The 55,773-nt window shown below is 70.7% G+C and carries 50 protein-coding genes, 5 tRNA genes, 2 pseudogenes and 1 other annotated feature (1 of these 58 only partly in view); of the genes and pseudogenes, 23 read left to right on the top strand and 34 right to left on the bottom strand.

The genetic code is table 11. From position 1 onward, the window contains the following. From nrdE to ACHUEU_RS08040, 4 genes are all read right to left on the bottom strand, one after another. On the bottom strand, nt 1-475 hold the start of the coding sequence (gene nrdE, locus ACHUEU_RS08055; RefSeq protein ID WP_394215401.1) for a class 1b ribonucleoside-diphosphate reductase subunit alpha. Its footprint begins 1,658 nt before the window's first position; 475 of the gene's 2,133 nt are visible here — the first part of the coding sequence; it begins with the start codon at nt 473-475; its stop codon lies off the left edge, out of view. A 5-nt stretch (nt 476-480) separates the two neighbouring features. Then, a complete protein-coding gene (nrdI, locus tag ACHUEU_RS08050; protein WP_394215400.1) occupies nt 481-879 on the bottom strand; it encodes a class Ib ribonucleoside-diphosphate reductase assembly flavoprotein NrdI in 399 nt (132 codons plus the stop codon). A gap of 22 nt (nt 880-901) precedes the next feature. Continuing rightward, entirely contained in the window at nt 902-1,159 is a 258-nt protein-coding gene (nrdH, locus tag ACHUEU_RS08045; protein WP_157773383.1) for a glutaredoxin-like protein NrdH, read from the bottom strand. A 556-nt stretch (nt 1,160-1,715) separates the two neighbouring features. Continuing rightward, entirely contained in the window at nt 1,716-3,245 is a 1,530-nt protein-coding gene (locus ACHUEU_RS08040) for a Gfo/Idh/MocA family protein (protein WP_394215399.1), read from the bottom strand. Nucleotides 3,246-3,513: 268 nt separating this feature from the next. On the opposite strand from ACHUEU_RS08040, the gene ACHUEU_RS08035 reads away from it, so the two are divergent. Together ACHUEU_RS08035 and ACHUEU_RS08030 are read left to right on the top strand one after the other, a co-directional pair. After that, the gene (locus ACHUEU_RS08035; RefSeq protein ID WP_394215398.1) at nt 3,514-4,155 is read left to right on the top strand and encodes a lysophospholipid acyltransferase family protein; all 642 of its coding nucleotides are present in this window, start codon (nt 3,514-3,516) and stop codon (nt 4,153-4,155) included. 135 nt (nt 4,156-4,290) lie between these two features. Beyond that, entirely contained in the window at nt 4,291-4,674 is a 384-nt protein-coding gene (locus ACHUEU_RS08030) for a universal stress protein (RefSeq protein WP_394215396.1), read from the top strand. A gap of 92 nt (nt 4,675-4,766) precedes the next feature. On the opposite strand, the gene ACHUEU_RS08025 is transcribed toward ACHUEU_RS08030, so the two are convergent. The 3 genes and pseudogenes from ACHUEU_RS08025 to ACHUEU_RS08015 all read right to left on the bottom strand — a co-directional run. Next, complete coding sequence (locus ACHUEU_RS08025; RefSeq protein WP_394215394.1) at nt 4,767-6,227, bottom strand: catalase; 1,461 nt, start codon at nt 6,225-6,227, stop codon at nt 4,767-4,769. 94 nt (nt 6,228-6,321) lie between these two features. Beyond that, nucleotides 6,322-6,783 carry a Fur family transcriptional regulator gene (locus ACHUEU_RS08020; RefSeq protein WP_394215393.1) on the bottom strand — a complete coding sequence of 154 codons (462 nt, stop codon included), beginning with the start codon at nt 6,781-6,783 and terminating at the stop codon, nt 6,322-6,324. A gap of 95 nt (nt 6,784-6,878) precedes the next feature. Further along, nucleotides 6,879-7,559 (bottom strand): annotated as a pseudogene (locus ACHUEU_RS08015) (SDR family NAD(P)-dependent oxidoreductase); the annotation flags it as partial. A 223-nt stretch (nt 7,560-7,782) separates the two neighbouring features. Here ACHUEU_RS08015 and ACHUEU_RS08010 point away from each other — a divergent pair. Beyond that, on the top strand, nt 7,783-8,508 hold the full coding sequence (locus ACHUEU_RS08010; protein WP_394215392.1) for an SDR family oxidoreductase: 726 nt from the start codon (nt 7,783-7,785) through the stop codon (nt 8,506-8,508). 55 nt (nt 8,509-8,563) lie between these two features. On the opposite strand, the gene ACHUEU_RS08005 is transcribed toward ACHUEU_RS08010, so the two are convergent. From ACHUEU_RS08005 to ACHUEU_RS07990, 4 genes are all read right to left on the bottom strand, one after another. Further along, nucleotides 8,564-8,639 (bottom strand) — tRNA-Thr (locus ACHUEU_RS08005). A 98-nt stretch (nt 8,640-8,737) separates the two neighbouring features. After that, on the bottom strand, nt 8,738-10,366 hold the full coding sequence (locus ACHUEU_RS08000) for an alpha/beta hydrolase (protein ID WP_394215391.1): 1,629 nt from the start codon (nt 10,364-10,366) through the stop codon (nt 8,738-8,740). A gap of 103 nt (nt 10,367-10,469) precedes the next feature. After that, complete coding sequence (locus tag ACHUEU_RS07995; RefSeq protein WP_394215390.1) at nt 10,470-11,204, bottom strand: ABC transporter permease; 735 nt, start codon at nt 11,202-11,204, stop codon at nt 10,470-10,472. A 34-nt stretch (nt 11,205-11,238) separates the two neighbouring features. Further along, nucleotides 11,239-12,243 (bottom strand): ABC transporter ATP-binding protein, encoded by a 1,005-nt coding sequence (locus ACHUEU_RS07990; RefSeq protein ID WP_394215510.1) that lies wholly within the window; start codon nt 12,241-12,243, stop codon nt 11,239-11,241. A 218-nt stretch (nt 12,244-12,461) separates the two neighbouring features. Here ACHUEU_RS07990 and ACHUEU_RS07985 point away from each other — a divergent pair, with 218 nt between their 5' ends. Further along, on the top strand, nt 12,462-13,595 hold the full coding sequence (locus tag ACHUEU_RS07985) for a sensor histidine kinase (protein ID WP_394215389.1): 1,134 nt from the start codon (nt 12,462-12,464) through the stop codon (nt 13,593-13,595). Beyond that, nucleotides 13,577-14,260 (top strand): response regulator, encoded by a 684-nt coding sequence (locus ACHUEU_RS07980; RefSeq protein WP_463454938.1) that lies wholly within the window; start codon nt 13,577-13,579, stop codon nt 14,258-14,260. The genes ACHUEU_RS07985 and ACHUEU_RS07980 overlap by 19 nt, the downstream gene beginning before the upstream one ends. Nucleotides 14,261-14,293: 33 nt before the next feature. Here the strand turns inward: ACHUEU_RS07980 and ACHUEU_RS07975 are convergent, their stop codons facing one another. Then, nucleotides 14,294-14,659 carry a metallopeptidase family protein gene (locus ACHUEU_RS07975; protein ID WP_394215387.1) on the bottom strand — a complete coding sequence of 122 codons (366 nt, stop codon included), beginning with the start codon at nt 14,657-14,659 and terminating at the stop codon, nt 14,294-14,296. 296 nt (nt 14,660-14,955) lie between these two features. On the opposite strand from ACHUEU_RS07975, the gene ACHUEU_RS07970 reads away from it, so the two are divergent. The 7 genes from ACHUEU_RS07970 to ACHUEU_RS07940 all read left to right on the top strand — a co-directional run bounded on the left by ACHUEU_RS07970 (nt 14,956) and on the right by ACHUEU_RS07940 (nt 20,273). Then, nucleotides 14,956-15,028 (top strand) — tRNA-Glu (locus tag ACHUEU_RS07970). A 143-nt stretch (nt 15,029-15,171) separates the two neighbouring features. Next, nucleotides 15,172-15,245: transfer RNA gene (locus ACHUEU_RS07965), tRNA-Asp, on the top strand. A 145-nt stretch (nt 15,246-15,390) separates the two neighbouring features. Then, nucleotides 15,391-16,413: an NADP-dependent oxidoreductase gene (locus tag ACHUEU_RS07960; protein ID WP_394215386.1), complete on the top strand. Its 1,023-nt coding sequence runs from the start codon at nt 15,391-15,393 to the stop codon at nt 16,411-16,413. A 130-nt stretch (nt 16,414-16,543) separates the two neighbouring features. Next, a tRNA-Phe gene (locus ACHUEU_RS07955) sits at nt 16,544-16,619 on the top strand. 214 nt (nt 16,620-16,833) lie between these two features. Continuing rightward, nucleotides 16,834-17,196, top strand: coding sequence for a hypothetical protein (locus ACHUEU_RS07950; RefSeq protein WP_394215385.1), 363 nt, complete (start codon nt 16,834-16,836; stop codon nt 17,194-17,196). A gap of 103 nt (nt 17,197-17,299) precedes the next feature. After that, nucleotides 17,300-18,391, top strand: a complete 1,092-nt coding sequence (locus ACHUEU_RS07945; RefSeq protein WP_394215384.1) for a type I restriction endonuclease — start codon at nt 17,300-17,302, stop codon at nt 18,389-18,391. Between the two features lie 208 nt (nt 18,392-18,599). Continuing rightward, nucleotides 18,600-20,273 carry a formate--tetrahydrofolate ligase gene (locus ACHUEU_RS07940; protein WP_394215509.1) on the top strand — a complete coding sequence of 558 codons (1,674 nt, stop codon included), beginning with the start codon at nt 18,600-18,602 and terminating at the stop codon, nt 20,271-20,273. 174 nt (nt 20,274-20,447) lie between these two features. Here the strand turns inward: ACHUEU_RS07940 and ACHUEU_RS07935 are convergent, their stop codons facing one another. The 6 genes from ACHUEU_RS07935 to ACHUEU_RS07910 are packed head-to-tail and all read right to left on the bottom strand — an operon-like array spanning nt 20,448 to nt 27,200. Continuing rightward, nucleotides 20,448-21,038: a cation:proton antiporter gene (locus tag ACHUEU_RS07935; RefSeq protein WP_394215383.1), complete on the bottom strand. Its 591-nt coding sequence runs from the start codon at nt 21,036-21,038 to the stop codon at nt 20,448-20,450. Further along, nucleotides 21,035-21,562: an MrpF/PhaF family protein gene (locus ACHUEU_RS07930; protein WP_394215382.1), complete on the bottom strand. Its 528-nt coding sequence runs from the start codon at nt 21,560-21,562 to the stop codon at nt 21,035-21,037. Before ACHUEU_RS07930 ends, ACHUEU_RS07935 begins: the two co-directional genes overlap by 4 nt. Continuing rightward, on the bottom strand, nt 21,559-22,098 hold the full coding sequence (locus tag ACHUEU_RS07925) for a Na+/H+ antiporter subunit E (RefSeq protein WP_394215381.1): 540 nt from the start codon (nt 22,096-22,098) through the stop codon (nt 21,559-21,561). The genes ACHUEU_RS07930 and ACHUEU_RS07925 overlap by 4 nt, the downstream gene beginning before the upstream one ends. After that, complete coding sequence (locus tag ACHUEU_RS07920; RefSeq protein WP_394215379.1) at nt 22,095-23,675, bottom strand: Na+/H+ antiporter subunit D; 1,581 nt, start codon at nt 23,673-23,675, stop codon at nt 22,095-22,097. Before ACHUEU_RS07920 ends, ACHUEU_RS07925 begins: the two co-directional genes overlap by 4 nt. Next, the gene (locus ACHUEU_RS07915; RefSeq protein ID WP_394215378.1) at nt 23,672-24,286 is read right to left on the bottom strand and encodes a Na(+)/H(+) antiporter subunit C; all 615 of its coding nucleotides are present in this window, start codon (nt 24,284-24,286) and stop codon (nt 23,672-23,674) included. Before ACHUEU_RS07915 ends, ACHUEU_RS07920 begins: the two co-directional genes overlap by 4 nt. After that, nucleotides 24,276-27,200, bottom strand: coding sequence for a Na+/H+ antiporter subunit A (locus ACHUEU_RS07910; RefSeq protein WP_394215508.1), 2,925 nt, complete (start codon nt 27,198-27,200; stop codon nt 24,276-24,278). Before ACHUEU_RS07910 ends, ACHUEU_RS07915 begins: the two co-directional genes overlap by 11 nt. Nucleotides 27,201-27,353: 153 nt before the next feature. Here ACHUEU_RS07910 and ACHUEU_RS07905 point away from each other — a divergent pair, with 153 nt between their 5' ends. Further along, complete coding sequence (locus ACHUEU_RS07905; RefSeq protein WP_394215377.1) at nt 27,354-28,727, top strand: MFS transporter; 1,374 nt, start codon at nt 27,354-27,356, stop codon at nt 28,725-28,727. Nucleotides 28,728-28,808: 81 nt separating this feature from the next. Here the strand turns inward: ACHUEU_RS07905 and ACHUEU_RS07900 are convergent, their stop codons facing one another. Beyond that, nucleotides 28,809-29,639: a hypothetical protein gene (locus ACHUEU_RS07900; protein WP_394215376.1), complete on the bottom strand. Its 831-nt coding sequence runs from the start codon at nt 29,637-29,639 to the stop codon at nt 28,809-28,811. After that, nucleotides 29,636-30,229: a dCTP deaminase gene (gene dcd / locus ACHUEU_RS07895; RefSeq protein WP_096802265.1), complete on the bottom strand. Its 594-nt coding sequence runs from the start codon at nt 30,227-30,229 to the stop codon at nt 29,636-29,638. Before dcd ends, ACHUEU_RS07900 begins: the two co-directional genes overlap by 4 nt. A 195-nt stretch (nt 30,230-30,424) precedes the next feature. Between dcd and ACHUEU_RS07890 the strand changes: the two genes are divergently transcribed. Both ACHUEU_RS07890 and ACHUEU_RS07885 read left to right on the top strand, forming a co-directional pair. Next, nucleotides 30,425-30,495: transfer RNA gene (locus tag ACHUEU_RS07890), tRNA-Gly, on the top strand. A gap of 117 nt (nt 30,496-30,612) precedes the next feature. Next, the gene (locus ACHUEU_RS07885; RefSeq protein WP_394215375.1) at nt 30,613-31,188 is read left to right on the top strand and encodes a TetR/AcrR family transcriptional regulator; all 576 of its coding nucleotides are present in this window, start codon (nt 30,613-30,615) and stop codon (nt 31,186-31,188) included. Between the two features lie 15 nt (nt 31,189-31,203). On the opposite strand, the gene ACHUEU_RS07880 is transcribed toward ACHUEU_RS07885, so the two are convergent. The 6 genes from ACHUEU_RS07880 to ACHUEU_RS07855 form a co-directional block, all read right to left on the bottom strand. Next, entirely contained in the window at nt 31,204-33,732 is a 2,529-nt protein-coding gene (locus tag ACHUEU_RS07880) for a sodium/proton-translocating pyrophosphatase (protein ID WP_394215374.1), read from the bottom strand. Between the two features lie 108 nt (nt 33,733-33,840). Then, nucleotides 33,841-35,868: a thioredoxin-like domain-containing protein gene (locus ACHUEU_RS07875; protein ID WP_394215373.1), complete on the bottom strand. Its 2,028-nt coding sequence runs from the start codon at nt 35,866-35,868 to the stop codon at nt 33,841-33,843. 154 nt (nt 35,869-36,022) lie between these two features. Further along, the gene (locus ACHUEU_RS07870; RefSeq protein ID WP_394215372.1) at nt 36,023-36,727 is read right to left on the bottom strand and encodes an HAD family hydrolase; all 705 of its coding nucleotides are present in this window, start codon (nt 36,725-36,727) and stop codon (nt 36,023-36,025) included. Further along, nucleotides 36,724-37,428, bottom strand: coding sequence for an HAD family hydrolase (locus ACHUEU_RS07865; RefSeq protein WP_394215371.1), 705 nt, complete (start codon nt 37,426-37,428; stop codon nt 36,724-36,726). The genes ACHUEU_RS07870 and ACHUEU_RS07865 overlap by 4 nt, the downstream gene beginning before the upstream one ends. Nucleotides 37,429-37,487: 59 nt before the next feature. Next, the gene (locus ACHUEU_RS07860) at nt 37,488-38,777 is read right to left on the bottom strand and encodes an O-acetylhomoserine aminocarboxypropyltransferase/cysteine synthase family protein (protein WP_394215370.1); all 1,290 of its coding nucleotides are present in this window, start codon (nt 38,775-38,777) and stop codon (nt 37,488-37,490) included. A 123-nt stretch (nt 38,778-38,900) separates the two neighbouring features. Further along, nucleotides 38,901-39,875 carry an N-acetylmuramic acid 6-phosphate etherase gene (locus ACHUEU_RS07855; RefSeq protein ID WP_394215369.1) on the bottom strand — a complete coding sequence of 325 codons (975 nt, stop codon included), beginning with the start codon at nt 39,873-39,875 and terminating at the stop codon, nt 38,901-38,903. A 149-nt stretch (nt 39,876-40,024) separates the two neighbouring features. Between ACHUEU_RS07855 and ACHUEU_RS07850 the strand changes: the two genes are divergently transcribed. Continuing rightward, nucleotides 40,025-41,065: an N-acetylglucosamine kinase gene (locus ACHUEU_RS07850; RefSeq protein ID WP_394215368.1), complete on the top strand. Its 1,041-nt coding sequence runs from the start codon at nt 40,025-40,027 to the stop codon at nt 41,063-41,065. Nucleotides 41,066-41,231: 166 nt separating this feature from the next. Continuing rightward, a complete protein-coding gene (locus ACHUEU_RS07845; RefSeq protein ID WP_394215367.1) occupies nt 41,232-42,659 on the top strand; it encodes a flavin-containing monooxygenase in 1,428 nt (475 codons plus the stop codon). A 114-nt stretch (nt 42,660-42,773) separates the two neighbouring features. Here ACHUEU_RS07845 and ACHUEU_RS07840 read toward each other — a convergent pair whose 3' ends face one another. The 7 genes from ACHUEU_RS07840 to ACHUEU_RS07810 form a co-directional block, all read right to left on the bottom strand. Next, nucleotides 42,774-44,558 carry a CopD family protein gene (locus tag ACHUEU_RS07840; RefSeq protein ID WP_394215366.1) on the bottom strand — a complete coding sequence of 595 codons (1,785 nt, stop codon included), beginning with the start codon at nt 44,556-44,558 and terminating at the stop codon, nt 42,774-42,776. Beyond that, a complete protein-coding gene (locus tag ACHUEU_RS07835) occupies nt 44,555-44,968 on the bottom strand; it encodes a fluoride efflux transporter FluC (protein ID WP_394215365.1) in 414 nt (137 codons plus the stop codon). The genes ACHUEU_RS07840 and ACHUEU_RS07835 overlap by 4 nt, the downstream gene beginning before the upstream one ends. Continuing rightward, complete coding sequence (locus ACHUEU_RS07830) at nt 44,965-45,540, bottom strand: fluoride efflux transporter FluC (protein ID WP_394215364.1); 576 nt, start codon at nt 45,538-45,540, stop codon at nt 44,965-44,967. The genes ACHUEU_RS07835 and ACHUEU_RS07830 overlap by 4 nt, the downstream gene beginning before the upstream one ends. A 55-nt stretch (nt 45,541-45,595) precedes the next feature. Beyond that, complete coding sequence (locus tag ACHUEU_RS07825; RefSeq protein WP_394215363.1) at nt 45,596-47,089, bottom strand: dihydrolipoamide acetyltransferase family protein; 1,494 nt, start codon at nt 47,087-47,089, stop codon at nt 45,596-45,598. 33 nt (nt 47,090-47,122) lie between these two features. Beyond that, entirely contained in the window at nt 47,123-48,109 is a 987-nt protein-coding gene (locus ACHUEU_RS07820; RefSeq protein WP_394215362.1) for an alpha-ketoacid dehydrogenase subunit beta, read from the bottom strand. 46 nt (nt 48,110-48,155) lie between these two features. After that, nucleotides 48,156-49,262 (bottom strand): thiamine pyrophosphate-dependent enzyme, encoded by a 1,107-nt coding sequence (locus ACHUEU_RS07815; RefSeq protein WP_394215507.1) that lies wholly within the window; start codon nt 49,260-49,262, stop codon nt 48,156-48,158. A 777-nt stretch (nt 49,263-50,039) separates the two neighbouring features. After that, nucleotides 50,040-50,759 (bottom strand): hypothetical protein, encoded by a 720-nt coding sequence (locus tag ACHUEU_RS07810; RefSeq protein WP_394215361.1) that lies wholly within the window; start codon nt 50,757-50,759, stop codon nt 50,040-50,042. A gap of 261 nt (nt 50,760-51,020) precedes the next feature. On the opposite strand from ACHUEU_RS07810, the gene ACHUEU_RS07805 reads away from it, so the two are divergent. The 6 genes and pseudogenes from ACHUEU_RS07805 (at nt 51,021) to ACHUEU_RS07780 (ending at nt 54,815) form a co-directional block, all read left to right on the top strand. Beyond that, complete coding sequence (locus ACHUEU_RS07805; RefSeq protein ID WP_394215360.1) at nt 51,021-51,329, top strand: transposase; 309 nt, start codon at nt 51,021-51,023, stop codon at nt 51,327-51,329. Then, nucleotides 51,290-51,421: a sequence feature (AL1L pseudoknot), on the top strand. Its footprint overlaps the gene before it by 40 nt. Beyond that, on the top strand, nt 51,326-52,012 hold the full coding sequence (locus ACHUEU_RS07800; RefSeq protein ID WP_394215359.1) for an IS3 family transposase: 687 nt from the start codon (nt 51,326-51,328) through the stop codon (nt 52,010-52,012). (Overlaps the previous feature by 96 nt.) Before ACHUEU_RS07805 ends, ACHUEU_RS07800 begins: the two co-directional genes overlap by 4 nt. A 15-nt stretch (nt 52,013-52,027) precedes the next feature. After that, nucleotides 52,028-52,252 (top strand): annotated as a pseudogene (locus ACHUEU_RS07795) (integrase core domain-containing protein); the annotation flags it as partial. A gap of 324 nt (nt 52,253-52,576) precedes the next feature. Further along, nucleotides 52,577-53,236 carry an ABC transporter ATP-binding protein gene (locus ACHUEU_RS07790; protein WP_394215358.1) on the top strand — a complete coding sequence of 220 codons (660 nt, stop codon included), beginning with the start codon at nt 52,577-52,579 and terminating at the stop codon, nt 53,234-53,236. Then, nucleotides 53,233-54,492: a DUF7224 domain-containing protein gene (locus ACHUEU_RS07785; RefSeq protein ID WP_394215357.1), complete on the top strand. Its 1,260-nt coding sequence runs from the start codon at nt 53,233-53,235 to the stop codon at nt 54,490-54,492. Before ACHUEU_RS07790 ends, ACHUEU_RS07785 begins: the two co-directional genes overlap by 4 nt. Further along, complete coding sequence (locus tag ACHUEU_RS07780) at nt 54,489-54,815, top strand: hypothetical protein (protein ID WP_394215356.1); 327 nt, start codon at nt 54,489-54,491, stop codon at nt 54,813-54,815. Before ACHUEU_RS07785 ends, ACHUEU_RS07780 begins: the two co-directional genes overlap by 4 nt. 19 nt (nt 54,816-54,834) lie before the next feature. On the opposite strand, the gene ACHUEU_RS07775 is transcribed toward ACHUEU_RS07780, so the two are convergent. Further along, nucleotides 54,835-55,773 (bottom strand): IS1634 family transposase (locus tag ACHUEU_RS07775; protein ID WP_394215355.1); only part of this gene is annotated, 939 nt, incomplete at its 5' end.

Genomic DNA, 55,773 nt, shown 5'->3' with positions numbered 1-55,773 from the left:
TGGGGGTGGCCGGCTGGAAGCGACCGTCGAGGATCTCGTCGACCAGGTCCCGGGCCAGCTGCTCGTCACCGCGGGCGAGGCCCAGCGCGACCATGACCACGCGGTCCTCGAAGCGCTCCAGGTACCGCTTGCCGTCGAAGGTCTTCAGCGTGTACGAGGTGTAGTACTTGAAGGCGCCCAGGAAGGTGGGGAAGCGGAACTTCTTGGCGTAGGCCTGCTCCGAGAGCGACTCGATGAAGGAGAAGTCGTACTGGTCGAGCACGGCCTGCTCGTAGTAGTTGTTCTCGACCAGGTAATCCATCTTCTCGCGCAGCGAGTGGAAGAAGACGGTGTTGGGGTTCACGTGCTGCAGGAAGTACTCCCGCGCGGCCTCGCGGTCCTTCTCGAACTGGATGTTCCCGTCGGGACCGTACAGATTCAGCATCGCGTTGAGCGCGTGGTAGTCGAGCTGCCTGTTGTGCTCGACCGGGGGCATCTCGGTCAGTGTCGCCAAAACTCTTCCAATCCATCATGGACCCGCATCACGTCACGCGGAGTACCGAACAGTTCGAACTTGTACATGTGGGGGACCTCGCACTTGCGGGCGATGATGTCGCCGGCCAAGCAGTAGGCCTCCCCGAAGTTGGTGTTCCCCGCACCGATCACGCCCCGGATCAGGGACCGGTTGCGTTCATCGTTGAGGAACTTGATGACCTGCTTGGGGACGGCGCCGCGGCCGTTGCCCCCGCCGTAGGTCGGGGTCAGGAGGACGAACTCCTCGTCGACGACGAGGGGATCATCCTTCGGATAGAGCGGAACCCGCTCCGCGGACATGCCGAGCTTCTCGACGAAGCGCTTGGTGTTGCCGGAGACCGAGGAGAAGTAGACGAGCCTGGTCACTTCGACGCTCCTCCGCGGCCTGTCAGATCGCGGAGACGGCGCGCTGCTGCGCCCCGACGCCCGCGAGCGCCTTGATCTTGTCCGGGCGGAAACCGGACCAGTGGTCCTCGGAGGTGATGACGACCGGGGCCTGGACGTACCCGAGGGACTTGACCGTCGCCAGGGCGTCCGCGTCCTCGGTGATGTCGACGACGTCGTAGGCGACGCCCGCCTTGTTCAGGGCGCGCTTGGTCGCATCGCACTGCACGCAGAGGGGCTTCGAGTACACGGTGATGTCCAAGGGGAGGGCCTTTCACGAGCGCTGCGCCGAGGCGCGGGAACGGGGCTGTCAGTGATTGTCGGTGGGGCCCGGGGGCCCTGTCGCCGCCGTCCGGGACTGCGAACGTCCGGATCAGTGCGACTGCGTCAACACTACACCTAGTGGTGCCTCGGCGCGACCACCACTAGATGTACTGAACTACAACACTGTCATCCACATAGAGTTGTTGATGGACTGTGGACGAGCCGGGCCAGATGGGGACGGAGCGACAGCGCCACGCACGAAAGCAGAGGATGCATGCACACACGAGTGTGGACGACGGGTCCGACAGCCGTCCCCGGCGGTGGATGACGCCTCCTCCCCACAGCCGGACAACGACCCGGAAGGGACCACGCAGCGACCGGTTTCTCCGGCGTGTCGCGGGCGTGTCCCCGAGAGCGGAGCGGGCGGCGCACCGGTGCGACTCGGCCGCTTCTCGGCGCATCCCCGGCGACGGGAGGCGGCACCTGCCCCGCACAGCACGACCCCCGCCGGCGGGCAGCGGGGGTCGTCGGTGGAGCGGGCGGCGCCGCGCCGCTCAGGAGCGGGGTTCGTCCCCTGCCGACGCGTCGGTGGCAGGTGCGTCCGTCGCGGGGGCGCCGGTCCCGGTCGCGTCCGCTGCGGGGCCGTCGGTCGCGTCGAGGGCCGGTCCCCAGGCGTCGGTGACCTCCTCGCCGGCTCCGGGAGCGGCTGTGGGGGCATGCTCCCCGGGCTCCCCGGGCTCCCCATGCTGCACGGGCTGCTCGAGCGTCTCGGGCGCGGGCTCGGCGGAGATCGCGGGGGGCTCGTCCTGCTGCCGGGCGTCGCCGGCGGCCGCGTCATCGGTCACCGTGTCGACGGTGGCAGTCCCGGCGATCGTGTCGACGGCGGCCGTGTCGTCACCGGCGCTCGCGGCGTCCGCGTCCTGCTCGGCCTCCTCGCCCTCCTCGTCCTCCTCTGCCTCGAGGCTGCGACCGTCCGCGACGACGATGCTCGAGAGCACCTCGCGCAGCAGCACCACCTGGTCATGCGCCTCCGCGGCTCCCGAGACGGGCTGCGTGCCCTTGTCCAGGAAGGCGTGGAAGGCCTCCCACATCAGCTCCGCAGCACCCTTGGGCGCCGTCGTCGAAGTATCCTGGATCACGCCGCTCTTCTTCTCCCGCAAGGAGACGCTCGAGCGTCTGTCGCCGTGCGCGGGAGCCGGCAGCTCCACGCGCATCCGACGCCGGGCGGAGAGCACCTGCAGCGATTCGGAGTACTCGGGGGCGAAGGGGAGGTAATGCCACACCAGGCGCACCTGCGCGCCGCCCTCGAGCTCGCCGAGCAGCTCGAGCGAACCGGGGATCACGCCCTTGGGCCAGTGCCGCACCGCGGACAGGCGCACGATCGGGCCATAGGACGCCTCGATCACCGCCATCTGATGGGCCACGCCCGTCAGCAGGCCCTTGACGTAGAGATCGCGGTCGCGCTGGGTGGCGCCGTCTCCGGTCCCCGCCTCGACCGCTGCCTGCAGCGCCTTGCGCCGCTGCGAGCGGACCTCGCTGGGCAGATCGTAGGAGGAGGTGGTCACGTGGGCCCCGCCGAACAGCGGTTGGCTCGCCGGCATCAGCACCTCGTGGTCCACCATCCGCAGATCCTTGACGGCGATGTGCTCGGCCATCCGGGTCACGGAGTCGTCGTACTGCTGGGGGTAAGCCATCATCACCAGGCGGCGGCCGGTCATCCGCTCGAAGTCGGCGACCTCCGCGACCTCCTCGGCGGAGAAGCCCAGCGGGGGCTCCACCAGCACCGGGATGCCCCGGCGCATGAGCGCGAGCAGGTCCTCGACGTGCAGTCCGTCGGTGGAGAGCACGGCCCCGTCCAGCGTCAGCGTCCTGGCGCGCACCGCCGCGATCAGGTCGGCGACGGATTCGTAGCGCGTGTCCTCCTCGAGGCCCCACACGTCCGAGGCCTCCCGTCGACGGCGCGGGGAATGCTCCACCAGCGCGGCGATCGTGAATCGGTCCCAGCGCCGCCGCAGCACCGGCAGGTGCACGGCCTGAGCCATGGTTCCGGCGCCGATCACGGCGATGTTCAGGGTCTTCGGCATCGGGAGGCTCCTCGGGCTCGGCGGGTCCGGCGGCAGCTCCGCCGGCTTTGGGCGGGCGCCGTGCCGTCTCCGGCATCGCGCCCCGGGGTCACCGCGGGGCGCACGCCCGTTTCTACCACACCGACCTGCTCCGGGGCGGGGCCGCTCCCCCGCCCCACCTGCACCGCGAGGGACGAGGCTCACGCAGCCCCGCCGTGGGCGTCGTCCCGCGGAGCATGCCGTCGGGATTATCGTGGGGCGCGGATCAGCACGTCTCAGGAGGACCCCCGTGGCCAGACGCTTCTACTTCGGCGCCCGCAAAGTCTCGCGCCCCTTCGTCAAGCTCCTGTGGAGCCCACGGGTCACCGGGCTCGAGAACATCCCCCGCGACGGGGGCTTCGTGATCGCCTCGAACCACCTCGCCAACATCGACAGCTTCCTGCTGCCGGTGGTGCTGCCACGGCAGATCCGCTTCGTCGCCAAGGACACCCTGTGGACACAGAAGGGGCTGCGCGGCCGGATCCTGCACTGGTTCTTCGAGGCCGTCGAAGCGGTGCCGGTGGACCGGGAGGCCCTCTCCTCCGGCAAAGGAGCGCTGCAGGCCGGGCTGTCCATCCTCCGCGACGGCGACGGCTTCGCGATCTACCCCGAGGGCTCCCGGTCCAAGGACGGTCTGCTCCATCCCGGCAAGCAGGGCGCCGCCTGGCTCGCCGTCGAATCAGGCTGCCCGGTGATCCCTGTCGGCCTCGCGGGGACCCAGCACATGTTCTCGCGGCTGATACCCCGGCGCAGCTCGATCACCGTCCGCGTCGGCGCCCCCATCGAGCTCGACGACATCGACCCCAGCGCCTCCAAGGGTGTGCGCAGGCGCCTGCTGAACGCACAGATCATGGACGAGATCCAGAAGCTCTCCGGCCAGCGCCGCGCGTAGGCGCCGCTCTGCGCACGGCCGCCGGGGCCCTGACATCGCCGGTCCCCCCGCGAGCGGCGTGCAGGGAAGTAGGATCTGGCCAGGCCGCGCCGACCGAGCGACGGCCGCCGCCCGGACCGCACCCCAGGAGACCAGATGGCCGTCGTCGTCGGATTCATCCCCACCGAGGTGGGCTTCAAGGCGCTGTCCGCCGCCCGCGACGAGGCGGAGCAGCGCGGTGGCCCCCTGATCATCGTCAACGTGCTGCGCGAGGGGATCTCCGTGGATCCGCGTCATGCGAACGAGCAGCACCGCGAGATCGCCCGTGACCTGCTGCGCGGCACCTCCGTGCGGGTGGAGTTCCGCGAGGAGACCACCGAGTACGACATCGCCGACGTCCTGCTCGACGTGACCGAGGCCGAGGAGGCGGAACTGCTGGTCCTGGGCGTGCGTCGCCAGCAGGACCTCGCCCGCCACCTGCTGGGGCTGACCGTCCAGAAGCTCCTGCTCTCCTCCAACAGCGAGGTTCTCGTCGTCTGACGCCACGCCCTGATGCAGTCAGGACCTGCCCGGAAGCTCCGGACAGGTCCTGACTGCTGTGGCCGATGATCAGCCGGTCACGTGCGCGGCGCTCACGCCTGAGCGGACTTCACGGCCTGCTCGATGCGCTCACCGATGGTCTGGTCGATGTTCTTCCAGTACTGGAAGGCATTCGAGAGCACCGGCTCCTCGACCCCGCTCAGACCCCCGGAGACGGTGGCGACCAGCTGGTCGCGCTGGGCGTCGTCGAACACCTCGCGCACCAGGATGCCGGGCTGGATGAAGTCACTGTCGTCCGCGTGCAGGGTGTAGGCGGCACGGACCATCTCACCGTCGGCCTCCCAGCCGTTGTCGACCGGCCCCTGCTCGTCCTGGTAGCCGCGACCGTAGGAGTTCGGCGCGTACACGGGAGCATCCCCGCTGTGCAGGAACTGCATGTGCCCCTCCTTGTCGTAGGAGTTCGTGGGCACGATCGGCTGGTTCACCGGCAGCTGGTTGAAGTTGGTGCCGATGCGGTGACGCTGCGCATCCGGGTAGGAGAAGACGCGGCCCAGCAGCATCTTGTCCGGGGAGATGCCCGTGCCCGGCACGGTGTTCGAGGGGCTGAAGGCCGCCTGCTCGATCTGCGCGTAGTGGTTCTTCGGGTTCTTGTTCAGCGTGAAGCGGCCGACCTTGATCAGCGGGTAGTCCGAGTGCGGGACCGTCTTGGTGAGGTCGAAGATGTTGAAGCGGTAGCTCTTCGCATCCTCATAGGGGATGACCTGCACGGACATCGTCCAGCTGGGGTTCTCGCCGCGCGCGATGGCGTCGAAGAGGTCCCGGCGGTGGTAGTCGCCGTCGGAGCCGGCGATCTTCTCGGCCTCCTCGTTGCTGAGGAACTCCATGCCCTGCTCGGTGTGGAAGTGGTACTTGATCCAGAACTTCTCACCGGACTCGTTGATCCACATGTAGGTGTGCGAGCCGTAGCCGTTCATATGGCGCCACGACTTGGGCAGGCCGCGCTCACCCATCAGATAGGTCACCTGGTGCGCGGACTCCGGGGAGTTGGACCAGAAGTCCCACTGCATCTGGCCCGAGCGCAGGCCCGAGTCCGGGGTGCGCTTCTGGCTGTGGATGAAGTCGGGGAACTTCATCGGGTCACGCAGGAAGAAGATCGGGGTGTTGTTGCCGACGATGTCGAAGTTGCCCTGCTGGGTGTAGAACTTCAGAGCGAAGCCGCGCACGTCACGCCAGGTGTCGGGCGAGCCGAGCTCACCGGCGACGGTGGAGAAGCGGGCCAGCATCGGGGTCTTGCGACCCTTCTGGAACAGGTCCGCCTTGGTGTACTGCGAGACGTCCTCGGTCACCTCGAGCTCGCCGAAGGCGCCGGAGCCCTTCGCGTGGGGGCTGCGCTCCGGGACGCGCTCGCGGTCGAAGCGCGCGAGCTTCTCGACCAGGGCGACGTCGTGGAGCATCAGCGGGCCGTCGGCGCCGAGGCTCAGCGAGTGCGCGTCGGACTCGCGGCGTGCGCCGGACTCGGTGGTGCTCGGGATCGTGGGATCGAAGTCGGTCATCTGCATCTCCTGTGTGGTGAGGGATTCTGACAAGGCGTAAGGAAAAGTCTGGATAGTGGTGCCGGTGGCGGGAGGCAGCAGCCTCCGGCAGGGATCAGGGGGTGCCGGGCGCCGGGCGCCCAGCCGTGCTGACGGCCTTCGCCGCCCGGCAGTCCGAGCAGACGCCGCGGTAGACGACGTCCGCGATCTCGACGTCGAAGCCCAGATCGTCGTGCGGGACCAGGCAGGGCGCCTCGCCCACCGCGCAGGCGACATCCTCGAGCCTGCCGCACTCGCGACAGACCAGATGGTGATGGTTGTCGTGACGGTGGAGCTCGTACTGCATGCTGCGCCCGCCCACCGCCACCCGGCGCAGGAGCTCCGCATCGGAGAGGGCGTTGAGGACGTCGTAGACCGCCTGGCGGGACACGGTCCCCAGGCGCTCGCGGACGTCATGGGCGATGGTCTCCGCATCAGCATGCGGATGCGCCTCGACCGCCGACAGCGTCGCGAGCCGCGGAGCGGTCACGCGCAGTCCCGCGCCCCGGAGGGCGGAGGTGTGGTCGATGGTCGTCATGGTCTCAGGGTACCTCGTTTTCTGGACAGACTCAAGAAAGCGTCATAGCCCAGGCAGATCGGGGGGGGGAGTGCGACGGGCACCAGCCGTCGTGCTCAGCCCCGAGCCGCCGCCCCGGGATCCTGCGTGGCGAACTTCCCCCCGCTGACGTCCAGCAGCGCGCCCGTGATGTACCCGGAGACGTCTCCGGCCAGGAACAGGCAGAGGTTCGCCACGTCCTCCGGCAGCCCCCACCGCCGGATGCTCAGCTGATCGAGCTTCGCGGACGCCGCCGACTCCTCGAGCGCGGAGAAGCCGTTCATCGCCGTGGGGATCATGCCGGGGGCGTAGGCGTTGACCGTGATCCCCCAGGGACCGAGCTCGCTCGCGAGCACCCGGGTCATCTGCACCACCGCGGCCTTCGAGGCGCCGTAGGCGGCGGCATCCACGCTGGGGATGATCGCCGCGAACGAGGCGGCATTGATGATCCGTCCCGCGCGCTGCCGCTTCATCAGCGAGATCACGGCCTGGCAGGTGTTCAGCACCCCGCGCACATTGACGGCGAAGACCTGGTCCCACAGCTCCGGATCGAAGCTCTCCAGCGGACCCTCGGCGTTGATCCCGGCATTGTTGATCAGCACGTCGAGGCGTCCGAAATGCTCCGCGACCGTTGCGACCGCCTCCCGCACCTGGACCGGATCGGTGATGTCGCAGTCCAGCACCAGGTCAGCGAGGGACTCCTCACGCAGCTCGGCGAGCGCACCGGCGTCCCGGTCGAGCGCGACCACCTGCGCGCCTTCGCGGTGGAAAGTCTATGCGATGGTGCGGCCGCTGCCCCGGCCGGCGCCAGTGACGAGCACGACGCGTCCGGACAGGTCGATCTGCATGCTTCTCCTTCGCTCAGGGCGCGGCAGCGTGGATGCGCTCTACGCTGGGCAGGGCCCGGTGACGGCCCAGGGACACCTGCTCTCAGCCTCACCCCTGCTCGGGGCGGGGTCAAGGCAGCGGAAGGAGACAGCGATGGAGGCTTGCACCGTGTGGGTGACCGGCGCGGGGTCGGGCATGGGCAGAGCCTCGGCGCTCGCCGCGGCGCGGGACGGCCGTCCGATCGCGCTCTCCGGCCGACGGTCACCGCAGCTCGAGGAGGTGGCCGAGGAGATCCGGGCCGCCGACGGCACTGCGCTCGTGGTGCCGCTGGATGTCACCGATCGCGCCGCGGTGCGCTCGGCCGCCGCTAGGATCGAGCAGGAGCTCGGCGGGATCGAGGCGCTGGTGCTGTCCGCGGGCCGGAACGCGCCGCGCCGCTTTTGGCGGGATCAGGAGCTCGAGGAGTTCACCGCCATCACCGAGACCAACCTGCTGGGGCCGGTCTCCGTCATCGATGCGGTGCTGCCCGAGATGCGCGAGCGCAGCGCCGGCACGATCGTGCTGATCTCCTCGTACGCGGCCTGGCGCTTCTCACCGGATGCCGGCACGGCCTACAGCGCCTCGAAGACAGCGCTCGGCCCGCTGGCGGCGACGCTGAACGCGCAGGAGGCCCGGCACGGCATCCGGGCCTGCCACCTGTGCCCCGGCGATGTGGACAGCGACTTCCTGGACCAGCGGCCCCGAGTGCCGGGCGCCGCTGATCGGGCCGTCATGCTCACCGCCGAGGACATCGGCCGGGCGGTGTCCTTCGTGCTGACCAGCCCACCGCACGTCGTCATCGACGAGCTGGTGATCAGCCCAGCGAAGCCCGACGCCTGACATGCACGAAGGCCCCGCGCCTGCGCTCTGGCAGGTGCGGGGCCCTCGTCGTGCGTGGAGCCGCCTATCGGAATCGAACCGATGACCTATTCATTACGAGTGAATCGCTCTACCGACTGAGCTAAGGCGGCGCGTCCGTCGCAGGGCGACGGACCGGTTCACTGTACGTGACCGGCCGGGGCCGGGGCAAAGCAGGGCGGGGCGATCCGCGTCACGCTCCGCCTGCCGATCAGCAGGTCAGCCCGTCCTCCGGCACCGTGCCCTCGAGCAGGTACGCATCGACCGGCTCCTCGATGCAGCCGCCGGAGCGGCCGTAGGCGGTGTGCCCGTTCCCGTCGAAGGTCAGCAGCACCGCCTCGTCGAGCTGCGTGGAGAGGCTCTCCGCCCAGGCGTAGGGAGTGGCCGGATCACCGGTGGTGCCGATGACCACGATCGGCCCGGCCCCCTCGGCGGCGATCGGGGCGGGTTCCCGCAGCGGCGGCACCGGCCAGTGCGTGCAGCCGTCCCCACCCAGCATCGCGCCGAAGGTCGGGAACTCCTCCGCCAGCCGCTCCGCCTCCTCCTGCACCCAGGCGTCGTCGACCACCCCGGGGTGGTCCAGGCAGTTCACGGCCGTGATCGCGAAGGCGGCGTTGGTGCGGTAGCTGCCGTCGGGCTCACGCTCCGAGGAGAGGTCGACGATGGTCAGCAGCTGGGCGCCGTCGCCCTGCAGCGCATCGGTGAGGGCCTCGCGTCCGAACTGCCACAGCCCGTCCTCGTACAGCAGGGTGATCACCGCCGAGCGGACCATCGCACCGGTGAGGGGACGCTCGGGATCGCCGGAGTCCAGGGGGGACTCGTCGAGGGCGGAGAAGAAGGCTGTCAGCTGCTGCTTCGCCTCCTGCACCGTGCCCGTGAACGGGCACGTCTCCACCTGGAGGAGGCAGCTGTCGAGGAACGCCTCGATCGCGTGCTCGAAGCCCTCCGCCTGCCCGGCGGTGATCTCGTTCATGGACAGCGAGGGGTCCATCGCACCGTCGAGCACGAAGCGGCCCACCCGGTCCGGATGGAGCTCGGCATAGCTGGCCCCGAGGTAGGTGCCGTAGGAGTAGCCCAGGTAGTCCAGCTGCTCGGAGCCGAGCGCGGCCCGGAGCACGTCCATGTCGCGAGCGGCGGAGTAGGTGTCCAGATAGGGCAGCACGTCCCCGGAGTGCGCCTCGCAGGCCTCGGCGATCCGGGCGCCCCACTCCTCGGCGAGCTGCGCGGACTCGGCGGAGCCGGGCTCGGCGGTGGCGGCGAGGTACTCGTCGGTCTCCTCATCGCTCAGGCACTCGATCCCGGCAGAGCGGTTCACGCCCCGTGGGTCGAAGCCGACCACGTCGTAGGCGGCGCGGACGTCGGCCGAGATCATGAACGGTGCGCTCTCAAGGAAGTTCACCCCGGAGCCGCCGGGGCCACCGGGATTGGTGACCAGGGAACCGGTCCGTTCTCCGCTGGCCGGCAGGCGCCCCACGGCGATCTCGATGTCACCGCCCGCGGGGTCGTTCCAGACCAACGGGACGGTCACGGTGCCGCACTCGAGCTCGTCGCCCTCCACCCCGTCGCAGGCGCCCCAGTCGATCTCCTGCGCATAGTACTCCGCGTAGGCGGGATCCTCGGCGGGGTCGGTGTCCAGGCCCATGGCGGCGGAGGTGCCGGTCTCCTCGAGGGCGGGCCCGTCCGTGGAGGGCGCGGCGGTGGCGGAGCCGTCGGGGTCCGCCGACTCCTCGCCGTCGGGGGCAGGGTCGGCGCCGGTGCATCCCGCCAGGAGCAGGACCGCCGTGGCGGCGCCGGCGGCGAGACGGGACAGCGGGCGGCGGGCTCGGGCGGCATGGGCCATGCGGAGATCCTTGTCAGGGCGATCGGGGCCGTGACCGGGGAGGCGGAGCACGGGCCCGGCCATCTTAGGCCCCCGCCGCGCCCCGCTCCCGGTCCCGGGATGGTCAGCCGACTTCGCGCTGCGACCAGCGACGGATCCCCAGCGCGGCGGGGAGGAGCACCAGCAGTGCCAGCGGCAGCAGTTCGAAGGCGCCCGCGGTCCCTGCCCCCAGCGCGGCGGCCGCCGCAGTGAGGTCCACCGCCCGCACAATGTCGCTGATCAGCTCGGACCCGAAGGTCATGGTGAGCACGCCGGCGGTGCTGATCACGAAGGGCAGACCGATCGCGACGACCAGCGAGATCACCGTGGACTGCAGGAGGATGCCCATGGCCAGGGCGAACAGCAGGGTCGCAGCGAGCACCGGCAGCTGGGTGGCCAGCAGGCTCTCGAAGGAGGAGAAGACGGCCCCCTCCCCCATCAGCTCACCGCCGACCCAGGTGGCGGCCGCGGCCAGGCCGATCGCCAAGCCCACCAGCCCCGCCACCACCACGGTCGCGGCGATGACCTTCGAGGCCAGCACGCCCAACCGGCCGGGGCGCTGCAGGAAAGTGTTCTGGATGGAGCGGTCGGACCACTCCCCCGCGGTCATCATCACCGCGATCACGGGGATGATCAGGCTCAGCGGCAGGCCGAGCACCACGAAGGTGAACTCCACGTCGGCGGTGCCCTGCGCCATCACAGCGGGCTGGATCAGCCCGCCGAGCGCGGCGACGGCGAGGAGTGCCAGCACCGAGAGGGTCAGCAGGATCGTGGCGCCGCGGGTGTCGAGATAGCCGCGCAGGTCGATATCGGGTCGCATGATGGAGGTCCTTGGTCGGATCGGTTCGGGAAGGTCAGCGGCTCGTGGCCGGGGCTCCGTCGACGGCAGCCCCGGCGGGCGACGTCTCCGGGGCGGGGTGCGCGGGGGTCTCGGCCTGGCCGGTGAGGGAGAAGAACACGTCCTCCAGACCGCCGCCCGCGGTGGCGCCGAGGGAGGTGAGCACCAGCTGCTCGCGCAGCGCGAGGCGCCCCATGTCCTCGGGCGCGAGGCTCACCTCGAGCTCCGCCTCGGCACGGCGCTCGTAGGCGATGCCGTGCCGGTCCAGGGCGGCGGCCAGCGCCTCGACGTCGAGCGCCGTCACCCGCGTGCCCGTACCCGCGGTCAACTGCTCGAGGGTGCCTTCGCTGACCAGGCGCCCCTGCGCGATCACCACCAGGCGATCCACGGTGGCCTCGACCTCGCGGAGCTGATGGCTGGACAGCAGCACAGTGCCGCCGGCATCGGCGAAGGAGCGCAGCAGGCGACGCATCCAGCGGATCCCCTCGGGGTCCAGACCGTTGGCCGGCTCGTCCAGGACCAGCACGGAGGGGTCCCCGATCAGGGCGACGCCGATGCCGAGCCGCTGGCGCATGCCGTAGGAATAACCGCCTACGCGCTTGCCCCCGGCGTCCTGCAGGCCGACCATCTCCAGCACCTCGTCGGCCCGCGCGGCCGGCATGCCGACGGTGCGGGCGGTCAGGCGCAGGGTCTCCAGGCCGGTGCGTCCGTTGTGCAGGGCCCGGGCATCGAGCATCACCCCGATGGTGCGGGCCGGGTTCGAGAGGCTGCGGAAGCTCTCCCCGGCGACGAGCGCCTGTCCCTCATCCGCCCGGGCGAGGCCGGTGAGGATGCGCAGGGTGGTGGACTTGCCGGCACCGTTGGGACCGAGGAATCCGGTGACGGTCCCGGGGGCGCAGACGAAACTGAGATCGTCGACCGCGGCGCGGGTCGCGTACGTCTTGCGGAGGCCGCGCACCTCGAGGCTGATGCCCGGGGCTGCGGAAGGCGTCATGGAGGTCATGGAGGTCATGGAGGTCATGGAGGTCATGGAGGTCATGGTTCGAGGTTGCCCCGTCGGCCGGCGACGGACCAGCGACTCCGGGCGAGGCGGTGGGCGACGAAGGTCGCCTCCCGGACGCCCCGCGCGGGGGACCCCCGCGACCTCCGTCGATGCCGGGGGTGACCGGGGGCGATCCTCCCGCTCCTCGGCCCCGTAGGTGCCCTGGTCGGAGCGGGCCGCGCCAGTAGAGTGAGGATGTGGACGAATTGGGAGCGCCGAGGCGGCATCGCTGGCAGGAGATCCTGCTGCTCGTCGTGGTGACGGCCGAGGCTGCGGCCCAGGTGGTGCTCGCGGCCTCATCCCTCGACGTGTGGCGGGCCGGGCTGACGGCGGTGCTGGGCCTCGTGCTGCTGCTGCGGCATCGGCACTGGCGCTGGCTGCTGCCGGTGCTGCTCGCGGTCAACGCGCTCTCGCTGTCGCTCGCGGTGCTGATCATCGTCACCTACGGCTATGCCACGCGCAGCCACCATCGGCTGCTCACCCTCCTGGTCGCGCTGCTGGCGGTGGTGACCGGTGCGGTGCCCTCCCTGCTCGAGCTGGGGCTGACGCCGCGCATAGGACTGACCGGGCTGCTGGTGATCATCCTGGTGGTGGCCGCCTCGGCCGCGACCGGCATGTACACCTCGACCCGCCGCGCGCTGCTGGCGCAGCTGCAGCAGCGGGCGGAACAGGCGGAATCCGGCCGAGCGGCGGCGGAGGAGCAGGCGCGGCGCGCCGAACGCACCCGCATCGCCCGCGAGATGCACGACATCGTCGCCCACAAGATCTCGCTGGTGGCCATGCACGCCGGTGCACTCGAGGTGAACCCGAATCTCGAGCGCGCCCAGGTCCAGCAGTCCGCCGGCCTGATCCGGCAGACCGCCACGACCGCGCTCTCGGAGCTGCGGGAGGTGCTGGGCGTGCTGCGCGGCGACGGCGAGGAGGCGCCGCTCGCGCCGCAGCCGACCTGGGAGGACGTGCGCCGTCTGGTGACCACCTCGCAGGAGGCCGGGGTCGCCGTGGACCTGTTCGACTTCATCGATGACGACGTGCCGGATCCGCTGGCGCGCACCGCGTACCGGGTGGTGCAGGAGGGACTGACCAACATCCACAAGCACGCCCTGCACACCAAGGCGCGAGTGGCGCTGATCGGCGAGCCCGGCACGGAGCTGGTGATCGAGGTCAGTAATGTGCTTCCCAAGGGGTTCACGACCGATCTGCCCGGGGCCCGGATGGGGCTCTCGGGCATCGAGACACGGGTGACGCACGCGGGCGGGACCATCACGTCGGGACCCACCGACGACGGACGATTCGAAGTGAGGGCGGTGATCCCGTGGCCGAGGGCGACGTGACGCGCGTAGGACTGATCGACGACGACTCCCTGGTGCGCGCCGGGCTGGCGATGATCCTCGGAGCCGATCCCGGCATCGAGGTGGTCGCGCAGGGCGGCGACGGCGCGGAGGCGGTGACGCTGGTGCACAAGCACCGCCCGGACGTGCTGCTGATGGACGTGCGGATGCCGAAGCTCGACGGCATCACGGCGACCCAGGCGGTCTGCGAGCTGCCCAGCCCGCCCAAGATCATCATGCTCACCACCTTCGACATGGACGAGTACGTGTTCCGGGCGCTCGAGGCGGGGGCCAGCGGCTTCCTGCTCAAGGACACCCCGCCGCAGGAGCTGGCCCGGGCCGTCCACGTGGTCGCCGCCGGTGAGGCGATGCTCTCCCCCACCATCACCCGGCGGATGCTCTCCCACTTCTCCGAGGCGAATCCGGGCTCGCACCAGGACCGCCATCCGAGTCTCGAGCAGCTCACCGAGCGCGAGAGGGAGGTGCTCAGCGCCGTGGGAGCGGGGCTGTCCAATGCCCAGATCGGCATGCGGCTGTTCATGAGCGAGGCGACCGTGAAGGCGCACGTCTCGAAGATCTTCGCGAAGCTCGACTGCACCAATCGGGTGCAGATCGCGATCATCGCCCACGAGGCCGGGCTCACCGACCTCGATTCCGACCAGGTCTGAGCCGCTCCGACCCGAGGGATCAGCCCCCGTTGGTCAGCCCCAGCCCAGCTCGTGGAGACGGGCGTCGCTGATGCCGAACAGGTGACCGATCTCGTGCAGCACGGTCACCGCGATCTCCTCGACCAGGTGCTCGCGGGAGGCGGCATGGCGCTGCAGCGGACCGCGGAAGATGAAGATCCGGTCCGGCTGGGCATACCCCTGGAAGATGCTGCGCTGGTCCAGCGGGATCCCCTCGTACAGGCCCAGCAGTTCGCTGCCGCCGGACTGCTCGGGCGCCGGCTCCTCCTGGATCAGGATCGCCACGTTCGCTTCGGCGATGGTGCGGGCGACCTCTTCGGGCAGCGAGTCCAGGGCATCGTCGACCGACTCCTCGAACTCCTCGCGACTGATCCGGATCATGGCCCCATCGAACCATGGGCGCTGAGCGGCAGGGAGGCCCCTCTGCGTGCCCGGGGCATGGTCGAGAACTGGCGCGGTGGCGACAGGTATGCCGATATCTCCGCAGAGGTCGGCCTGACGCCGGTACCCGACCACCCGCCCGGGTCCCGACCACCCTGCCCGGGCCCCGGTCGTGTCGGCGCAGCCCACGGCGGGAGGAGCGCCCTCGGTGTCGGATACGCCGCATCGATGCGGACCTCGGAGGCGACGGATCCCTGAGATGGGTATGCTCTTCGTCGGGCAGTTCTCTGCCCCGGGCCCCCATCGTCTAGAGGCCCAGGACACCGGCCTTTCACGCCGGCGACACGGGTTCGAATCCCGTTGGGGGTACTCGCTCCGGGCGCACCATTCACGGCGCGACCAGGCGATACGGAAGTGCGAGACGGCTCACAGCGAAAGTGGTGCGGGGCCGCGAGAACGTCCGGTAGAGTTGTTCAGGTCGAAGCGAGCAGGTGAAGCGCTCCGACACGCTAGGCCCTGTAGCTCAGTTGGTTAGAGCGCCGCCCTGTCACGGCGGAGGTCGCCGGTTCAAGTCCGGTCAGGGTCGCCCCTACGAGCAGGCCCCGGAACATGGTTCCGGGGCCTGCTCCGTTCCCGGATCCCGGAACGGCCGACCGGGATCGTCATCCGCGGGGACCCGTCTCACAGCATGCGGTCAGCTCTCCGCGGCCCCGTCCCCCTACGCTCGAGGGATGAGCACCACCCTGCACAACCACCGCATCCGCCTGGCCGCCCGCCCCCACGGCGAGCCCGTGCCTGATGACTTCCAGCATGACGTCATCGAGGTCCCCTCCCCGGCAGCCGGTCAGGTGCTGCTGCGCACCCGCTACCTGTCCCTGGATCCGTACGTGCGCGGTCGCATGAGTGCGGCGAAGTCCTACGCCGCGCCGATGGAGATCGGCGACGTGATCGAGGGCGGGACCGTCTCCGAGGTCGTCGAGTCCGCGGCCGAGGGCTTCTCCCCCGGAGACACCGTCCTGTCCTACGGCGGCTGGCAGGAGTACAGCCTCGAGCCCGCCGAGCGGCTGCGGCGGCTGGATCCGTCGGCCGCACCGGTCACCACCGCCCTGGGCGTGCTCGGCATGCCCGGCTTCACCGCCTACGCGGGGCTGCTCGCCATCGGGAAGCCGCAGCCCGGGGAGACGGTCGCGGTCGCCGCGGCCACCGGCCCGGTCGGCTCCGCCGTGGGCCAGATCGCGAAGCTCCACGGCGCCCGTGCCGTCGGCATCGCCGGCGGTGAGCGCAAGGTCGCCCATCTGCGCGAGCTCGGTTTCGATGCTGCCCTGGACCACCGCGCCGCGGACCTGCCCGGACGGCTCGCCGACGCCGCCCCGGACGGCATCGACGTGTACTTCGAGAACGTGGGCGGCGCGGTCTGGCAGGCCGTGCTCCCCCAGCTGAACGAGTTCGCGCGGGTGCCGGTGTGCGGTCTGGCCGCGCACTACAACGCGACCTCGCTGCCGGAGGGCCCCGATCGCAGCGCCCAGCTGATGCAGTCGGTGCTCTCCAAGAGCCTCACCCTGCGCGGCTTCATCCAGATCGAGTTCGTCCCCACCATGTTCGAGGACTTCCTGCGGGACATGACCGGCTGGGTCGCCTCCGGTCAGGTGCAGTACACCGAGGACATCACCGAGGGCCTGGATCAGGCCCCGGAGGCCTTCGTCGGCATGCTGCACGGTCGCAACTTCGGCAAGACGCTCATCCAGGTCTCCTGACCAGCTCTGCAGCTCCGGATCCACGGCCCGCATGAGGCGCGGGCCGTGGCATGCCTCTCACCCGGGGCACGGGGTTGGGAGCAGCCCGCGAGGGCTGTTAACCTTGACCCCGGTCGCTCTCGGCGACCACGGCTCTGTAGCTCAGTTGGTAGAGCGTTCGACTGAAAATCGAAAGGTCACCGGATCGACGCCGGTCGGAGCCACCATCACGAAGCCCCCTGGTCCGCCGGGGGGCTTCGTCGTGCTCCGCTGCGGTCACCTGCCTCGCGGCGACAGGTGATCCGTAGTGCCTCATGTCAAGATGCCCGCGAAATCCTTGATCTTGTGCGCCACGCACGCCGCGCCTACCGTCATTTCGTGACGCATGACGTTCTCGTCCTCCCTGCTCCGCTCCAAGCGCGTGGCCCTGAGGACGCCCTCGTGGACTTCCGCGCGACCGCCCCCTCCGCCGTCGCCCCGTTCGACGAGGCCGCGGGGGCGCTCGGAGACATCGTGGTCCACGGGCAGGACATCGCCCGGTCACTGGGCCTCGATCCGCGCCGGCCCTCACGGGAGGCGGCGCAGATCGGGGCCGAATTCCTCGACCGGAAGGATTTCGCGGTCTCCAGCAGCACGCTGGTCAACTGGCAGCGTCTGGAGGCGGCGGGCGACTCCGTCGCCGTGGGCGAGAGTCCCCCGGTGCGCGGTGCCCTGCGCGACCTGGTGATGGCGATGGCCAGCCGACCCTCCGTCCTCGACGCCCCGGAGGGGAAGGCGTCGAGGTGCTGGCTCGCCGCAGATTGAAATTGAATAGTTGATTTCGTAGTTCCACCTGTTTTGTCTGACCAGGTGGCTACTGTGAGCTGAGTGGTAGATCTCGCAGGACGACAGGAAGGTACGAAGATTCATGGCTGAGTTCAGTGAGCGGCTCGAGGCGCTGGCGACCAAGGTTCGCAATCAGGCCTCTGCCATAGAGACCGAGGAGGCGACGAAGAACGCCTTCGTCATGCCGTTCATCGCTTCGATCTTGGGCTATGACGTCTTCGACCCGCTAGAGGTGGTCCCGGAATTCACTGCGGACGTTGGCGTCAAGCGCGGGGAGAAGGTCGACTATGCCATCGTCCGCGACAACGAGGTGCAGATCCTCATCGAGTGCAAGGCGTCCCTCAAGCCGCTCAACATCGAGAACGCCTCTCAGCTCTTCCGCTACTTCGGCACCACGAACGCGCGCCTGGCGGTCCTGACGAACGGGGTCGTCTGGCAGTTCTACACCGACCTGGACGCGCCGAACAAGATGGATTCCAAGCCGTTCCTCGTCCTCGACCTCCTCGACATCGACGAGACTCTGATCCCTGAGATCCAGAAGATCAGCAAGGAGAGCTTCGACCTGGACTCGATCATCAATGCCGCCGAGGAGCTCAAGTACGTAGGAGCCATCCGTCGCGAGATCGCAGCGCAGTTCCGTGAGCCGTCTGACGATTGGATCCGCTTCTTCACCACGCGTGTTTACGACGGGATGTTCACGGCCAAGGTCCGTGAGCAGTTCACCAGCCTGGTCCGGAAGGCGTCCAAGCAGTTCCTCACCGAGCAGGTGAACGATCGGCTCAAGACCGCGCTGGGCGCTGGCGTCATCGCGTCCGTGGAGACCGCGCCTACCAGCGAGGTGTCCAGCCAACAGGTTGCCGAAGAGGACCTCGAGCGTGACACCGAGATCGAGACGACTCTCGAGGAGCTCGAGGCCTACCAGATCGTCAAGGCGATTGCCTGTAGCGAAGTGAAGCCCCATCGCATCGTCCACCGTGATCAGAAGTCCTACTTCACGATCCTCCTCGACGACAACAACCGAAAGCCGGTGGCGAGGCTTCACTTCAACACCCGTCAGAAGTACCTCGGGTTGCTCGATGAAGCGAAGGTCGAGACGCGACACCCTGTTGAGTCGCTCGACGAGATCTACTCGCATTCCGAGATGATCCGAGAGGCAGTCCAGCGGTACGCCTGAACCCGGCGGGGCGGCTGACGCGCCCAGCGCCTGCCTTACCGAGCGAGCTCTGACGGAATCTGCTGGGTTCGCCCGGGTCCGTCGGCCCTCGGGTCTCTCAGTGCGCGCCATACAGGTCCCAAGATCCCGCTCTTTCCCGCTCCGGCCCCCGTAGGCTGACCCGCAGACCGCCCGGGCGGGCCCGGGCACGACACCCTGGAGGACGATGATGTCTGCCGAGAACCCGGACCTCGAAATCGCCCAGGCGGCGACCCTGCGGCCCATCACCGAGATCGCCGAGCGAGCCGGCGTGCCCGGGGAGGCTCTGGTCCCCTACGGCGCGTACAAGGCCAAGATCGATGTGCGCAGGATGACGCCGACGGGGAGGACGGGCCGGCTGGTGCTGGTCTCGGCGATGTCGCCGACCCCGGCCGGCGAGGGCAAGTCGACCACCACCGTCGGCCTGGCCGACGCGTTCACCCTGCAGGGCCATCGCACGATGGTGGCGCTGCGCGAGCCCGCGCTGGGACCGATCATGGGCATCAAGGGCGGTGCGACCGGCGGCGGCCACGCCCAGGTGGTGCCGATGGAGGACATCAACCTCCACTTCACCGGCGACTTCCACGCCATCCAGATCGCGAACAACACCCTGGCCGCCCTGGTCGACAACCACCTCCACCAGGGCAATGCGCTGAACATCGACCCGCGCCGGATCCAGTGGAAACGGGTCCTGGACGTCAACGACCGGGCCCTGCGCAGGGTCACCATCGGTCTCGGCGGCCCCACCCAGGGCGTGCCCCGCGAGGACGGCTTCGACATCGTCGTCGCCTCGGAGATCATGGCGGTGCTGTGCCTGGCCACCGACCTGCAGGACCTGCAGGCCCGTATCGATCGCATCGTGGTGGGCTTCACCTACGACCGCGAACCCGTCAGCGTCGCCGACCTCGGCGTGGGCGGCGCCGTGACCATGCTGCTCAAGGATGCACTGCTGCCGAACCTGGTCCAGACCCTCGGCGGGACCCCGGCGCTCGTGCACGGTGGTCCCTTCGCGAACATCGCCCACGGCTGCAACTCGCTGTCCGCGACCCAGCTGGCGCTGTCGCTGGCGGACATCACCGTCACCGAGGCCGGCTTCGGCTCCGACCTCGGGGCGGAGAAGTTCCTGGACATCAAGGCCCGCCTGGGCGGCCTCTCCCCCGACGCCGGTGTGGTGGTCGCGACCGTGCGCGCGCTGAAGATGCACGGCGGTGTCGCCAAGAGCGACCTCGCCACCGAGGACGTCGACGCCGCCATGGCCGGCACCGCGAACCTCGCCCGGCACGTGGAGAACATGCGCAAGTTCGGGATCGAGCCGGTGATCGCGCTGAACCGCTTCCCCACCGATACCGAGGCGGAGCTCGCGGCGGTGCTGGGCTGGGCGCGGGAGCAGGGATTCCGGGCGGCGCTCTCGGAGGTGTGGGCGAAGGGCGGCGAGGGCGGTCTGGAGGTCGCCGAGCAGGTGCTCGCCGCGATCGAGCAGGACGAGCCCGACTTCCGCCACCTCTACGACCCGGCCGCCGGCATCGAGGCGACGCTGCGCACCCTGGCCCGCGAGATCTACGGGGCCGACGACGTCGTCTTCGAGGACCGTGCCCCGGCCCAGCTGCGGATGCTCAGGCGCAACGGCTGGGACACCCTGCCCGTCTGCGTGGCCAAGACCCAGTACTCCTTCTCCGACGATCCCACGGCGCTGGGCGCCCCCACCGGGCATGTGCTGCATGTGCGGGACCTGGTGCCGAAGATCGGTGCCGGCTTCGTGGTCGCGCTCACCGGAGCACTGATGACGATGCCCGGCCTGCCGAGGGAACCGGCGGCGCTGCGCATGGGCGTCACCGAGGGCGGGGAGGCCATCGGCCTGTTCTGAGCGCGCCAGCCGCAGGTACCGGAGCCGGCCAGCCGCAGGTACCGGAGCCGGCCAGCCGCGGGGATCGTCAGGATCCGTTCCACGTCCGCGCAGATCGTGGCACGGATCCTGACGATCCCTGCCGCCCGGCCCCGGACCGGCCTGGGCCACGCCACCGGCCGCCGGACGCACGGCTCAGTGCCGGGGGCGGCGCTCGGCGACCTGCTCGGCCTCGAGCTCGGTCTCGTCCTCGAGATCGATGTCGATGATGGCCTCGTCCTCGATCTCGGCGGCGCCGCCCTCGGGCTCCTCCCAGTTCGGATCGGTCAGCGGCTCCATCCGCACGGTGACCACGTTCTCCGGGAAGCGGTCGTGGCGGCCGTCGGCCATGCCCAGGTGGTCATCGCCCTCTTCGTCGAGGAAGCCGTCATCGTCATCGTCGTCGTCCCCGGTCCCGGCCAGCCGCGGCGTGAGCTCGTCGATGGCGTAGTCGCCGCCGCGCACGAAGCCGCGACGGAAGGCGGCCCGCCCCACCATCACGCTGGCGACCGGCACCGTGAGCATCTGCGCGAGCAGGACCACCAGCAGGAAGGCCGCCAGGGACCAGGACCTCGCCGCCAGCGCGGCCCCGGCGAAGACCAGGATCAGGCCCAGCACCTGCGGCTTGGACGCGGCGTGCAGGCGCATCAGCACGCCGTCGAAGCGGTTCAGGCCGATGGCCGCGACGACGCCCAGCAGCAGCCCGCCGCCGATCAGCACGGCGGAGATGATCTCGATGATCGTCACCGCTCCCCCTCCGTCGGTTCCTCGGGCCACCGGTGCCGTCCCTCGGCCCCGAAGCCGCCCGTCTCCGACTCCCCGGGTCGCTCGGGGTCCTCGCGGGGATCCTCCGCGCCCCAGGGGTCCTTCTCCGGGGCCGGTGCGGAGCGGTGATCGGGCCCGTCCTCCGGGACCGGGCCCGTGGTCGGATCGGGGTGGATCGCCTCATGCGGTGCGGTCTCGGTGACCGGTTCGGCGGCATAGCGGCTCTGGATCCCCTGCCGGGAGTCCTCGCGCGCGACGAAGCGGGCGAAGGTGACGGTGCCGATGAAGGCCAGGCCCGTCAGGCCCAGCATCGCCGGGCCGGCCCAGTCCGTGCCGGACTCTGCGGCGTACAGCGCCATCCCCATCACCACCAGGGTGACCAGGGAGTCGCTCGCGAGCGCCCGGTCCAGGATGGTGGGGCCGACGATCATCCGGTAGACGACGCCCAGCGCGGCCGCGGCGAGGACGGCGGCGAAGACCAGCAGCACGAGCTCGAAGCTGCTCATCGCAGACCCGCCTCCTCGAGGACCTCGCGGCGTCCGACGGCCCATAGCAGCCGCTCCTCCTGCGCGCGCACGCTGGTGCGCGCCTTCTCCACGGCCTCGGGCGTGCCGGCGTTGAAGGTGTGCAGGAACAGTGTGCCGGTGGCGCGCTGGGCCTCCACCACCACGGACCCGGGGATCAGGGTGCACAGCACCCCGGTGAAGGTCAGGAAGAAGTCGGAGCGCGAGGCCATGGTCACCGCGATCACGGAGCTGGGCGGCTGCGGGCCGGGTCGCAGGGCGAAGTATCCGACCTGGACGGCGGAGACCGTGCAGTCGGCGAGGAAGCGCAGCGCGAACCGGGTGAAGCGCAGCGGCCGCAGGGTCAGCTCGTGACCGGTGGGCGGCATCGGGAACAGGACGAACACCGCCAGGGCGACGACCAGTCCCCCGAGCAGGTTCTTGAGGTCGAGCCCGCCCCACAGCAGGCACCACAGGGCCACCGAGAGCATCATCCACACCCAGGAGCGGCGCAGGTCCCGGAGTCGTCGCACGATCATTCCTCGACCTCCTGTCCCTCGCCGTCGAGCCGCTGGCCCGCGTGGTCGATCCGGTACTCCAGTTCCTGGGCGGCCTCGTCGCCGAGCACCGCGCTGACGTACGGGACCCGCTCCAGGACCGAGCTCGCCGCGGAGTCCGCATAGGTCATCAGCGGGCCGGCCAGCACGGTGAGGGCCAGGGTGAACACGATCATCGCGGCGGTCGCCCCGCCCATCATCCTCGGCAGCGGGACGTCCCGGGCGATGATCTCCGCGCTGGGTTCCTGCCAGAAGGCGCGGTTCCAGATCTTGGCGATCGCGTACAGGGTGAGCAGGCTGGTCAGGACGCTGATGCCGATGAGGAACCAGCCGGAGGTGCGGTCGTAGGCGATGCCGGCCTCGATCAGGCCCACCTTGCCGATGAAGCCGGAGAACGGGGGGATCCCGGCGAGGTTCATGGCCGGGATGAAGAACAGCACCGCGATCATGGGCGCGAGCTTCTGCAGGCCGCCGAGCTTGATCAGGTTGGTGGTGCCGCCGCGATGCTCGATCAGCCCGGCGGCCAGGAACAGCGTGGACTGCACGGTGATGTGGTGGACAACGTAGTAGATGGTCGCGGCCATGCCCATCTGGGTGGTCATCCCGATGCCGAACAGCATGTAGCCCATGTGGGAGACCAGGGTGAAGGACAGCACGCGCTTGAGGTCCGTCTGCGCCACCGCGCCGAAGATACCGATGACCAGGCTCAGCGCCGCCGCCACCAGCAGCAGGGTCGAGGTCTGGGAGGCGGGGAACAGCAGGGTCTCCAGGCGCAGGATCGCGTAGATGCCGACCTTGGTGAGCAGGCCCGCGAACACGGCGGTGACCGGGGCCGGGGCCGTGGGATAGGAGTCCGGCAGCCAGGCGCTCAGCGGGAAGATCGCCGCCTTGATGGCGAAGGCCACCAGCAGCATCAGCTCCAGGATCATCCGGGTGCCGGGATCCAGCCCGTCCAGTCGCACGGCCATCTCCGCCAGGTTGACGGTGCCGACGGCGGAGTACACCGCGGCCACAGCGGCCAGGAAGATCACCGAGCTCAGCAGGGAGACGATGACGTACGTGGTGGCGGCTCGGACCCGGCTGGCGGAGCCGCCGAGGGTGAGCAGCACGTAGCTGGCCGCCAGCAGCACCTCGAAGCCCACGTAGAGGTTGAACAGGTCCCCGGCGAGGAAGGCCATCGACACCCCGGCCACCAGCGCGAGGTAGGTGGGGTGGTAGATCGCCACCGGGGTGCGCTCGATGTTCTCGCTGACCGTCTGCGCGCTCGAGTACACCAGCACCGCGAGGGTGACGACGCTGGAGACCAGCAGCATCAGCGCCGTCAACCGGTCCGCGACCAGCACGATGCCCAGCTGCGGGGTCCAGTTGCCGATCTGGAGGACCAGCACCCCGTCCTGGATGACGTGGTAGCCCAGCACGAGGGCGACGGTGACGATCGCGAGCAGGGTGAGGATCGCGATCCAGAGCTGGATCGTGGCGTAGTGGCGCAGCAGCAGCGTGAAGGCCGCGCCGCCCAGCGGGAGCATCACCGGCAGGGCGAGCAGGAGCTCGATGCTCATCCCTCACCTCGCCCTTCGGGGTGCTCGTGCGCGGTCCCGGCGCGGCGTCGTCCGCCGCGCGGTGGCAGCGGCTCGTAGCCCTCGTCGGCCTCGGTGGCATCCTGGGGGACGTCCTCGGCGCTGGTGAGGTCCGAGCCCAGCGGGTCCTCGTTCTCCGGCCGGAACATTCCCTGGGACTGGGCCAGCGCGCCCCGTCGCGACTCCTCGGAGAGCGCCTGTGACCAGGGCAGGGGCTCGGCGTCCTCGGTCCGTCGGCGCCGCCGCCGCAGCACCCGCCGGTCCTCGACGTCGTCAGGGACCTCGTCATGGCCGAACAGCTGCCAGGCCCGATAGGCCAGGGCCATGCCGAAGGCGGTGATGCCCAGCGAGATCACGATCGCGGTGAGCACCATCGCGAAGGGCAGCGGATCGGTCATCTGCGCGGGATCGGCGCTGCCCTCGAAGGGAGGCAGACCGGGCTTCCCGGCCGCGATGATGAACAGCAGGTTCACCCCGTTGCCGAGCAGCACGAATCCCAGCACGATCCGGGACAGGGTGCGTTCGAGCACCAGGTAGACGCCGCAGGCGACCAGCACTCCGGCGGTCAGCAGCAGGGCGAGGCTAACGGGCATCGGTCTCCGCCTCCTGCTGCTGGTCGATCTGGGAGCCGAGGGAGCGCAGGAAGTCGAGCATCACGCCGAGCACGACGAGGTAGACGCCGATGTCGAAGAGGAGGGCGCTGGGGACGTGCAGCTCGCCCAGCAGCGGCACCTGCACGACCGGGGTCGCGGTGGAGAAGACGTTGCCGCCCAGCAGCAGCGGCAGCACGCCGGACAGGACCGCGATCGCCATGCCGGCACCGAGGACGAAGCCGGCCTGCACGGGCGCCGCCTCGCTCAGCTCGTAGCGACCGCCGGCGATATAGCGCAGCGCCAGGGCGAGGCCGGCCACCAGGCCCCCGGCGAAACCGCCTCCGGGCAGGTTGTGCCCGGCCATCAGCAGGTAGATCGAGAACATCATCATCATCGGGAAGGCGATGCGGGTGATGACCTCGAGCACCACCATGCGCCGCTCCGGCGCGAGGGTCAGCCCGGCCGACAGCCAGGTGCGCCAGCGGTTGCCGCCGGCGACGTCATCCGGGCGGGCGTCGAAGTCCAGCGCGTTCTGCGGCAGCTGCGAGCCGACGCGTCGACGCCAGATGGAGGTCTTGGACTCCAGGTCGCGGACCCGGGCGATCGGCCGCTCACGACGGGTGACGAAGACCAGCGACGCCACTCCCGTGGCCACCACCAGGAGCACCGCGATCTCGCCCATGGTGTCCCAGACGCGGGCATCGACGAGCGTCACGTTGACGACGTTGTGGCCGCCGCCGATGGTGAAGGCCTTCTCGATGAGCCCTGGTCCGAGCGCCGCACGGTAGCGGGCATCGGCCGCGTACAGCGTCCCGCCGCACAGCACCACGGCGGTCGCGATCGCGATCCCCCAGCGTGCCCAGGCCCCGATCCGCAGCGGCCGACGGGAGAAGTGCAGCGGCAGGCGCCGCATCACCAGCACCAGCACCACCGTCATCGCGGTCTCCACCAGCGCCTGGGTGATGGCGACGTCCGGGGCGCCGACGACCAGGAACAGCAGCGCCACGCAGTAGCCGGTGACGGTGATGAGGAAGACCGCGCGCAGCCGCCGACGGGAGCGGGCGGCGCCGAGCGCGGCCAGCGCCGCCACCGGCAGCACGATCAGCTCGACCGGGTGCTGGAAGAGCACCAGGTTCTGCGGCGGTGAGGTCTGGGTCACCGCGACCGGGGCGACCAGCGCGATCAGCACCACCAGCATGGTGCCCAGGGTGTACGGCAGGGAGCCGCGCTGGAACAGCGTGGTCGCCACGATCGACAGGGCGTCGGTCCCGCGCAGGATCCGCCGGAAGCCGCGCTCGGCGTCGAAGGCCTCGAGCAGGCCGCCGTCCGCCCAGGACTGCGGGGAGAGCTTCTTCTGCAGCCTCGCGACCGGGCGGGCGAGGGCGCACGTCACGATGCCGAGCCCGAGGGTGACCACGGAGGCCAGCAGCGGGATCCCGAGGTGGGGGACCACGGCGAGATGCACCTCGGCGCCGGTCCTCGGCAGCATCGAGGAGAAGGCGCGCAGGGTCTGCTCCAGCGGGCCGCCCACCAGCACCAGGCCGACCGAGAACAGGGCCACCACCGCCGGGGGCAGCCAGTAGAGCACCGCGATCCGCGGCCGCGCCACCTGCGGAGCGCCCGGGGCGCGACCGAAGGCGCCGTGGACGAACCGCCAGGAATAGGCGACGGTGAGGATCGAGCCCGCGATCAGGGCGAGCAGCAGCAGGCGCTGCCAGCCGCCGGCGGTCCACAGCGCGGTGAAGATCGCCTCCTTGGCGACGAAGCCGTACAGCGGCGGGACGGCCGCCATCGAGGCGGCCGAGAGGGTGCCGATCGCGGCGATGATCGGCGCGGCCCGCCCCACCCCGGACAGCATCCTCAGGTCACGGGTGCCGAATTTCTTGTCGATGATGCCGACGACCATGAACAGGGGCGCCTTGAACACCGCATGCGCGATCAGCATCGCCAGGGCCACCATCACCGCGTCGTGCGTGGCCACCCCGGCCACGGCGGTGAGGAAGCCCAGCTGGGAGACGGTGCCGTAGGCCAGCAGCAGCTTGATGTCCGTCTGGCGCAGGGCGCGCCAGCCGCCCACCACCATGGTCGTCGCGCCGACGGCCGCCAGGACGATCGTGACCACCTCGAGGTGGGTCAGCGCCGGAGCGAGGCGCAGGATCAGATAGACCCCGGCCTTCACCATCGCCGCGGCGTGGAGGTAGGCGGAGACGGGGGTGGGGGCCGCCATCGCCCCGGGGAGCCAGAAATGGGTCGGCACCAGCGCGGACTTGCTCGTCGCCCCGACCAGGATCAGGGCCATCGCCGTGATCAGGGACGGCCCCGCCTGCTCCCACATCGGATCCGCGACGATCACCGAGAGCCGCATCGACCCCGCCGGCACCGCGATCATCAGCAGCCCCACCAGCATCGCCAGGCCGCCGGCGGTGGTGGAGATCAGGGCGTTCAGTGCGGCACGGCGGGAGGCCTGCCGGTCCTGGTAGTGACCCACCAGGAGGTAGGAGAAGATCGTGGTCAGCTCCCAGAACGTGTAGAGCATCATCACGTCGTCGGCCAGCACCAGGCCCACCATCGCCCCGGCGAAGGCCGTCAGCAGCCCCGCGAAGCGACCCAGCCCGGGTTCGGTGTCCTTGAAGTACCGCGCGCAGTACAGCAGCACGATCGCCCCGATGCCGGTGGCGATCAGTGCCAGCACCCAGCTCAGCGTGTCCAGGCGGAACCCGAGGTCGATGCCGAGAGCGGGGATCCAGGTGACGGAGATCTCGCGCGGCGAGCCGGCGAGAGCGCGGGGGTCCAGCGATGCCAGCCAGAGGGCCGAGGCACCGGGGATCAGGGCCAGCGGGTAGAACGCATTGCGGCCGAGCCGCCGCACCAGCAGGGGTGCCACGAGCGCTGCCACCACATGGGCGAGCAGCATCGTGAGCACAGAGGTCTCCGTCCGGGCGGGGGGAGGGGAAGGGCCGGTGTCATCTTACGGGAGGCGGGCTCGGCGATCCTGCACCGGGACGCGGGGATCTCGGCGGATCCCGGACTCCCCACCCCGGGCCCCCATGCTCCGTAGAGTGTGCTCATGCCCAGCATCTCGGAGCCGGCTGCGCGCACCCCCGCCGCCCGTCGCACGCGTCCGCCCGTCGTCCCCTTCGCCCTCTGGGACGGGGGGATGTCGGCTTTCAGCTCGGTGATCCTCACCTTCGTGTTCGCGACCTACGTCGCCAGCGCCGTCGCCTCCGAGGGCGCGGTCGGCGAGGAGGCGATCAAGGCCGCGCAGGACCACGGCTCGCGGGTGCTCACCACCTGGCAGGCGATCGGCGCGGTGGCGATCGCGCTGCTGGCCCCCCTGCTGGGCAACCTCGCCGACCGCGGCGGTGCCCGCAATGCACTGCTGCGGATCACCACCGTGGCCACGGTGGTCGTCATCGCACTGATGCCCATGGTGGCGCTGGATGCCGACTACCTGGTGCTCGGGGCGGTGCTGATCGCGCTGGCCGTCGTGTTCAGCGAGCTGGCCGGGGTGTTCGTGAACTCGGTGCTGCCGGAGATCTCCACCCCCGCCAACCGCGGCCGCATCTCGGGCACCGCGTGGGCGGTCGGCTACTGGGGCTCGATCGTCTGCCTGGGCATGGTGCTGGTGCTGTTCGTGATGCCCGGCACCGGGCTGCTCGGCATCACCGCCGAGGGCGGCTGGAACTTTCGGGCGATCCCCCTGTTCGTCGCGCTGTGGATCCTGGTGGGCACGCTGCCGCTGATGCTGAAGGCGCCGAAGCACGCCGCCACCGCGCCCGGGGAGCGGTGGAACCCCTGGCAGGGCTATGCGCACATCGGCCGCCGCGTGATCCGGGCGTTCCGCGAGGAACCGATCATGCTGCAGTACCTGGTGGCCTCGGCGATCTACCGCGACGGGCTGGGGGCGGTCTTCTCCATCGCCGGCGTGCTGGCCGCCAACGCGTACGGTTTCTCCACCGTCCAGATCATCATCTTCGGCATCGCCGCGAACCTGGTCGCCGGGATCGGGGTGTTCCTCGGCGGCAAGGTCGACGACCGCTTCGGCCCCCGCCTCGTGATCATCATCGGCTGCGCCGGGATCATCGTGCTCGGTCTGGTGGTGCTGCTGCTCGCCTCGGCGCTGGTGTTCTGGATCGCGGGCCTCGCGATCTGCCTGTTCGTCGGCCCCGTGCAGTCCGCCTCGCGGAACCTGCTCACCCGGCTCTCACAGCCGGGCCGGGAGACCGAGAACTTCGGGCTCTACGCCACCACCGGGCGGGCGCTGGGCTTCCTGGGCACCGCCGCCTTCGCCGCGACCGTCGCGATCGCGGGCGATACCCGCACCGGGATCCTCGGGATCGTGCTGGTGATCGCGATCGGACTGATCGCCTTCCTGCCGATCCGGCTGGGTGCCGCCGGGCAGGCCTCGAGCGGCGACGGAGAGCTGCCGAGCAGTTCCTGAGAACAGTTCAGCGGTGCGAGGGTCGACGTCGGCCGACGGGTCAGAGCGCGACTGCGGCGCCCCTCCGCGCTCCGACCCTGCTCAGACGAGATCGGCCGGATCGACCAGGAAGCCCTCGAGATCCACGACGAAGCCGCCGACGGACTCCGTGAGCAGCCCGGCGATCATCCCGATCCGCTGGTAGACGGCCTGCCAGCGCTCGACGGTCTCCGGCTCCGGGGACTCGATCGCGTCCTCCTCGGGATCAGCGGGCAGATGCACCAGCTCGTAGTCGACCGCCTCCTCCAGCCAGCCCAGCGCCTGCAGCGCCGTGGGGCGGGAGCTGCGACCCACCCGCAGGGAGGCCTCCTCCCCCGCCGCCAGCGGGATCGTGACGCTGTACCCGATGCGGGGCGCGTCCTCGGGGACCTGGTCGAGCTCGGCCTCGGGCTCGAGCGGGCCCAGCAGCTCGGCGAGCGACTCCGGGGCCAGCGCGTGCGGGCTGACCACCGTCAGGTCCCGGATGTGGAAGGGGTGCGGCTCCAGGCGCACACCCGCATCGGTGACCACGGCCCCGTAGAGCCGACGCCCCAGCGACCAGGCGAGGTCCAGGCCCTGCCGTTCGGTGCCGAAGGGCGCCCCGTCGGGGAAGGCGCGCCCGTAGCCGTGGGAGTCCCCCATCCACTCCGGCTGCGGATCCTCCCGCACCCGCGGGGTATCCAGGGTCCAGCGCCCCGCGCCGCGCGGCGAGCCGTCCGGCAGCAGTCGCAGCCCGTCCCCGAGCTCGATCGTGCCGTCCGTGTCGGTGCTCGCCTCCGGATGCAGGTTGCGCACCATGTTCAGCACGGCGGCGGGATCGGTGTCCCGCGGCAGCTGGAGACGGTGGCGGGTACGGCTCTGCTCGGCGGTCGACGGACTGACCGGTGCGGTCACTGCTGCTCCTCCACAGGGATGCGGGTGCGATGGAAGTTCTGGGCCGAGCGCGAGGGGGTCGGTCCGCGCTGGCCGAGGTAGCGGTTGAGATTGCCGGCGCTGCCGTAGGGCCGATCGGAGGCGCTCGAGAGCCGGAAGAAGCACAGCTGACCGATCTTCATGCCGGGCCAGAGCGCCACCGGCAGGGTCGCCATGTTCGACAGCTCCAGGGTGATGTGGCCCTGGAAGCCGGGATCGATGAATCCGGCGGTGGAATGGGTCAGCAGTCCCAGGCGGCCCAGCGAGCTCTTGCCCTCCAGCCGGGCGGCCACGTCCTCGGGCAGGGTGATCTGCTCATAGGTGGAGGCGAGCACGAACTCCCCCGGGTGGAGCATGTAGGCCTCGTCCGGGTCCACCGCCACCTCACGGGTGAGGTCGGCCTGCTCGAGCGCGGGATCGATCATCGCGTGCTTGTGGTTGTCGAAGAGGCGGAAGAAGCGATCGATCCGCACATCGACGGAGGCGGGTTGGATCATCGTCTCGTCGAAAGGGTCCAGGCGGACCCGACCCGCATCGATCTCGGCTCGGATATCACGATCGCTCAGCAGCACGGCGCCCAGACTAGTCGCCCGGCGCGGCAGCGGTCACCCCGTCCCATCACCGTGCCGTACCGCGACGCCGAGGCGAGCGGGCACCGCCGCCGCACGAGGCGGTTCGCACAGCACCGCCCTCTCGGGGTATGCTGTTCCGCGTTGCTCGAGTGACGGCGATCCCCCGGGATCTCAGAGCGGATCGGGCAACGCTTCGCGGGTGTAGTTCAATGGTAGAACTTCAGCTTCCCAAGCTGATAGCGCGGGTTCGATTCCCGTCACCCGCTCTCTCGGACGCCGGCCCTCAGGGGCCGGCGTTCTTCGTTCGCGGAGGGTCTGCGGGTCCGGAACGGGCGCGCGACGCCAGGGTTATGTCGATCTGCGCGGAAGTGTAAGAATTCGGCATGCCCAAGATCATCGGAGGATCCCTTGAGGAGCATCGCCAGCGCACTCGCGAGAAGATCTTCGCCGCGCTCGCCGCTCTGCTCGAGACCCAGGAGTTCGAGTCGGTGACGTTCTCGCGGATCGCGACGGCGGCCGGCGTGGGCCGCACCGCGATGTACAACCACTTCCCGGACCGCGAGAGCCTCCTGGTGGAGTACGCGATCCACGAGACCACGGACTACATCGCCCAGCTGCGGGCCGGGGTCAGCGATTCCGCCACCCCGCGGGACGCCGCGATCGCGTACGTGCACACCCAGCTCGACCTCAACGTGTCCTTCCACGTCCCGCAGACCTCCGGTGGCGCGTCGCTGACCCCGGAGACGGCCGCCCGCATGCGCGACCACGTGGTGCTGATCGAGGACGTGCTGCGCACCATCGTCACCGATGGCGTCGCCAGCGGTGACTTCGCCGCGGACCTGGACGTGGATTCCACCGTGCGGATCATCAACGGCCTGCTGGTGGGCTCCTCCGCCAAGCGGTACTCCCGCCCCGCTCTCGAGGACTTCGTGCTGCGGGGCCTCGGCGCCGCCGGCTGACGGCCCCGGCGGAGGTCAGTCCTCGTCCGCGCCCCGCTGCGTCCGCTTCCGGCGCTTCGCAGCCTTCTCGGTCTTCGAGGTCTTCGAGGTCTTCGAGGAGTTCGAGGACTTCGAGGACTTCGAGGTCTTCGTCGTCACCGGCACCTGCTCGACGTGCTCGTCGTCGGCCTCCCAGTCCATCGCCTCGAGCTCGTCGGCGGACTCCTCCGCGGCGCGGCTGAAGAGCGGCTTGGCGATCTCGCCCTCCCCGTCCTCCAGGTCGACCTCGGGGGCCGTCGCGGCGATCACCCAGCAGGCCACCATGATGACCAGGGCGATCACGGCGATGCCCCAGCGCAGGAAGGGGCTGGTGTCGTCGGTGTGCATGCCGACCACGGCGCTGACGGACAGTGCCGTGAGCAGGCCGGAGGTCAGCAGCAGCGGCAGCGCGACCGAGCCGATCGTCGAGCGCAGCACGCCGGTCAGCACGGTGCCGCCGAGCGCCCCGGAGTGGCCCCAGGAGCCGCGCCCGCCGTAGCGGCCGGAGCCGATCACGGCCGCCGCGCTCTCGAGGGTCGAGCCTGCGCCGAAGGCCCACAGGCCGAGGCCCGCAGCGGTCAGCACCACGCCCAGCAGCAGCCCGGGCAGGGCGCCCGGTCCCAGTCCGAATCCGGCCACGACCGGCATCAGCACGGCGATCACCACGGGGGTGACGGCGGCGCGGCGCACCATCTCGGTCAGCTCCACCAGCTCGGCGCGGGCACGGCCCTCGAGCAGGGAGGCGCGCGTCTCGACGACCGCGCTCGCCCCCAGACGGCGGGCACCGTCCAGGAGTGCGGAGCTCACCAGCAGCACGGTGAGCACGCCGAGGCCGAGCCCGCCCAGCAGGGTGAGGGAGCTGGGGGTGAGGGCGTGCAGGGCACGGTCCTCCCAGACGCTCCCCGCCCGGGGCGCTGAGCGCAGGGCGCTGATCACCGGCCCCAGGGCGCCCAGTGCCGTGAGCGCCCCGGCCATCAGCAGCGCGGCCCGGGGGCCGGTGGCGGCACCGGCGGCCGCGACCTGCAGTGCGGGCTCGGTGTCCGGGCGGTCGGCGACGGTGCTCGCCAGCAGGGAGCCGGCATGTGCCGCCACCACGATCAGGGCACCGAGCGCGGCATGGGCCAGGAGCGCGAGCGCGAGTGCCGGCACGCCCGCGGAGAGCACGGAGATCACGGTGGTGATCAGCACCAGCAGCGCCACGGCTCCCGCAGCGGTCAGTGCGGTCGATCCCAGGCCCGCGGTGATGCCGAGCGCTCCGCCGGTGCGGCTGGTGCGCGCGGTCCGCAGCACGGTGTCTCCGAGGCGGTGCCCGGTGCCGCCCAGCAGCACCACGGTGGCCAGAGCGGTCAGGGCGCCCAGCCCCAGAGCGACCGCGACCACCGCGTTCGGGGTGATCGAGTAGAGGCCCATCATGTCGAGGAAGGCGCTGGCATGCTGGGACTCGTCGGTCGCGGAGATCCACTGCCCCATGTCGGTGAGCGCCTGCTCGATCTGTGGCTCGAGCTGCTCGCGCGGTGTCGGGGTGCCGCCGGTGATGGCGGGATCGGTGAAGTCCTCCAGGCCCACGTCCTCGAAGCGCAGGTCCTTGTAGCGGGAGGGGATCCACAGCGCGGCGGCGGCGACCGCTCCGACCCCGCCCAGCACCGCGGGGATCAGCCCGCCCAGGCGCAGGGCGCCGCGTTCGTGGCCGGGGGTGCCCAGATGCGGCATCACCGCGACCACGGCTGCGGCGAGCATCGCCGCACCGAGGCCCAGGAGCACCACGATGAAGCCCTCGGCGGCCAGGACCGGAACGCCCAGCAGCACCCCGACGCCGGCGACCGCGGTCGCGACGGCGACCAGGTCCGCGCTCAGCGCGCCGCCGCGGGACGCCATGCGGGCGCTGCGCAGGTGCGGGCCGCCCAGGTTCGCCGGATCCTCCGCGTCCAGCTCGTGCTCGTCGGTGCCGACCAGGAGCGCCGAGGCGGAGGCCGCGGCGTCCACCGGTGCGGCGCAGACCCGGATCGCGAGCGCCGAGATCGCCGCCCCGCCGGCGAGGGCGATCAGTGCCGGACCGGCGGTGGTCTGCAGGAACCAGATGATGATGACGGTGGGCAGCAGGGCCAGCGCCAGCGCGCCGGTGACGGTGAGCGCTCCCAGGCGGGGGATCATCGCCGGGCGCCGCTCGGCGTCCAGTCCCAGGGCCGCCAGCTGCACCGCGATCCCGCGCCAGGCGGCGAGCGCGCCGAGGGCGAGACCCACCAGCAGCAGGCCGGAGCGCAGCAGGCGGTCGTCGGTCGTGCCCGGCGCGAGGTACAGCAGCACCGCCAGCGGCAGCCCCACCCACAGCATGATCGAGCCGGCGGAGAGCAGCTGCCCGCCGAGCCGACGGCCCAGATCCTCGTCGAGCTCCTCGCTGTCCTCGTCGCGCCGCATCCGACTGGGGACGACGGCTCCGGTGACCAGCGCCGCGATGGCGAGGACGCCGAGCGCCAGGAGGGTCCAGGCGAGATCGTCGCCCAGGGGGAATTGCGTGATCAGGTCCACGTGAGAGCTTCCGACGACGGGGCTCGGCGGGCCGAGCGGGAGGACACACCGGAGCGGGGCTCCGGCGGCCGAGGATAACCGAGCAGGATGAGCGCTGCGATCACCGGCTCAGGCGAGCAGCGAGAGATCGAGATGGGTGGGGGCACCATCGACGATCCGGATCGGCACGCCCCAGTCCTGCTGGTGCATGTGACAGGCGGGGAACTCGATCGTGGGATCCGCATCGCAGGAGGCGGCGCGGGCGCTGACGTGCAGCACGCCCTCGGTGTAGGCGGGGTCCGGCTCGAGCGTGCGCTCCAGCGCGGTGTCCACCCCGGCACCGGCGGTCAGCATCGAGGTGGGGGTGGTCGAGATCGTCACCTGGGTGGCGGGGCCGAGCGAGTCGTCGAGCTTGTGACCGGTCGGCGGGGTGAACAGCACCCGCACGGTGAGCGGGCCGGGACCCACCTCGGTGACCGGGCGCTCGGAGCGCTGCGCGCCCATGTCGATCATGCGCTCGGCGGCCTTGGCGACGGGGACCCAGGTGATCCGGTGCATGCCGGACTCGACGACGATGAGCTGGCCGATGCCGTCGATCGGCGGGCCGACGATCGCGTCCGAGGGCTCCTTGAGGTCGGTGGCGACGGTGACCACATGGGCCTCGCCCGGTGCCGGCGCCGCCTCGCCCGCCGTCCCGCCGGGGCCCGCGCCCGGCTGGTCCGCCACCCCGACCATGCCGCTGAGCGCGGTGATGCCGCCGGTGGTGGCGCTCGCTCCGTCGGTCGCCGCCTCTTCGATCAGCCGGATCGCGCCGTTGTAGGTGTCGCTGACGGCGATACGGCCGTCGGGCAGCGCGGTGACGGCCAGGGGGTGCTGGAGGCGGGCGGCCCCGGCGGGCCCGTCCACATGCCCGAAGTCGAACAGCCCCTGCCCCACCAGGGTGCTCACCTGCATGCTCCGCGGGTCCAGCACGCGCACGGCGGAGGTCTCGGAGTCGGCGATCGCGATCCGGCCGTCGGGCAGCTCGTCCAGGCCGGAGGGCTGCGCCCACCAGGAGGTGACGGCGGGGCCGTCGACCAGACCCTCCTGGGTGGTGCCCGCGAGCACCATGATCGCCCCGGTGACCGGGTCGAAGGTCCACAGCTGGTGGATGCCGGCCATCGCGATCACCGCGCGGCCCAGCACGTGCGACCAGGTCAGGTCCCATGGGGTGGACAGAGCGAAGGTGCGGGCGTCGCCCTCGCCGCGGGGCAGCGGCTCGCCCTGCATCCACTGGGCGCCCGAGCCGGCGACGGTGGTCACCTCGGTCGCGGTGCGGGAGCGCAGCAGTCGGTCCTGGCCCACCTTGACCCCGCGCAGGCGGTGGCCCGCGGTGTCGGCGACCAGCAGGTCGTAGCCGACCTCGTCGGCGATCTCGGACGGCAGCGCGAGCACTCCGTTCGGCTCGGCGAACTGTGCGGTCTGCTCGTCGCCGTCGCGGTGGCCCCGCTGGCCCGTGCCGATGACCGCGTCGACGGTCGCGCCGTCGTTCTCGAAGATGACCAGCCGGTGCTGGCCGGCGTCGGAGACGGCCAGGCGCCCGTCCGGCATCGGCGCGAGCTTCGAGGGGAAGCGGAGGGTCTGCGGGGTCCGCTCGGGGAGCACGGTGGGCGCGGGCCCGCGCCGCAGGGAGCCGTCGGCCTCCGCCTCGGCGACGAGCTGGGTGACCAGCTGGTCGAGGTTCGCGGCATGCCCCTCGCCGGAGAGGTTGCCGGCGATGCGGCCGTGGGTGTCCAGCACCATCAGGGTGGGCCACGCGCGGGCGCCGTACTCGCTCCAGGTCTCCAGCTCGGGATCGTCGATCACGGGGTGGGTGACCTCGTACCGCTCGATGTTCGCGGCCAGCGCCTCGGGGTCCTTCTCGAACTCGAACTTCGGGGAGTGGACGCCGATGACCACCAGCTCATCGGCCCACTTCTCCTTCAGCGGGCGCAGCTCGTCCAGGACGTGCAGACAGTTCACGCAGCAGAAGGTCCAGAAGTCGAGCAGCACGATCTTCCCGCGCAGCGTCTCGAGGTCGAGCTCCTCGCCCCCGGTGTTCAGCCAGCCGCGGCCGCGCAGGGCGGAGCCACGGGCGCGGGCTGTCAGAGGCGTGGACGGGTCCGGCGATGTGCTCATGGGGTCCAGTGAACACCGGATCGACGCCGCGGGGCCAACTTCCGGTCACCTGTGGGCCTCATGTGAGCGAGCCGACCCGCGCCCTGGGCACCGGCGTCGGGGCGCTCACCTCCGCGGCGGCCGACGGGATCCGGGGTCCCTCGGCAGGGCGGTCTCACCAGCTCGCGATCCAGGCCGCGAGGTCCGGGTCGGTGAGCGCGGTGAGCGCGAGATCCGCCGGGGGTGCCGGATGTCCACCGGTGGGGACCGCGATCAGCCGCAGTCCGGCGTCGCGGGCGGCCTGCGCCCCGGTGCCGGAGTCCTCGAAGGCGAGCACCCGGGAGGGCTCGGCGCCCAGGGCTCGGGCGGCCGCGGCGTACATGTCCGGGGCGGGTTTGGGATGCTCGACGGTGTCGGAGGCCTCCAGCACCGTGAAATGCTCCCGGAGCCCGCCCCGGCGCAGCTTCTCCTCGAGCGCCTCGAGCCACGAGTTCGACGCGCAGCCCAGCGGCACCTTCGCCCCGGCCAGTCCCAGGATCTCGGCGGCACCGGGCAGGGTGCGGACGCCGGCGGCGAGCTCGTCGTCGAACTCTCGGACGAGATCCGCGCGGACCACCTGCTCGTCCTGGCCGCTGCGGCGGGCGATGAGTTCCGCGGCGGCCTCGAGGGTCGAGCCGTGCAGCAGCGCCGCATCGGCCGCCTCGAGCACGGCCCCGTGGGCGGCGACCACTCGGTCCTCGGCGAGCTGCCAGACGGATTCGGTGTCCAGCAGCAGCCCATCGCAGTCGAAGACGATGGCCTGCGGCGTCCAGTCGCCGAAGGCCGCGGCGAAGCGCGGAGGGATCTCGGCCGCTCCCACCGGTGGGGTGCCGGCGCTCATCGGCGCGGCTCCCAGGCGGAGATCCACCGGGCGAGCACGGGATCGGCGAGGGAGGCGAGGCGGCGCGGCGCCCGGGGCTCCTGACCGGGGATCGAGGGCACGGCGATCAGCTGCAGCCCGGCCGCGCGGGCGGCGTCCGCACCGGTCTCGGAGTCCTCGAAGCCGAGGCAGTCGGCCGGGTCCGCGCCGAGCGCCTGCGCCGCGGCGAGGTACATGTCCGGGGCGGGCTTGGGCTCGGTGACGTCCTCGATGGCGATCGAGACGTCGACCAGCTCGGTGAGGCCGAGCGTGTCGAGCTTGGTGTCCAGCATGTCCCGCGGCGAGTTGGAGGCGACCGCGATCGGCCGCACCGCGGCGATGGACCGCAGGGTCTCCAGCGCACCGGGCAGAGGCGTGAGGCCCTCGCCGATGTGCTCGCGATGCTCGGCCAGCAGCTCCGCCCCGACCTGGTGGGGATCCTTGCCGACGGCCTCGGCGAGCGTGAGCACCACCAGGTCCGCGGCGCGGCCGGTGATCATGCGCCGGGTCGCCGGTTCCAGGAAGGCACCGTGGCGGGCGAGGTAGTCCTCCTGCAGCGCGACCCACTGGCCCTCGGTGTCCACCAGCAGCCCGTCGCAGTCGAAGATCACCGCCGTCGGGGCCCAGCGCGGGGGCCACTGATCCAGCGGGGAGGTGACGGGGGCGAGGGGATCGGAGGTCATGCGGTCCAGGCTATCGGCCCTCCCCTGCGCGCCCGCTGGTCCCGGCGGGCGCGTCCGGCTCAGGCGGTGGCCGCGACCAGGCCCTGCTCGATGTCCGCGAGGATGTCGTCGATGTGCTCGATGCCCACCGAGAGCCGCACGAAGCCCGGCTCGATGCCGGCGGCGCGCTGCTCCTCCTCGCTGAGCTGGGAGTGGGTGGTCGAGGCGGGATGGATCACCAGGGAGCGCACATCGCCGATGTTCGCGACGTGGGAGTGGAGGGCGAGCGCGTCCACGAAGCGCTTGCCGGCCTCGAGCCCGCCGGGCAGGACGAAGCCGAGCACGCTGCCCGCCCCCTGGGGGAGATAGCGGTCCGCAGTGGCCTTGTACGGCGAGGAGTCCAGGGACGCCCAGGTCACGGCGCCCACGCGGTCGTCGGCCTCCAGGACGGCGGCGACCTGGTGGGTGTTCTCCAGGTGGCGCTCCATGCGCAGCGGCAGCGTCTCCAGCCCCTGCCCGATGAGGAAGGCGTTGAACGGGGAGACGGCCGGACCCAGGTCGCGCAGCAGGTTGGTGCGGGCTCGGGTCGCGAAGGCCGCGGGCAGGCCTGCGAAGACCAGGCCGTTGTAGGACTCGTCGGGCTGGTTGAACTGCGGGTACTTCTCGGCGTGGGCGGCGAAGTCGAAGCTGTCGCCGTCCACGATCACGCCGGCGATCGAGGTGCCGTGGCCGCCGAGGAACTTGGTCGCCGAGTGCACGACGATGTCCGCGCCGTGCTCGAGCGGGCGCAGCAGGAAGGGGGTGGCGACGGTGTTGTCCACGATCAGCGGGACCCCGATCTCGTGGGCGACGTCGGCGAGCGCCCGGATATCGGGGATGTCCTGCTTGGGGTTCGGGATCGACTCGACGAAGAAGGCCCGGGTGGTCTCGTCGGCCGCGGCGCGCCAGGACGCCGGATCGGTGGGGTCGGCCACCCACTGCGCGGTGATGCCCAGACGGCCCAGGGTGTGCTTGAACAGGTTGAAGGAGCCGCCGTACAGGCTCGGGGAGACGGCGACGGAGTCCCCGGCGCCGGCGAGGTTCAGGATCGACAGCGTGATCGCGCTCTGTCCGGAGGCGAGCAGCAGTCCGGCGGCACCGCCCTCGAGCGCCGCGATCCGGTCCTCGACCACGGCCTGCGTGGGATTGGTGATGCGGGTGTAGATCGGGGCGGCCTCGGCCAGCGCGAAGCGGTCCGCGGCGGACTGCGCCGAGGGGAACACGAAGCTCGTGGTCTGGTGGATCGGCAGCGCACGCGAACCGGCATCGGTGTCGGGTGCCTGGCCGGCGTGGATGGTCAGGGTCTCGAACTTCTGCGACTGCTCGGTCATGGCGGGGCTCCTCCTGGGACGGTGAGGGACCCAGCCTGACCTGTGCAGGGGCGCTGCGCCGAGGATCGTGAACGCGGATGAACATGCCGCGTCGATGCTCGCTCGCCGACCGGACCGCCGGTCTCAGCTGCGGGCGTCGAGGGCGGCCACCGCGGAGCGGATCCCGGCCGGGTCGCCGAGGCGCCGGGCATCGCGGGGGAACTGCTCGAGCACCTCCGCGGCGGCCTCGACCTCGGCGCCGGACAGCAGCGCGACCAGCGCGGGGCGCACCTCGCCGCCCGCGGCCTCGAGCACCGCGGCAGCGTGCTGCGGGCTCTGGCCGCTGGCCTGGACCAGCATCCGCACGGTGCGTGCGACCAGCTTCGCGTTGGTGGGTCGCACGTCGATCATCAGGTTCCCGAAGGTGGTGCCCAGCCGCACCATCATCGCGGTGGACAGGGCGTTCAGGGTGAGCTTCTGGGCCGTGCCGGCCTTCATCCGGGTGGAGCCGGTGACCACCTCGGGGCCGACGTCCAGCAGGATCGGGTGGTCGGCGAGCCCTGCCAGCTCCGCCTGCGGATTCGCGGAGATCAGCGCAGTGGGCATGCCGGCGGCGCGGGCCGCCTCGAGCGCTCCGCCGACGAAGGGGGTGCGACCGCTCGCGGCCAGTCCGATCACGACGTCGCCTCGGCGGCACTGCTCGCGCACCAGCTCGGCACCGGCCGCAGTCGAGTCCTCGGCGCCCTCGACCGCGGTGAGGAAGGCCCCGTGGCCGCCGGCCAGATGGGCGGTGACCATCGAGTCGTCGGCATTGAAGGTGGGGGCGAGCTCGACGGCGTCCAGCACCGCGAGGCGCCCGGAGGTGCCGGCGCCGAGGTAGTGGACGGTGCCGCCGGCGGAGATCGCCTGCACGCACACCTCGACCAGCGCGGCGATCTCCCCGGCTCGGGCCTGGACCGCCGCGGCGACCGTCGCGTCCTCGCCGAGGATCACGTCGACCATCCCGCGGGCGTCGAGGGCGTCGAGCTCGGTGCTGGCCGGATTGCGCTCCTCGGTCGGCGAGGCGAGGTCGATGAGGCTGGCGTCGAGGGTCGTGCGGTCCCGCGGCGGGTGGCTCACGTCGGGCTCCTGGGGTCGGGGGCGGGGCGGCGTTCGTTCCGCGCAGGGCCCGAGGGGCCGGCGGTGCGTGCCGACGGAGCCCCAGCGTATCGGGATCCGTCCCCGGGCCCGGCCTACCATGTGGGCATCAGCCACACGAGGGGAGCCACATGGTCGAGGCAGCCGCCCCGGGGCCGTCGCGCAGGGAGCCGGCGGGCAGGGGGTCGACGCACGACGAGTCCCCGCCGCTGCTGGTGATCGCCGGTGACATCGGCGGGACCAGTTCCCGCCTGGTGCTCGCGCCGCTGGACGGCGCGGTGATCGCCGAGGCCGAGGGCCCGGGGGCGAACCTGCGCTCCTCCGGCGCCGACGCCTTCGACCACGTGGCCGCCACGACGCGCGAAGTGCTCGAGCGCGGGCGGGCCGCGCTGGGCGGGCACGGCGAGGTCGCCGCCGTGGCCCTGGGGATCTCGGGCGCCGGTCCGGCGCGCGCCGCCGAGGTGCATCATGCGGTCGGCGAGCGGCTGCGGGCGCTCGGCATCGAGGCCGCGCGGATCCAGATCACCGATGACCTGCACACCGCCTTCCTCGCCGGGGGCGTGGGCGATGACGGGCTGCTGGTGCTGGCCGGCACCGGAGCGGTCGCCGTGCGGTTCCACGACCGGCAGGCCGTCGCCCGCCGGGACGGGATGGGGTGGCTGCTCGGGGACATCGGCTCCGCGGTCTGGCTGGGACGACGCACCCTCGAGGCGGTCGCCGCGGATCTCGACAGCCGCGGGCGGCGCACCCGGCTCACCGAGGAGATCGGCACCCTGCTCGGCCTGGACCTGCGCGCGGACCGACTGCCGCCCTCGAGCACCGGGGACCCGCGACAGGACCTCATCCGCGCTCTCGACGAGCAGCTCCCCGCCGGCGCCCCGGCAGCACTGGGCCGCTTCGCGCCGGTGCCCGGGAGGATTCCCGAGGACCCGGTGGCGCGCGGGATCCTCGACGCCGCGATCACGCACGTGCTCGACACGGTGCAGGCCCTGGATCCGCAGGCGGAGATGCCGGTGGTGCTGGCCGGCTCCGTGCTGACCGGGACCGGACCGATCCACGACGAGGTCACGGCCGGGCTGCGGGCCGCAGGGCGCTCCCTCTCCACCGCTCCCACCGGGCTGCCCGGCGCCCTGCTCCTGGCTCGTGAGCAGGCGGGCGAGGCTCTGCGCTGATCCCGCACCACCTCGGCCACACCCGCCACCGTCGAGCCCGTCGCGAAGCGGCGACCCGGCCCGCGCACGACGATTAGGATGGCCAGCGACCGCCCGCCGCTGAGCCGGGGGCCCGGGACCGTGCCGGGCACCGCGCGCCGCACGACACGGAAGAAGGCTCCCCTCGATGCCCGATCTCCACGACCCGATCCCCACCCGCGAGAAGGTGCTGATCATCGGTGCCGGCCCTGCCGGCCTCGCCGCCGCTGCGGCGCTGAAGGCGCTGGAGGTCCCCTTCGACCTGGTGGACCGGGCTCCGCATGTCGGCGGGATCTGGAACCCGGAGCGCGAGGATTCCCCGGTGTGGCCCACGATGGAGATGATCTCCTCCCGCGAGTTCACCGAGTACGAGGACCTGCTCCGGCCCGTCTCCTTCCCGGAGTACCTCTCCCCCACCCAGATGGCGAAGTACCTGCGCGCCTACGCGGCCCGGCACGATCTCACCGAGCACTTCCACCCCGGCACCGCGGTGCGCAGCGCCCGCCCCTTCGGCGACGGGGTCTGGGAGGTGGAGCTCTCCACCGGGGAGATCGGGATCTACCGAGCGGTGATCTCCGCCCACGGCATCTCCGAGCACCCCCACCGCCCGCAGTGGGCGGCCGAGGTCCCCTCCTCGGTACGGGTCATCGACGCCAAGGACTGGACCGGGGCCGACGGGCTCGAGGGGCAGCGGGTGCTGGTGGTCGGCTCGGGGCAGTCCGCCGCCGACATCTCGGTCGACGCCGCCCGCCGCGCCCTCGAGGTGCGCTGGTCCATGCGGACGGGCCACTGGGTCGTGCCGCGCCGCATCGCCGGTGTCCCGGGCGATGTCGCCGCCTCCCGCGAGCCGTCCGTGCTCGGCGGGCTGAACGCGAAGATCGCCGAGACCGTGATCCGCCGCACCGTCGGCCATCCCGCCGACGTGGGCCTGCCAGCGCCCACAGCACCCCTGCTCGAGGACGCGGTGATCATCTCCGACGACGTGCTGGATCGGGTGCGGGAGGGCCGGATCACACCGGCCGGCGAGGTGACCGGCGTGGATGCCGAGGGCACGATCACGCATCGGGGCACCGGCTCCCCCGCCGGGCAGCTGCGCTTCGCCCCGGATCTGATCGTGCTGGCCACCGGCTACGAGTCCCGGGCGGCCCACCTCCCCCAGGACGTGGTGCCGCGCACCGCCTCCGGGGCACCGGACCTGTTCCTCGGCGCCTTCGCCCGGGGCCGCGACGACCTGGTGATCCTCGGTCAGCAGCGGGTCTCCGGCGGGGTGCTGCCGATCCTCGTCGAGCAGGCGGACATCGCCGCCTACATGCTGGCCGCCACCGTGCAGGGCTCCTCCCCCGCGCTCGAGCAGTTCCGCCGGGTGCGGGCAGGGTCCGAGGCCGCCGTGCCCGCGAAGCCCGCCACCGCCCCCGCGGGGGTGCGCGGTCGGGTCGAGGGTCTGCTCGGCGCGCAGAAGGTCACCGCCCGCCGCGCTGCGGCATCCGCCCACGAGGCAGAGGGTCAGCTGGTGCCGCAGGTCGACCGCGACACGCTGCTGGCGCGGCTGCGCTCCGTGCGCGAGCTCTTCGCCTGACCCCGGAGGCGGGGCCCGCCACCAGAAATCTGACCTCTATGGCGGTTGAACGCCCCTGAGCCGTTCAACGCTCGTATGCGTCAGATTTTCGGTGGCACGGACGCGCTACAGCCGTCAGTCCTCCGGTGGCGCACCCCTCCGCGCCACAGCGAGGACCACGGCCGCGGTGAGCGCCACCACCACGAGCACGGCGATGCCCGCCCGGTGCTGATCGGCCAGCGCATCCGCCCACCAGGTGCGGCCGGTGGCGCCGAACCAGCTCGCCGCGATCAGCAGATCCGTGGTCATCAGCATCGCCCCCGCCCCGAGGCCCAGCAGCAGCGGCGCCCCGCGCACGGCAGTGCGCTGCCATCGTCGGGCCGACTGCGGCACCGTCCGCGCCGCGAGCGCGGTGAGCACGCCTGCGGCCAGGGCCAGCAGCTGCAGGGCCAGGTGCGCGGCGTGGCCGTCGAGAGCGGGGCGCAGCAGCGGGCCGAGGTAGACGGCGATCAGCAGCACCGGGCCGAGGGCGGCGAGCAGCATCGCGACCCACCAGCGCCCGCCGACGACGGCGCGCAGCCGCCTCGGCACCAGGCAGACGCTGCCCAGCAGCAACCCGGCCGGCACCATCAGCAGCAGGTGCTGCAGCACGTGCGCGGAGATCAGCACCTTGCCGTAGACGTTCCACGGCCCGCTGGTCAGCAGCACCAGCGCCAGGGCGCCGAGGACCAGCCGCAGACTCTGCGCACGCGGGCGGGGTGGGGCGCTCGGTCGCCACCACAGCAGCACCAGCGCGCAGGCCAGGGCCATCCCGAAGGGGGCCGGTCGCCAGGCGCCCAGCACGGTGAGCAGATCCGGCGCCGGCGGCAGCGGATACCCGGTGAGCACTCCGGCCGGGCCCTCGGGCGGGGCGCCGGCCTCCGCGGGCGGCGGGGAGGAGCTCATCGCGGCGGCGAGCGCGACCGCGAGCCCCATCAGCGCGAGCTCGAGGAGCGCCAGCCGACGATAGGTGCTCCGGGCGTGCTGCCCGGTGCCGGGGGTCTCGAATCCGGAGGCGATCTGGCGCCGCTGCAGGACGCCCAGCGCTCCCAGCATCAGCAGCAGCACCGCCTTGGCGAGGCCGATCTGGACGTAGGCGCTGGTGAGGATCTCCCCGGGGGAGTTCATGCGGACGGCGAGCGCCCAGACCCCGCTCAGCGCGAGCGCGATCCAGCAGATCAGGGCGAGATGGGAGTAGCGGCGCACCACCTGTGCGTCGTCCCGGCTGCGGGCCGGCAGCAGCTGCAGCACCGCCAGGCCCCCCACCCAGGCCCCGACGGCCAGCAGGTGGATGAGCATCGTCGAGGTGCCCACCTCATGGGTCTCGTCGCCGGCGGCGTGCCCGGTCATCGCCGCGGCGAAGGCGACCAGGGAGGCGAGCGCCACCACCGAGCGGGCGATGCCCACCGAGGCGCCGAGCACGGCCACCGTCGTCGTCGCCGCCGCGAGGAGGACCCCGGACAGCAGCCAGGTCCCCAGGTCCGTTCCGAGGAAGACCGGCAGGTCCGAGCCGAAGCGGGGGGAGCCGACGGGCTGACCGGTGGCGACCGCATAGGAGAGACCCAGCGCAGCACCGCGCAGCAGGGTGGTCGCCCCGGCCGCCACCGCGACCACCAGCAGGACGCGGGCCCGGTCCGCGGCTTCCCGCAGCAGCCAGCCGGCGACGACCGCGCCGCCGAGGGTGAGGGCCCCGGCGAGGTCGGCGAGCATCGCGGCCACGGGGGCGCCGTGGCGGGCGATGGGGCCGGCATCCATGAGCACGAGGTTGTCGCCGCCGGCCGCAGCGGCCGCGAGCACCGACAGGACCGCGAGCGCCGTGAGCGCGCCGAGCAGCAGCAGGACCGCCGGGCGCCGGGGTCGCGGCAGGACGGGAGCGGTCATGAGGCGAGCACCAGGCCCAGCCACAGCGCCGCCATCCCGGTGCCGGCGCTCAGCAGCAGATAGGCCAGGGCGAGGGAGAAGGTCCGCCGACGCACCAGGTCGACGACATCCAGCGCCGCCGTGGACAGCGTGGACAGACCACCGCAGAACCCGGCGGCCAGCATCAGGTAGACGAACCCGGCGGTTCCGCCGGCGGATCCGATCCGGGCGACTGCGAACCCCAGCAGGAAGCAGGCGAGGATGTTCGCCGCGACGGTGGTGGCGGGCCGCACGTCCTCGCTCCGCTGCTCCCTGCCCTGGGCCGCGAGCAGGCGGAGTGCGAGCACGCGCACGCCCCAGCGCGCGACGGAGCCGAGTCCACCGCCGACGCCCACCAGCAGTGCCGCCAGCAGGAAGCCGCCCGCGCTCACGCCGTCCCCTCCGAGCCCGCGGTGCGGCGCGCCTTCTGCCACCGGCCCAGCCGCCGGCCGCCGAGCAGGCCCAGCACGATCCCGCTCAGGCACACCACGACCGTCACGACCGTGTACGTCATGGCGAGGACCGGGAAGTCCGCCCCGATCATCGCCGAGCCCTCCAGCACCACCGCGGAGAAGCTGGTGAAACCCCCGCACAGCCCGGTCCCGAGCAGCGGCTGCAGCCAGGGGCGCTGGGCACGCACCTCCAGCACCCCGTTCAGCAGGCCGAGCCCGAGGCAGCCCAGCAGATTGACCCAGAGCGTGGCCCAGGGCAGCTCGACCAGGGTGGGGGTGGTGACCGTGGGCGCGAGCACCGTCAGGGACAAGCGGAGCATCGCCCCGACGGCTCCCCCGGCCGCGACCAGCATCGCCGTCCGCCACGGTACCGATCCATCATGGACCGGCCCCGAGTCCAGGGTCTCCGACTCGGTGATCTCCACGTAGCGCAGCGCGGCCATCTCGACCGTCTGCATCCGCGGGTCGTCGCGGCGCGGCGGACGCGGTGCGGGTGAGAGGCTCGAGGTCACCGCCACAGCGTACCGGCGGCAGTCCCGCGGAGGTCGTTCAGACGGCGTGCGCCGCTCAACCCCACACGAGTCCCAGCGAGGGGTCCTCGAGCACGGCGGAGACGTCGCGCAGCAGCTCCGCGCCCAGCGCGCCGTCGATGAGTCGGTGGTCGAAGCTCAGGGAGAGCCCGGCGACCTGACGGGGGACGACCTGACCATCGACCACCCAGGGCTTCTCCTTGATCGCGCCGACGCCGAGGATCGCCGACTCCCCGGGGTTCAGGATCGGGGTGCCGGAGTCGATGTCGAAGACGCCGTAGTTGGTGATCGTGATGGTGCCGTCGCGGGTGTCGCGCAGGGAGGTGCGGCCCGCCCGGGCGGTGCGCGCGAGCTCACCGATGCCCTCGGCGAGCTCCCGCAGCGTCATCAGGTGCGCGTCCTTGAGGTTCGGGACGATGAGGCCGCGCGGGGTGGCTGCGGCGATCCCGAGGTTCACGTAGTGCTTGTAGACGATCTCCTGCGCGGCCTCGTCCCAGGAGCCGTTGACCTCCGGATTGCGGCGGATCGCCACCAGCAGCGCCTTCGCGATCACGGCCAGGGGGCTGACCTTGACATCCGCCCATTCCCGGGACGTGCGCAGCTGGGAGATGATCTGCAGCGACCGGGTCATGTCGATCTCGTTGAACACGGTCACGTGCGGGGCGGTGAAGGCCGAGGCCACCATCGCCTCAGCAGTGCGCTTGCGCATCGAGCGGATCGGGACCCGGGTGGTGCGCTCGTCGCTGGTCACTCCCGAGAACGCCTGGTCACGGGTGGTCTTCATGGCTCCACCCAGACCCTCCGGGGCCTGTGGAGACTCCTCGGGGAAGTAGGCGCCGTCGCTCTCACCGCCGAAGGCGCGCTGCTGCGCGGCCAGCACGTCCTGGCGGGTCACGGTGCCCTCGGGGCCCGTGGCCAGCACATCGTGCAGCGCGACGCCGAGGTCCCGGGCCAGCTTGCGCACCGGGGGCTTGGCCAGGATCCGGTCGATCGGGACCTGCCCGCCCTCCTCCGACTGGGCCGGCACGGCACGGCGCCGACGCCGGCGCGCCGGGGCGGAGCGGGTCCCGTAGCCGACCAGGTTCTTCGGCTCCTCGGTCCCCGCGGCATCCGCCGACGCTTCCCCAGGCGCGGTCACCTGTGCGGCGACCTCCTCGGCCGAGGGGTCCGCCTCCGGGCCGCCGGCGGCACCGGTGGTGGCGCCGCTGGTGCCGCCGGACACCCCGGCCGGGCCGGCCGGAGCCGGGGCGCCGGAGGTGTCGACCTGGAGCAGACCGGCGCCGACGGGCACCTCATCGCCCACCGCCACCAGGATCGCGACGACGGTGCCCGCCACATGGGTGGACAGCTCGACGGCGCTCTTGGCGGTCTCGACCTCGACCACCGGGGCGTTGATCTCGACCCGATCGCCGACGGCGACCTTGATCTCGAGGATCTCGGCCTCGGTGAGGCCCTCCCCCGGATCGTTGAGCGGGACGGTGACGATGCTCGAGGCGGACGAGCCGGCGGGACCCGCAGAGGCTGCATTCATGGTCGTGATCCTTTCACGCGCGGCGCGCGTCCGTCAGTGCTCGAGCAGGCGGTCCACGCCGTCGAGCACTCGGTCGAGGTCGGGCAGGTAGGCGTGCTCCATGCGCGCCGGCGGGTACGGGAGGTGGTAGCCGCCCACGCGGAGCACGGGGGCCTCCAGCTCGTAGAAGCACTGCTCGGTGATCCGCGCGGCGATCTCCGCGCCGAGCCCGCCGAGCACCGGCGCCTCGTGGGTGATCAGCAGCCGCCCGGTGCGGCGCACCGAGGCGGCGATGGTGGGGAAGTCCACCGGGGACAGGGAGCGGGCGTCGATCACCTCGAGGTCGATGCCGTCCTCGGCGGCGGCCTGCGCGCTCTCCAGCGCCAGCGGCATCGACGGCCCCCAGGCCAGCAGGGTCGCATCGGTGCCGGGGCGCACCACCTGCGCCTGCCACGGCGTGAGCTCGGGGCGGTGGTCGGGGTCGACGTCGCCCTTGACCCAGTAGCGGCGCTTGGGCTCGAGCATGATCACCGGGTCCTCGGACTCGATGGCCTGGCGGGTCATCCAGTAGGCGTCCTGCGCGTTCGCCGGGGCGAGGATCCGCAGCCCGGCGGTGTGGGCGAACAGCGCCTCCGGGCTCTCGGAGTGGTGCTCGACCGCGCCGATCCCGCCCCCGTGGGGGATGCGGATCACGATCGGCAGGTTCACCGCCCCGGAGGTGCGGTTGTGCATCTTCGCGACCTGGGTGGTGATCTGGTTGTAGGCGGGGTAGACGAAGCCGTCGAACTGGATCTCGACCACCGGTCGGTAGCCGCGCACGGCCAGGCCCACGGCGGTGCCGACGATCCCCGCCTCGGCCAGCGGCGTGTCCACCACGCGCTGGGACCCGAACTCGGCGTGCAGCCCGTCGGTAACGCGGAAGACGCCGCCGAGGGGACCGATGTCCTCGCCCATCAGCAGCACCTTGTCATCCGCGGTCATCGCATCGCGCAGACCGGCGGTGATCGCCTTCGCGATCGGGAGCGTCGTCGCAGTGCTCATGCGTTCCTCTCCTCCCGCTCGTTCGCATTTCGTCGACGAACGGTGCTCATGCTCGCTCCTCCTCGTCCTCGAACTGGGCGGCGTACTCGAGGTACTCCGCCCGCTCGGCGGCCACGATCGGGTGGGGCTCGGCGTAGGCGTGCTCGAACATGCCCGCCGGGTCCGGGTCCTCCATGCCGTGGATGTGGTGGTGCAGCTGCATCGCGAGGTCGTGGGCCTCCTCGTCGCACCGGGCCACATAGTCTTCGTCGATCTCGCCGAGCTGCTCGAGGTGGCGGCGCAGGCGCAGGATCGGATCCTTCGCAGCCCACTCCTCCTCCTCGGCGGCGGGACGGTAGCGGGAGGCGTCGTCGCTGGTGGTGTGGGCAGCCATGCGATAGGTCAGCGCCTCGACGAACACCGGACCGTTCCCGGAGCGGGCCGAGTCCAGGGCGGTGCGCACCGCGCCGAGCACGGCGAGGACGTCGTTGCCGTCCACCCGCACCGAGGGGATGCCCCAGCCGCGGGAGCGCTGGGCGAGCGGCACCCGGGACTGCACCTGGGTGGGCACCGAGATCGCCCACTGATTGTTCTGGGTAAAGAAGACGACGGGGGCCTGGAAGGAGGCGGCGAAGGTGAAGGACTCGGCGACCTCCCCCTCGGAGGAGGCGCCGTCGCCGAACAGGGCGAGCACGGCGGTGTCGGTCTCCGGATCACCGGTGCCGACCACCCCGTCGCGCTGCAGCCCCATCGCGTAGCCGACGGCGTGCGGTGCCTGGGAGCCCAGCACGATCATGTACGGGTGGGTGCGCAGCTCGTTGGGGTCCCAGCCGCCGTGGCTGATGCCGCGGAACAGCTCCAGCAGCCGCCAGGGCTCGATGCCGCGGGCCCAGGCCACGCCGTGCTCACGGTAGGTGGGCACCAGATAGTCCTGCTCGCGAGAGGCGTGGCCGGCACCGATCTGCGCGGCCTCCTGCCCCAGCGCGGACGCCCACAGGCCCAGCTGGCCCTGCCGCTGCAGGGCGGTGGCCTCGAGGTCCGCGGCGCGGATCATCACCATGTCGCGGTAGTAGCCGCGCAGCCGCTCGGGCGTGGCCAGGCCGGCGCCGGCGAGCACGGGGTCGAGCTGCTCGTGCGGGGTGCGGGTGCCGTCGGGGGCGAGGAGCTGGATCATCGGCTCCTCGGCCGCGACATCAGGGATCGTGGACCGGAAGATGCTCACCGAGCGATCGTAACTTACGGGACCGTAAGGTCAAGAAGTTCCAATGGTGTCCGACAGCGGTAAAGGCTCGCGCAGCGAGCAGGCGACCGACAAACGCTCGCCCGGCAGCACCCGTCGGGAGGCACCTCACTCGAGCATAGCGACCGCCAACACCGAGGCGAGGCTAAGGCTCAGGACGCGGGCTACACGCAGGCCCCAAAGAGCGCGGCCTGCGAGGTGGACATACATCTCGCGGACGAGCCGGTGTAGGTTCTCGTGCGTGCCGTCAGAGACACGGTCCTGTGACCTGCAGCGCGACAACTTGGACGTGGGCCCGAATTCTCACTATGTTGTCCGATTACTCGATTCAGCGCCATGAACGGTCACTCCCGGCCCTGTGCAAGTGCGGCACGGCGACGCGTAGGCCAGTCACGCTTACGTAAGATAACGATCCGACAACGTTTGTGCTTTGCGGCTCGGGCCTGCGCGGGGAGTCATACGCTCGAAGCCCCGAAAGGAATAGCAATGTTCAATGCGGCTCTTCGCAGATGAGGGGGTAGCGGTGGGGCGTGGGGTGGGCGCGTCGGTGCCGGTGTATGCCCCACTCAGCAGATGAGTCCCGGAAGTGCCTTTCTGGACTCAGTGTGACGAGGAGGCCTACGGCCTCGTAGCTGTCGTGCAAGAGCACCCCGCGAACGCCTCGCTCACGGGGTGCTCCTGATTGACGTCGGTAAGTTGAAGCCGGTGTGATCAGATGGTGATCGCGCCAGTACCCTTCTGCAGAGTGAGCGGAGCGCCCGAGTAGCTCAGCGAGAGGCCGAGGAAGCCTGCCGAGACACTGACAATGCTGCCGCCCTGGTTGCCCTCATAGATGAAGCCAGCCTGGACGTTCGAGGTGCCGCAGCCAGCCTTGTCGTAGGACACCGAGACCAGGATCCGGTCCGCCTGGTTCGCGAAGCCACTTGTGTATGCATTGACGTTCCACGTCGGTGCTCCCGTGCCCGCACCGCCGTCTCGCAGCGTCGCGAGGCCCGTGCTGCCGCCACCGACGGCGTACGTCGCCGCGCTGTAGCTGGCGAATGTGCCGCATTGGCTGCTGAAGCCCAGCGAGGCTATATCGAAAGGCGCAGCCTGACCGGCGAAGTTGTCTCTCCAGTTCGCCGTGCCGGTTACACCGACGACGCTGCTCGCGGGGTGCGCTGATGAGGTGATGCTGACCGTGAACGCGTCCGCGGGGAAGTTGGCCATCGGACCGAACGTGGGCTCGTCATCTGTGCTCGAGTCGTACTCCATAACCCGCTTCGCCTCCGAGGGGGAAGTCGGTCCGGTCACGTTGGTGGAAATCTGAACTTCGCCGCCGTACTCCTCGGCGACCCGGGCGAGGCCCTCATAGTCCGTGGGATGCGCTCTCTGATACTCCTCAACAGCTACGAAGAACGCGTCCGGATCGCTCTTCTTGACCTCTGCCATCGCAGGTTGTGTAAGGACGAGCGAGACAAGAACGGCGGCCGAGGCGGCCACCAGTGTGCGGATCTTGCTTGTTCGAGTTGTGGTCCTGATGACTGGACTCCTTGTCGGGAGTTGCAGCCGTCCAAGGGCACCCGCAGAAGCTATGAAGACGCGGTCGCCTTGCGGTCCCCTCATCAGGCTGACGACGTCGTACGTCGTTTTGATTCGTCCGGGGTTTGATAGAGGGTGAGCCAGACATCCCGGAAGGACGCCCTGATCATCATGGCCAACTACAAGTACCCCGCCGAGCTGCGGGAGCGAGCGACCCGGCTGGCCGTCGAGGCCCGCCGCGACCCGGCAACCCGCATCGGCGCGATCGCGCGGATCGCGAAGCAGACCAACGTGCACAAGGAAGCACTGCGGAACTGGGTCAGCAAAGCAGAAGCCGAAGAGGTCCCGACCGAGCCCGTCGATGCCGACGTCCGAATCCGGCAGCTGGAGGCGGAGAACCGTGAACTGCGCCGGTCCAACGAGATCCTGAAGTCCGCGACGGCTTTTTTCGCGGCGGAGTTCGACCGCCCACACAAGTGATCGTCGCCTACATCGACGAACAGAAAGACACGTGGGGGGTCGAACCGATCTGCCGGGTTCTCACCGCCGAACTCGATGTGAAGATCGCCCCACAGACCTACTACGCGGCCCGCAACCGACCGCCCTCGGCCCGCAGCATTCGCGATACGGAGCTCTCGAAGGAGATCATGCGCATTCATACTCACCCGCGAATGCGGGTCTACGGGATCCGGAAGATCCACGCCCAGCTGGTCCGCGAGGGCACCACCGTCGGCAAGGGCCGAGTCGAGCGACTGTGCCGCTCCCTGGGCATCCGCGGCACCGTGCGGGGCAAGTACCCCCGCACCACGAAACCGGCCCCGGAGACCGGCCGGCCCCGGGACCTGGTGAAGCGGGAGTTCACGGCGACCGCCCCGAACCAGCTATGGGTAGCTGATATCACCTACGTGCCCACCAGGTCGGGATGGGTTTATGTCGCTTTCGTGCTCGACGTGTTCTCGAGAATGATCGTGGGTTGGCAGACCTCGACCCGAATGTACACCGACCTCGCGCTTGATGCACTCACCATGGGAGTGTGGAATCGCCGGAAAGCGAGTCAGAATCTGAATGGATTAATACATCATTCAGACAGCGGAGTTCAGTATCGTGCCATCAGATACTCTCAAGCGCTCCAGGATTGCGACGCTGTCGCTTCCGTCGGCTAGAAAGGAGATTCCTACGATAACGCGATGGCCGAGGCTCTGAACTCGCTCTACAAGCACGAGCTGATCTTCCTCGATGGCCCCTGGAACGGGATCGAGGACGTCGAGCCGGCCACCGCTGACTGGGTCCACTGGTTCAACACTGACCGCCTCCACGGCGAGCTCGACCACCGCACCCCAATCGAGGTCGAAACGGACCACTGGGCCCGTCAGCACCCCGCCCTGACCGCTACCGCAGCCTGAGAATCCATCACCCGCGCACCCTCAACAAAACTCGGGACTTGACAAGCTCGTTCGCCATCGAACTTTACTCCCGGGTGTGTCGGAGGGCACGAGAACAGTTGGGTGCAGTAGTGCACGAGACACAACGTCCTACGGAGCACAACAAAAGGCGTGGTACCATTTCGAGTACCAGGGCACTACGTCCGGAGTCAACAACTATTTCACTGCGGACGATTTTGACGTCACCTGGTGACTCCTGCCAGCCCCACACAAGGCCACCGTTCGAACTCTGAGAATGAATCCCGCCTGGCCTTCGATTCCGTGAACTTCCGCTACGGTCGACGGATGCGCCCGCCGCTGAATAACTTCTCCTGGGACGTCCACGAGGGGTCCACGCTCCTGCTAGGTCCCAACGCGGCAGGCAAGAGCACGGTGTTGAAGCTCGCAGCGGGACTGCTGACTCCTGACTCCGGGAGCATCGAACTGTCCGGGCATAGTGCGCGGTCGGGCCACCAAGCGCAGTACGGGTACCTCCCGCAGGAGAGCCCGATCGTCAAGACTTTACGGGTCCGCGAGCAGGTCGAATATGCCGCATGGCTCACCGGTATGCCGAAGGCGTCGACTGGCGAGGCCGTTCGCGACTCGCTGGAAGCCACCCATCTCACCGCGCGAGGAGACGTGAGAACCTCGGAACTCTCCGGGGGCGAAGCGCGAAGGCTCAACCTCGCGTGCGCGATCGTGCATCGTCCACCAGTGCTGTTGCTCGACGAGCCGACCACGGGACTGGACCCGCTCGAGAAGGAGTCCCTGGCAGCGATCATCGCGCACACCTCGAGCCGCATAGTCGTCGTCGCCACTCATGATGCAGAGTTTCTCCTGGACGCCTGCTCGCGGGTGGTGATCCTCCACCACGGAGCTGTGGTCGACACTTTCGGCGCCGACGAGGACCGCGACAATTGGCGAGCCCGATACCGGGATGCGACCACCACAGACGGGGACCGATGAAAGTCTGGGCCTGGGTGCGGCTTCTTGGCCTGTGGTGGCTGATGCCGCTCGAAGCAGGCGCAATGCTGATCGGCAGAGCCGGCACCTTTCCGATGCATCCTAACTACGCGTTGGCGCGTCAGTACACCAATCTCGAGGCATCGATCCTCTGCTTTCCTCTGATTGCGCTCGCCGCGACAGTGGCGGCTCACCGAATAGTTCGCAGCGGCTTCCTCGAACGCGTGTCGGCACACCGTTTCCTGCGCGGACATCTGGTGCCGATGCTCGGCATCGGGGTTCCCTCCTGGTGTCTCGCCCTGTGGTTCCAGGCGACCCCGGCGCTGATGTCCGGGAGTCTCGAGGTGGCGATCGCACCGCTCCTCGTGGCTGCGGCGTGGATCAGCGCCAGCGTCGGGTTCGGGTGGCTGCTCGGGTCACATGCGCTCCTCAGGATCGCTGCGCCCTTGTCCGTTCTGACGGTGTATATCGGTGCGGGTTTCCCGGCGGCCCTCGATCCTCCGTGGCTGCGGCACCTCACCGGGCTGACTTCCGGATGCTGTGCGATCTACGAGGTGGCCGACCTCCAGGCAGCAGCGGCCGGGATCCTGACCGTCGGCGCCGTGCTGGGCATGTCTCTGGTGTTCTCCGCGGTCTCCACGCGCGCCCTGCCGCGGGTCGCGACGGCCTGCGTAGCCCTCGGGGCCGTAATCGCGGTCGCTACTGGCATCACTCTCGCCCGGCCGCTGCCTCGAGATGCCGTCCTGGACCGGCCGGGGCCGATGAGCTGTGTCGATGTAGGCCGGCCGCTGTGCGTGTGGCCGGAGCATGCACAACTCGTCCACGAGCACCGCGCCGGACTCCTCGCCATGACGGAGGCGGTTGACGGTGCCGGGCTCGAGCTCCCGACCGCAATCACGGAACGGAAAGCGACCGAGCACCCTTGGCCGGAGAGCACGGTGTCTCTATCCTCCGAGCGGGGAAAGGTGGGTCTGTACTGGGCATACGCGGAGGCCCTGCTGCCGAGAGATGATCTCTGCCTGGACCGTCCCGACACCGTCGTGGAGGACTACCGCACGGTCCTGATTCTCCGGGGAGCAGTGATGGGTTGGCTAGTTCGCGAGTCGGGGGGCCCTCTCGACGAGAACCTTCTGGATGAGGAGAGTCTGGCCGTGCTCGAGAGGATGAGCAGCAGCTCCGACCACGGAGCTGCGACGGTTCGGGAGATCCACGCGGCGCTGCTCTCGTGCGAGATTCCGGCGGATCTGGCCGACGTATGACATACCTGCTGCGTACCCGTCTGCGTCCGGCAATCCTCGCGACGTGGGCGGTCTCGCTGCTGTTCATCCTGGTGTTCGCCGAGGTGATCACGCCTCTGCCGAACCTCGGTGGAGGCACTGTGCTGATCTCCCTGTTCATGGCCAGCGGTGTCGCGTCGTCCCTCGTCTCCGTGAGCTCCGCGCCGCTGTCACCGATGGAGTCGATGTCCGCGAAGCACGTGCCGCTGCCCGGGGTTCCGCAGAATTGGGTGCGGCTAGAGGCATGGATGTGCGCGCTGATCTGCGGTAACACCCTCTGCGGCGAGTGTGGGGCGTGTATCTAGCGGTTGAAGGGCTGGCTGGTCAGGCCGCGGGGGTCATGGCCGTCAGGCGCTTCGGGGCCTGCAGTCCGGCGGTGGTGAACAGCTGGTTCTGCTCGGGGCTGGGCCGGGTGAGGGTCTGGACGGTGCCGTCGTCGCCTGCGAGGGTGACCTGGTGGAGGCGCTGGACCTGGCGGCGGATCTGGGGCCAGGTCTGGGTGGTGCGGTTCTCCAGGAGCCGGATCAGCAGCAGCGCGAGCCAGCACAGGGTGACGTGGGAACGGATGCGGTCCTCCCGGCGGTGGAACACCGGCCGCAGGTCGAGGGTGGATTTCATGTCTCGCCAGCCGCGTTCGACCTCGAGCAGCTGCTTGTAGCCCAGCGCGATATCCTCCGCGGACAGGTGCGGGTTCGAGCTGCGCAACAAGTACTTCCCATCCAGGTTCGCTTCCCGCTCGATGGCCTTCTTGTCGACCCGCAGCAGCCCGGATCCCGTGGTGCGCAGGTACCGGTTCAGACCCGGCATCGTGGAGATCCGCCCCTTGAGCTCCGCCCGCTTCGTCATCGAGAGCTTGTCGGTGCCGGCGATCAGATTGTTCAGCTTCGTGAGCATCTCGCCGCGGGTGTGGGCGTCACGCTCGGCCTGTTCGGGGTTGAAGCAGACCACGAACCGATCCGTCGCCCCGGTCGCGGCGATGTTGACCTCTTTGACGTGCAGGTTCTGCCGGACCTGCCGATACTTCCCGGGCCGCGAGAGAGCCGCCCGGGCTTCGGGCGAGTTGCCGCGGAGCTTTTCGCCGAGGATGTAGCCGTCCCCGCCGGCCATCAGCTCCCGCCGGTTCGCGCTCGAGGTGAAGCCGCGGTCAGCGGCATAGACGATCCGGGACAGGGACCAGTCGCGCAGCTCGGTGCGGACCTGTCGGATCAGCGCCGAATCGGAGGTGTTGCCCGGCCAGCACCACACCCGGATCGGGATCCCGGT

The sequence above is a fragment of the Brachybacterium vulturis genome (assembly GCF_043641765.1).
Classification (GTDB): Bacteria; Actinomycetota; Actinomycetes; order Actinomycetales; family Dermabacteraceae; genus Brachybacterium; species Brachybacterium vulturis_A.
This window is presented reverse-complemented; position numbering and strand designations above follow the sequence as displayed.

Bases quoted from the DNA above. Each gene is read 5' to 3' on its own strand.
- ACHUEU_RS07945 (WP_394215384.1), top strand. From the start codon at position 17,300: ATGGCTGAGTTCAGTGAGCGGCTCGAGGCGCTGGCGACCAAGGTTCGC.
- ACHUEU_RS07790 (WP_394215358.1), top strand. From the start codon at position 52,577: ATGCGCCCGCCGCTGAATAACTTCTCCTGGGACGTCCACGAGGGGTCC.
- ACHUEU_RS08040 (WP_394215399.1), bottom strand. From the start codon at position 3,245: ATGCCGAAGACCCTGAACATCGCCGTGATCGGCGCCGGAACCATGGCT.
- ACHUEU_RS07915 (WP_394215378.1), bottom strand. From the start codon at position 24,286: ATGCCCGTTAGCCTCGCCCTGCTGCTGACCGCCGGAGTGCTGGTCGCC.
- ACHUEU_RS07885 (WP_394215375.1), top strand. From the start codon at position 30,613: ATGCCCAAGATCATCGGAGGATCCCTTGAGGAGCATCGCCAGCGCACT.
- ACHUEU_RS07975 (WP_394215387.1), bottom strand. From the start codon at position 14,659: ATGATCCGGATCAGTCGCGAGGAGTTCGAGGAGTCGGTCGACGATGCC.
- ACHUEU_RS08030 (WP_394215396.1), top strand. From the start codon at position 4,291: ATGGCCGTCGTCGTCGGATTCATCCCCACCGAGGTGGGCTTCAAGGCG.
- ACHUEU_RS08020 (WP_394215393.1), bottom strand. From the start codon at position 6,783: ATGACGACCATCGACCACACCTCCGCCCTCCGGGGCGCGGGACTGCGC.
- ACHUEU_RS07995 (WP_394215390.1), bottom strand. From the start codon at position 11,204: ATGCGACCCGATATCGACCTGCGCGGCTATCTCGACACCCGCGGCGCC.
- ACHUEU_RS07865 (WP_394215371.1), bottom strand. From the start codon at position 37,428: ATGACCTCCGATCCCCTCGCCCCCGTCACCTCCCCGCTGGATCAGTGG.
- ACHUEU_RS07990 (WP_394215510.1), bottom strand. From the start codon at position 12,243: ATGACCTCCATGACCTCCATGACCTCCATGACGCCTTCCGCAGCCCCG.
- ACHUEU_RS08010 (WP_394215392.1), top strand. From the start codon at position 7,783: ATGGAGGCTTGCACCGTGTGGGTGACCGGCGCGGGGTCGGGCATGGGC.
- ACHUEU_RS07930 (WP_394215382.1), bottom strand. From the start codon at position 21,562: ATGAGCAGCTTCGAGCTCGTGCTGCTGGTCTTCGCCGCCGTCCTCGCC.
- ACHUEU_RS07780 (WP_394215356.1), top strand. From the start codon at position 54,489: ATGACATACCTGCTGCGTACCCGTCTGCGTCCGGCAATCCTCGCGACG.
- ACHUEU_RS07860 (WP_394215370.1), bottom strand. From the start codon at position 38,777: ATGACCGAGCAGTCGCAGAAGTTCGAGACCCTGACCATCCACGCCGGC.
- ACHUEU_RS07925 (WP_394215381.1), bottom strand. From the start codon at position 22,098: ATGATCGTGCGACGACTCCGGGACCTGCGCCGCTCCTGGGTGTGGATG.
- ACHUEU_RS07825 (WP_394215363.1), bottom strand. From the start codon at position 47,089: ATGAATGCAGCCTCTGCGGGTCCCGCCGGCTCGTCCGCCTCGAGCATC.
- ACHUEU_RS07905 (WP_394215377.1), top strand. From the start codon at position 27,354: ATGCCCAGCATCTCGGAGCCGGCTGCGCGCACCCCCGCCGCCCGTCGC.
- ACHUEU_RS07960 (WP_394215386.1), top strand. From the start codon at position 15,391: ATGAGCACCACCCTGCACAACCACCGCATCCGCCTGGCCGCCCGCCCC.
- ACHUEU_RS07920 (WP_394215379.1), bottom strand. From the start codon at position 23,675: ATGAGCATCGAGCTCCTGCTCGCCCTGCCGGTGATGCTCCCGCTGGGC.
- ACHUEU_RS07805 (WP_394215360.1), top strand. From the start codon at position 51,021: ATGGCCAACTACAAGTACCCCGCCGAGCTGCGGGAGCGAGCGACCCGG.
- ACHUEU_RS08000 (WP_394215391.1), bottom strand. From the start codon at position 10,366: ATGGCCCATGCCGCCCGAGCCCGCCGCCCGCTGTCCCGTCTCGCCGCC.
- ACHUEU_RS07875 (WP_394215373.1), bottom strand. From the start codon at position 35,868: ATGAGCACATCGCCGGACCCGTCCACGCCTCTGACAGCCCGCGCCCGT.
- ACHUEU_RS07785 (WP_394215357.1), top strand. From the start codon at position 53,233: ATGAAAGTCTGGGCCTGGGTGCGGCTTCTTGGCCTGTGGTGGCTGATG.
- ACHUEU_RS08025 (WP_394215394.1), bottom strand. From the start codon at position 6,227: ATGACCGACTTCGATCCCACGATCCCGAGCACCACCGAGTCCGGCGCA.
- ACHUEU_RS07850 (WP_394215368.1), top strand. From the start codon at position 40,025: ATGGTCGAGGCAGCCGCCCCGGGGCCGTCGCGCAGGGAGCCGGCGGGC.
- ACHUEU_RS07910 (WP_394215508.1), bottom strand. From the start codon at position 27,200: ATGCTGCTCGCCCATGTGGTGGCAGCGCTCGTGGCACCCCTGCTGGTG.
- ACHUEU_RS07810 (WP_394215361.1), bottom strand. From the start codon at position 50,759: ATGGCAGAGGTCAAGAAGAGCGATCCGGACGCGTTCTTCGTAGCTGTT.
- ACHUEU_RS07820 (WP_394215362.1), bottom strand. From the start codon at position 48,109: ATGAGCACTGCGACGACGCTCCCGATCGCGAAGGCGATCACCGCCGGT.
- ACHUEU_RS07940 (WP_394215509.1), top strand. From the start codon at position 18,600: ATGTCTGCCGAGAACCCGGACCTCGAAATCGCCCAGGCGGCGACCCTG.
- ACHUEU_RS07845 (WP_394215367.1), top strand. From the start codon at position 41,232: ATGCCCGATCTCCACGACCCGATCCCCACCCGCGAGAAGGTGCTGATC.
- ACHUEU_RS07840 (WP_394215366.1), bottom strand. From the start codon at position 44,558: ATGACCGCTCCCGTCCTGCCGCGACCCCGGCGCCCGGCGGTCCTGCTG.
- ACHUEU_RS07870 (WP_394215372.1), bottom strand. From the start codon at position 36,727: ATGAGCGCCGGCACCCCACCGGTGGGAGCGGCCGAGATCCCTCCGCGC.
- ACHUEU_RS07815 (WP_394215507.1), bottom strand. From the start codon at position 49,262: ATGATCCAGCTCCTCGCCCCCGACGGCACCCGCACCCCGCACGAGCAG.